Source organism: Gordonia sp. YY1 (genome assembly GCF_009872315.1).
Classification (GTDB): domain Bacteria; phylum Actinomycetota; class Actinomycetes; order Mycobacteriales; family Mycobacteriaceae; genus Gordonia; species Gordonia amicalis.
In genome coordinates, this window is sequence record NZ_WXYI01000001.1 from 628,123 (window position 1) to 684,636 (window position 56,514).

The following is a 56,514-nucleotide window of genomic DNA, read 5'->3' on the forward strand; positions in this document are numbered from 1 at the left end:
GACACCGCGCGGCAGATCGACATCACGAATCGGCGGTCACCGGCATAGCGCCACAGAAGCGAGTGTTCGTCGAGTGTCATGATCGCCATCCTTCGTCCGGCACATCCCCCAAATCTGGAAACGGAGGTTATCAGATATCGGGAGCGCCATCGACGGCGGTGGTGATCATGTCCCGGAAACGACGAAACGCCCCATCTGACCGGAGTCGGATGAGGCGCTTCGTGAAGTCAGGTGTGCTTAGAGCGCGCTGACGTTGGTTGCCTGGGGGCCCTTGGCTCCCTGCTCGACGTCGAATTCGACGCGCTGGTTCTCCTCGAGGTTGCGGAAGCCGCTACCGGTGATGGAGGAGTAGTGGACGAAGACATCTGCGCCCTGGTCGTCGGGTGCGATGAAGCCGAAGCCCTTTTCGCCGTTGAACCACTTGACGGTTCCCTGTGCCATACTGCTGTACTTCTTTCTTCAGTTCAGCAGCCACCAAAACTGATGACCGCTCGACAAGTGTGGCACAGAAAATGTGTCCTGGGAAACGGTGGGTGCGAATTTCCACAAAACAGGTGCACAATGGCGGTTTTGCGGGTCGCGTCAGTCCGTCTGCTTCGGCAAACGGATGACGGTGGTGGGTTGGCTTGGTTCCACCGGTGTTCGGCGCGTCGGGGGTTACTGATGGTCGAACGGCCGGGTGTGGTCGAGGTCGATCTGCCGGGCCGCCGCGCTGCATCCGGGGAAAGGTGCAGCACAGTTCGCCCGGCGTGTGTCCCGTGCGCGGGCACTCCAACGTGCAGGGCGACCGGACGGTGGCTATCTGGGAGAAGATGCCGGACGCCTTCCTCGATGCGCTCGACACCGAGTTCGGCATCCGCTCACCCCGCCGTCACGGACTCGACGCCGTCGACTCGATCCGGGGCATACGAGACGGGCGCGCCGCGCTCGTCCTGCCGTCGCTGGACCGCACGGACCGAGACGTGCGGAAAGGGCAGCGCCAGCTGGTCCCCGTCGAGCATTCGATGTCGGTGGTCCGTCTGGCCTGAAACCCGACCTCAACGCTCGGGTACGGCAACCCGACGGGTTCGTCCTTCCCGCACCCCGTGATGAGCACCGGTTCGAAACCGCAAGCGGCAAAGCGCGGTTCGCGGTGAACGAGCTGCAGTGGGTACCGGTCCCCGAAGGACGACCGGTCCTTCAGACCATGCGCAGCCACGACCAGTACAACACCACGATCTGCGGACTGTCCGACAGGTATCGGTGCGTGGACGGTGGACGGTGGACGGCGCGCGCTCTTCATCAACGCCGCGCTCGTGCCTCTCGACCACGTCGCCATCGACTCGAACACCCCCGCCTCCAAGGCGGTCCGATCTGACCGGCAATCGAACAGAGGTCGCCACGCACCTGGGTCGTCGATCCGTCATCGCAGACCGAGCAGCTCGAGGCTTGCTCAGCAGGTCAGGCCATGTGCAGGAATATCCCCGGTCCGGGCGTGCCTTGAACCGAACACGGTCGTGCATCCCTCGGGCTCGGTTGCGCCATCATCGGCGACCCGGTGCCGAGGTACGCCCTCGTCTCGCCGCAACGAAAGGACAGATCGCGTATGACAGTCCCGAACATCACACTCAACAACGGCATCACCATTCCGCAGTTGGGCTTCGGCGTCTTCCAGGTTCCGCCGGAGGACACGCGGGCGGCGACGCTGACGGCCTTCGAGGTCGGCTACCGCCACATCGACACCGCCGAGATGTACGGCAACGAGAAGGGCGTCGGTGAAGCGCTGCGCGATTCCGGCCTCTCCCGTGACGAAGTCTTCATCACCAGCAAGCTCAACAACGGATTCCACGACTTCGACGACGCGCTCAAGGCGCTCGACAAGACGAACGCCGACCTCGGGATCGACCAGGTGGATCTGTTCCTGATCCACTGGCCGCTGCCGGAGGTGGGCGACTACGTCCAGACGTGGAAGGCCCTGGAGAAGGCCTACGCCGACGGCAAGGCCCGTGCCATCGGCGTCTCGAACTTCCAGCAGGCGCACCTGCAGCGTCTGTTCGACGAGGCCGACGTGGTTCCTGCGGTGAACCAGATCGAGGTGCATCCATATCTGTCGCAGAACCCGTTGCGTGTCTTCAACTTCGAGCACGGCATCGCCACCGAGGCGTGGTCGCCGATCGCGCAGGGCAAGGTCGTCGACGACCCGGTCATCGCGAAGATCGCGGAGGCCAAGGGACGCTCGGCCGCCCAGGTCACGTTGCGGTGGCACATCCAGCGCGGCGACATCGTCTTCCCCAAGTCGGTGACGCGCTCCCGCGTCGAGGAGAACTTCGCGCTCTTCGACTTCGAGCTGTCCGAAGACGAGGTCTCGGCCATCGACGCCCTCAACGCCGATGCCCGTATCGGTCCCGATCCGGATACGTTCAACTACGTGCCGGAGTGACCGTCGCGCCCCTCGTCAGGGCAACCGGTCAGCAATGGGTATCGCTGAGCGAAACCCATTGCTGACCGGCCGATCAGGGAACCCGGAGCGATGCCCGCAGCTGGCCGAAGCGGAACAGCGCGGGTTCCCCGACCACCGACTGGTATCGGTCGACCACGGCGGCGACGAACGCATCGATCTCCGTGTCGGGTAGTCGGCTGGTCCAGTCGGAGGCGCCCACCGCGAACCAGGCGCGAAAATCGTCGACCGAATCGAATTGCCAGGACAGGTCTTTCACCGTCAGGTCGTCGACGGTGAACCCGGCCGCCTCGGCGAGGTGGCCGAAATGGGCCGGTTCGACGTGAACGTACGGTGCGCGGAATCCGTCGAAAGCGGGGGCCCAGCGCGAATCGGTCGCGACCTGCATCGCCACGTCCTCGATGCTCGGGCGCTCGGTCGCGCAGACCATCTGCAGCACCGCGCGTCCGCCGTCGACGAGACTTCTCCCGATCTGTCGCAGCGCCTCCCGCTGATCGTGGACCCAGTGGAGGGCGTTGAAGGAGACCGCGATGTCGAAGTCGTGGTCGAACGGCAGCGCCAGCACGTCGTCGACGTGGAACTGGACGCGCAGCATGTCGAACGGCACCCGGGCCGAGGCACGGTCGATCATCCGGTGCGAGGCGTCGACCCCCACCACCGAGCCGTCGGGCAACCGTTCGGCCAGCAGCATCGTGATGAAGCCGTCCCCACATCCGACGTCGAGGAGTCGCTCGTCACCTGCGAGCGCGAGGCCGGTGATCGACTCCTCGGCCACCATCCGCTGCAGGCCGCTCACCTCCGCGTACCGTTCACCGTCCCAGTCGACCATCGCATCTCCCGTCGTCGAGCATCGGCGTTCATGGTCCACCGCCGACCGCGCCGGGACATGGCATTCGCAACATCCGTGTGCTCCTGCGTGCAGGTTTCCATCCCGCGCGACCGCTTTCCAGCCGCTGATCGGATCCGATCAGCGCGAAGGAGACACTCCGGCGGGAACAACGCCGGCAACCGTGTCCGCGATCTCGCGATAACGGTCGTACACCTCAGGACTGGCTGGAGCGGTGAGGGTTTCGCGGGGTACGTCCCATTCGGGCAGCTCGCCGGTGAGGGCCCAGGCCGCCTGACGCGCGGCGCCGAGCGCGACGTGCTCCCCCTCAGAGGGGACCTCGACCTCGCCGCCGAAGAGCGCCGGCGCGATGGTCCGTACCGCAGCCGATTTCGCGCCACCACCGGTGAGTAGGACACGGTCGACGTGCACTCCTTGCTCCTCGATCTTCTCCCGGCAATACACCAGGGACGAGACCAGCCCCTCGATCGCGGCGCGGGCGATCGACGCGGAGGTGAAGTTGCCGGCCGTGATGCCCGTCAGGGTCCCGCTGGCGTCCGGGAGGTTGGGGGAGCGTTCGCCCGCGAACCATGGCACCATCGTCAGCCCTCCGGCGCCCGGTTCTGCCGAGATCGCCAGTCGCGCGAACTCGTCGAGGTCCACGCCGAGCATCTTCGCAGTCGACGCCAGAACCGGCGCACCGTTGAGCGTGCAGACCAGCGGCAGGTGCCGGCCGGTCGCGTCGGCGAAACCGGCGACCAAGCCGGCAGGGTCGCTGGGGGCGGTGTCCGAGACGGCGCAGACGACGCCCGACGTCCCCAGAGATGCCACCGCATCTCCCCCTCGGGCATGGAGTCCGAGGGCTGCGGCTGCGTTGTCACCGGCGCCCGCGCCGACGACCACGCCGGAGGGAGTGGTTCCCGCCCGGTCGCCCGGTCCGACGACGCCCGGCAGAGCCGGACGACGGCCATGGAAAGCCAACTCCAGCAGATCTTTGCGATACTCGCCGGATGCCGCGTCGAAGTATCCGGTTCCCGACGCGTCGCTGCGATCGGTGGTCAGCCGGGCGATGTCGGTACAGCCGCGCAGACGCCAGGTGAGCCAATCGTGTGGAAGGCACACGGCGGCCGTGGCATCGGCGTTCTCGGGCTCGTTGTCGGCGAGCCAGCGGAGTTTGGCCGCGGTGATCGCGGCGACGGGGACGACGCCCACCGCCTCCGCCCACGCTGCCGGGCCGTCGAGGTCGTCAACGAGGTCGGCGGCGCTGGACGACGATCGAATATCATTCCACAGCAGGGCATCTCGTACCACCTGTCCGGAGCTGTCCAGGCACACCATCCCGTGCTGCTGTCCCGCGACCGACACCGCGGACACGCCGTCGAATCCGCCGGCTGCGGAAACGGCCGCGCACAGTGCATCCCACCAATGATCGGGGTGCACCTCGGTTCCGGGCGGGTGCGGTGCACTCGCCGACCGGATGACCGCACCGGTGCGTGCGTCACAGATGACGACCTTGCACGACTGGGTGGACGAATCGATCCCGGCGACCAGGGTCATGAGAGCAGCTCGGTGAGTGTGGCGCGGGCACCCTTGGTGCGCATGGATTCCAGTGCGGACAGATAGGGCGTCGTGAACAGTTCCTCGTCGGCGAGGGTGCCGAAGAGGTCGCTGTCGGCGACGAACGCCAACGGGTCGGTGCGCGATCGCCTGGCCCGCGGAACAAGCTCCGCAGCAAGGGGATCGACGACGTCGATCGGTGCACCCTGTTCGTCGACGCCCTCGGCGTACCGGGTCCAGCTCGCGACGACCGCCGCTGCCAGTTCGCTGCGCTGGCCGGCCGCCAGGCGCTCCCGGATCACCGGCAGCAACCACTTCGGGATCCGATCCGATGAGTCTTGGCACAGCCGGGCGATCGTGTCGGCGATCGCCGGGTTGGCGAAGCGCTCGAGCAGGGTGTCGATGTAGGCCTCGACGTCGACGCCGGGCAGTTCCTGCAGGGTCGTCTTGCCCTCTTCGGTCATATAGCGGCGCAGCAGGTTACGGATGTCGTCGTCCGACGCGGCGTCGTGGACGTAGCGGTAGCCGAGTAGATGACCGAAGTAGCAGAGCGCCTGGTGTCCGGCGTTGAGCAACCGCAGTTTCATCAGCTCGTAGGGAGTGACGTCGTCGACGACCTGCACCCCCACCGTCTCGAGGGCGGGGCGTCCCATCGAGAAGTCGTCTTCAAGGACCCATTGGGTGAAGGGTTCGGCGACCACCGGCCACGCGTCGACGATCCCGGTACGTGTGGCGACCTCGGCGGCGAGACCGGAAGGTGTTGCGGGAGTGATGCGGTCGACCATCGAGTTGGGGAAGCAGGTGTTGAGCTCGATCCAACCGGCGAGATCCTGATCGCGGAGCCGTGCATACGCGAGGAACGTCGACCGTGCCATGTGCCCGTTGCCCTGGATGTTGTCGCAGGACATCACGGTGAACGAGGGGACACCACGTTCGCGACGCCGGGCGAGTGCCTCGGTGACGAGACCGAACACCGTGCGCGGAGGTGCTGAACCTTCGAGGTCAGCGACGATGTCAGGGTTCGTGGCGTCGAACTCGCCGGTCGAGGGGGAGAAGTTGTACCCACCCTCGGTGACGGTCAGTGACACGATCCGGGTCGACGGATCGCTGAGGCGTTCCAGAACCTTCTCGGGATCGTCGGGGGCGTAAAGGTATTCGACGATCGAGCCGATCACCGACGTCTGGATGTCACCGTGTGGATGTTTCAGTGTGAGCGTGAACAGGCCGTCCTGCGGGACGAGTGCATCGCGCATGGCGGCATCCGCCGGACGGACCCCGACACCACAGATTCCCCACACCGCGGCAGCGGGATCAGATGCCAGCAGTCGGTCGAGGTACATGGCCTGGTGGGCACGGTGGAAAGCGCCGACACCGAAGTGCACGATGCCCGGGGTGACAGCCGGGCGGTCGTACGCAGGGACCTCGGCGTTCTGGATCCGGGTCAGCGTGTCGGCCTTCAGCGGGATGCTCATCGGCGAGCCTCTCCTGTCTGTACAGATCCGGGGTGGGCGGATCCGGGATGATCGATGTTCTGCCACTGCGAGATACCGGGATAGACGACGGCCTTGATGTTCCCGGGCCGGAGGTCGGCGTTGAGTGCGTCGGTCAGTTCGTCGAGGCCGAACCGTGCGGTGACCATGGCGTCGAGGTCCACCGCGCCGGTGCGGACGAGTGCCAGGGCGGTCGGCCAGGTGTTGGAGTACCGGAAGACGCCGGTCACGACGAGCTCGCGGTTCTGGATGAGCGTCACGGGTAGTTCCATCGTGTCGGAGCCCATCCCGACGAGGACGACGTGTCCGGCGGGGCGTACCCGGGCCATGCCGTCACGAACGGCTGCCCCGACACCGCTCGCGTCGACGAAGGCGTCGACCGGGTCGATGTCCTCACCGGGTGCGATCGCGTCGGTCGCACCGAACTCCGTCGCCCGCGCACGGCGCTGCTCGTCGGGTTCGCTCACCACGATGCGTGCCAGGCCCGATGCCCGCGCGACCTGGGCGATCAGCAACCCGATGGGCCCGGCGCCGGCGATGAGGACGGAGTCACCGGCCGCGACGTCCGCCTTGCGCAGTGCGGCGATTCCCACGGAGAGCGGCTCGAACAGTGCCGCGGCCTCGTCGGAGACCTCCGGCGGAACCGGGTGTGCGAAGTCGGCTCCGATGGTGACGTATTCGGCGAAGGCGCCGTCGATCGGCGGCGTTGCGTAGAACTCCATATGCGGGCACAGGTGATAGTCCCCGCGCTTTGTCTCGGCGGTCCTCGGGTCGGGTCGTTGCGGCTCGATCGACACGCGTTCGCCGATCCGGCCAGGGCTGACACCGTCGCCCACCGCCACGATCACGCCGGATGCCTCATGGCCGAGAACGAGCGGGTCGCGCACGACGTGGTCCCCGATGCGTCCATGTCTCAGGTAGTGGGTGTCGGAGCCGCAGACGCCGACCGCCCGCACTGCCACGAGCACGTCCCCGGGCGCCGGATGCGGCGACCGGCGGGTCTCGGTGCCGACCGACAGATCCGGGTGGAGAACGCCGGCCCGCATCACCTCGTTGGTGCCCGGGACGTTCGTATCGGTTGTTGCGTGGGTCACACATCGGATGCTAGCTTATTGAGCACATTCACCGCCAGTGAGCATCTGCTCACAGAGAACGGGGGTAGGCCACCGATGGCACCTCGCAAGCAGGCGGCCGACACCGCCGACGACCAGCAGGGTTCGTCGGGGCGTTCAGTCGGCCCACGCGGCAACGACACCGGCCAGGACCTGCGGCTTCTGGTCCGCGCCGCCACGATGTACCACCTCGAAGGCCTCACCCAGGCCGAGATCGCCGCCCGGCTGGGTGTCTCCCGACCCACCGCCGGCCGCCTCGTCGCCCGGGCGCGGGCGCAAGGGTTGGTCCACGTCTCCGTGTCGGCACCGGCACATCTGTCGTCGTCGATCCACACCGAGCTCGAGCGTGCGGTCGAGGAAACGTTCGGTCTCGACGAGGTTCTGGTCATCGACGAGGTCGCCGACGGATCTACCACCGGAAACGCCGCACTGGGCCGGGCCGGCGCCTCGGTGCTGACCCGACGCATCCAGGCCACCGACACCTTCGGCTTCACCTGGGGACCCGAGCAGGTCGCGGTTGCCGACGCCATGGGCGCGTCGGCATCATGCCAGCGAGTCGTACAGATGGACGGTTCGATGACCTCGGTGGAGTACCACACGGGTGTCGACCACGCGCTGTCGCGATTCTCCGAACGCCTCCACGCCCGGCCCCTGCGGCTGGTCGCGCCGCTCTACGTCGATCCAGAGACCGTCACCGCGGTGAACCGTGATTCGATTCTGTCGCAGTCGCTCTCGGCCGCACGGGGTGCGCAGGTCATGCTTTTCGGGGTCGGGTCCGTGTCGACCTCGACGACCCTCTTCGAAGGGTCCTTCATCGACGCGATCGTGCTCGACGAACTCGTCGAGTTGGGCGCGGTCGGCGAGATCGGCGGCCGCTTCTATGACGCGAACGGAGATGCGGTGGCATCCAGCCTCGTCGACCGGACTGTCTCGGTCCCCCTCGACGCGGTCCGGGCGTGCCCTACCTCGATCCTCGTCTCCGGCGGCGAGCACCGGCAGGAATCCATCCTCGGCGCTCTCCGCGGTGGTTACACCACCATCCTGGTCACCGACGTCGCGACGGCGGAATGGCTTGTCTCGAAAGAGAAAGGTGAACAATGAAGTTCTCCCGACCCCGAATGCTCGGCGCTCTCCTGGCGACCGCGGCCCTGGTGATGACCGGCTGCTCCGGCGCCGGCTCACTCACCGGCGGAGGCGGGCGCGAGATCACCGTTGCGATGGTCTCCAACTCCCAGATGCAGGACGCGGTCGCGCTGTCCGACCAGTTCGAAGAGCAGAACCCCGGTGTCACGGTGAAGTTCGTGACGCTCTCGGAGAACGAGGCCCGCGCGAAGATCACCGCGTCGGTCGCCACCGGCGGCGGCGAGTTCGACGTCGTGATGATCAGCAATTACGAGACCCCGATGTGGGGTGAGTACGGGTGGCTGGTCAACCTCAGTCCCTATATGGACGCCGATCCCGAGTACGACGCCGACGACTTCATCCCGACGCTGAAAACCGCACTGTCACATGACGGATCGATGTACTCGGCACCGTTCTACGGCGAATCGTCCTTCCTGATGTACAACAAGAAGCTCTTCGCCGAGGCCGGCGTCTCACTCCCGGCGAATCCCACCTGGCCCGAGGTGGCGGAGGCCGCGAAGAAGCTCGACAACGACCGCACCGCGGGCATCTGCCTGCGCGGCAAGCCCGGCTGGGGTGAGGTGCTCGCACCGCTCAACACCGTCATCAACGCCTTCGGTGGCCGCTGGTACGACGAGGAGTGGAACGCCCAGCTCGACAGCCCGGAAGTCGAAGCGGCGGTGCAGTTCTATGTCGACACCGTCCGCAACCACGGAGAAGCCGGCGCGTCGTCGTCGGGCTTCCAGGAATGCGGAAACCTGCTCTCTCAGGGGCAGGTGGCGATGTGGTACGACGCCACGTCGGCGGTGTCGGTACTCGAGAGCCCGGAGACCTCGTCGATCGCCGGCGACGTCGGCTACCTCCCGGCGCCGAGTATGGCGAAGCAGGACAACGGCTGGCTCTACACCTGGTCGCTCGGCATCCCGTCGAGCAGCAAGCATCCCGACGAGGCGTGGTCGTTCATCCGCTGGATGACCAGCAAGAGCTACATCGAGTACGTGTCGGACAAGCTCGGTCCGAGCCACGTCCCGCCGGGTAGTCGACTATCGACCTATGAACTACCCGCGTACAAGGAGCTCGCGAAACCGTTCGCCGAGCAGACCCTGACCGCGATGCAGGCGGCGAATCAGCTGAAGCCGACGCTGGAGCCGGTGCCCTACACCGGAGTGCAGTTCCTCGCGATTCCCGAGTTCCAGGACCTCGGTACCCGTGTCAGCCAACAGATCTCGGCGGCGATCGCCGGACAGATCAGCGTCCGGGACGCGTTGGCGCAGTCCCAGGAGTACGCCGCGGTCGTCGGCAAGTCCTACCAGAGGGAGCAGTGATCATGGCCACCGCAGTCTCCACGCGCTCGCCCGAGGAATCCTCGCCCGAGCGGACACCCCTGACGTCGTCACGCGACCGGATCTCGCGGGCGGAGGGTTGGCGCCGACGCGGCCCGCTGCTGCCGGCTTTGATCTTCATGATCGTGGTCACGCAGATCCCGTTCGTGTTCACCCTGTACTACTCCACCCAGTCGTGGAACCTCGTCCGGCCGGACTCCCGGGCATTCGTCGGCCTCGACAACTACGTCGCGGTCTTCGGCGACAGCCAGTTCTGGCGGGTCACCGTCAACACGATCCTGCTGATCGTCGGCACCGTGCTCATCTCGGTGATCCTCGGGTTGATCTTCGCGCTGCTCCTCGACCGGAAGTTCCTGGGGCGCGGCGTCGTTCGGACGTTGCTGATCACTCCGTTCCTGGTGACCCCGGTGGCGGCGGCACTGCTGTGGAAGACCAGCCTGCTGTCGCCGACCAACGGACTGGTCAACTGGGTGCTGAGCCCGTTCGGCATCAAGACCGACTGGCTCTCCGAGTTCCCGCTTATGAGCGTCATGGCCGAACTGGTCTGGCAGTGGACGCCGTTCATGATGCTGCTCATCCTCGCCGGACTGCAGTCGATGCCCCGCGACATCCAGGAGGCCGCCCGCGTCGACGGCGCAACGAGCTTCCGACTGTTCCGCGAGCTGACGCTGCCGCACCTGCGACGGTTCATCGAGCTGGGTGCCGTGCTCGGCGCGATCTACCTGGTCAACACCTTCGACGCGGTGTACATGATGACCTCGGGTGGTCCGGGTGTCTCGAGCTCCAACCTCTCGTATTACATCTACCAGCGCGCCTTCCTCGGCTTCGACATCGGTCAGGCGGCGGCGATGGGTGTCGTGACGGTGATCGGCACGATCGTGGTCGCCTCACTCGCACTGCGTCTGATCTTCAAGTCATTCACCGGAACAGAGGAGCCGGCCTGATGAGCACCGACATCCGTCCCGACCGCACCGCGGCGGGACACGCAGAGAAACAGCCCGGCAACGAGATCCGGCGCCGCGGCAATCCGCGACAGGGTCTGCTGACCGCGGTCACCTGGATCATCGCCATCGGATTCTTCTTCCCGGTCCTGTGGATGGTGATGACCGCCTTCAAACAGGAGAGCGACGCCGCGACCAACCCGCCGACGTTCTTCTTCGAGCCCACCCTGCAACAGTTCCGCGACGTCTTCGACGCGGGAATCGCGACACCACTGCTCAATTCGCTGTTCGCGACGATCGTGTCGACGATCCTGGTCCTGCTGCTCGGCGTACCCGCCGCCTTCGCCCTGTCGTTGCGGCCGGTGCGGAAGACCAAGGACGCCTTGTTCTTCTTCATCAGCACCAAGATGCTGCCGATCGTCGCGGCGATCATCCCGCTGTACGTGATCGTCGGCGAGATCGGCATGCTCGACAACATCTGGACGCTGGTGATCCTCTACACCGCAATGAATCTGCCGATCGCGGTGTGGATGATGCGGTCGTTCTTCCTGGAGGTCCCCGGCGAACTGCTCGAGGCAGCCAGCATCGACGGCGCAAGCCTGTGGACGTCGGTGCGTGAGGTCATCCTCCCGCTGATCTCCCCTGGGATCGCCGCCACAGCACTGATCTGCGTGATCTTCTCGTGGAACGAATTCTTCTTCGCCGTCAACATGACCGCGGTCAACGCGCAGACGATGCCGGTGTTCCTGACCGGCTTCATGTCCGGACAGGGCCTCTACTGGGCGCAGCTGTCCGCGGCGTCCGTCCTGGCCGCACTGCCGGTCGTCATCTGCGGCTGGATCGCCCAGAACAAACTCGTCCGCGGGCTCTCGTTCGGCGCGATCAAGTGATGCAGCAGTCGCGTAGGGCGTCACCTGTCCCGGCTCGGCGCGATCAAGTGACCACCGCCCACGCCCACCGACTCGAAAACCTCTGAGAGAACCGGAGAACATCATGGCTTCCATCACCTACGACAAGGCCTGCTGCGTCTACCCGGGCGCGGACAAGCTGGCCGTCGACTCGCTCGACCTCGACATCGACGACGAGTTCGTCGTCCTCGTCGGACCGTCGGGTTCCGGCAAGTCCACCGCGCTGCGGATGCTCGCCGGTCTGGAGGAGATCGACTCCGGGCAGATCCGGATCGGTGGCGACAACATGGTCGGCGTCGCACCCAAGGACCGCGACATCGCCATGGTCTTCCAGAACTATGCGCTCTACCCGAACAAGACCGTCGGCGAGAACATGGGTTTCGCGCTCAAGATGCGCGGCGTGCCCACCGAGGAACGCAAGCGCAAGGTCGCCGAGGCCGCCAAGCTGCTCGACCTCACCGACTTCCTCGACCGCAAGCCGGCCAAGCTGTCGGGCGGTCAGCGGCAGCGCGTGGCCATGGGGCGAGCCATCGTCCGTGAGCCGCAGGTGTTCTGCATGGACGAGCCACTGTCCAATCTCGACGCCAAGCTGCGCGTCCAGACCCGCACCCAGATCGCGGCGCTGCAGCGTCGTCTCGGCACGACGACGGTCTACGTCACCCACGACCAGGTCGAGGCCATGACCATGGGTGACCGGGTCGCGGTCCTCAAGAACGGTCAGCTGCAGCAGTTCTCGACCCCGACCGACCTCTACGACAAGCCTGTCAACGCCTTCGTCGCCGGGTTCATCGGCTCGCCCGGAATGAACCTCTTCACCGCACCGGTCGTCGACGGTGCCATCACCGTCTCCGGTGGCACGGTGGACATCGACGCGGAATCCGAGGCGGCACTGCGTCGGTCCGGTCTGGAATCGGTGATCGTCGGCATCCGCCCCGAACACCTCGCGCTCGCCGACGGCACCGGGATCGACGCCGAGGTGGCGCTGCTCGAGGAACTCGGCAGCGAGACCTACATCTACGCCAACCTCGCCGACCAGTCCGTGCGGAATCTGGACGGCGAGCCGATGGTCATGGTCGCGCGGTCCGCCGAGCGCTCACCGGCCAAGCGTGGCGCGGGCATCCGACTGCGTCAGGCCGACAAGGCTGTTCACCTGTTCGACCCGTCGACCGGGGATCGCCTGGTCTGAGTCAGGCCAGTAGCCGCCATAACCCGATCAGACCGACGACGACGATCACCCCGCGAAGTGCTCGGGGTGAGAGGCGTCGTCCATAACGGGCCCCGACCACGCCGCCGAGGAGTGAGCCGACGGCGATGAGTCCGGCCGCCGACCAGTCGATCCGGTCGAAGGCGACCAACGTGTAGGTGACCGCCGCGACGACGTTCACGACCAGGGACAGCAGGTTCTTGGCCGCGTTCATCCGCTGCAGGTGGTCGGGGACGACGACGCCGAGAACCGCCATGAGCATGATCCCCTGGGCGGCGGTGAAGTAGCCGCCGTAGATGCCGACCGCGAACGTCCCGGCCACCATCGCGGCGATGCGGGGAGCGGTCAGGTGGGGCCGACCCGCACCGGTGGGCGAGATCGAACGGTGGCCGACCCACTTCTGAATCCACGGCTGCGCCACCACGAGGATCAGCGCGGCCACCAGGAGAGCCGGAACGATCGCCTCGAACACCGTCTCCGGGAGATGCAGCAGTAACCAGCACCCGACGATCGCGCCGAGGAACGACGCGGGGATCTGCCACCGCAGCTGCGGCCACTGTCCCTCGAGTTCACGCCGATAGCCCCAGGTCCCGGACACGCCGCCGGCGACCAGGCCGATCGCGTTGGAGATGGTCGCACTCACCGGTGGGACGCCGAACGCGACGAGCGTCGGGAACGTGATGAGGGTGCCGCTACCGACGACCGCGTTGATGGCGCCCGCACCGATACCGGCCAGCAGAACGGCGAACAGTTCCCATGTGCTCACGATCTCTGAGGGTGCCCGGTGCGTCGGATGGTGCGGTCACCGGGGCGGTGAAATGCGCCCCCGGAGTGCGCCCGGCCCGGAGCTGCCGGCGACATATCGTCGTCGACGCTGCTGCTGAGGGCGGATTTCAGGGGCGCATTTCAGGTAGGAGCGGTCGGGATCAGTGCGCCGCCGCGTCCTTCTTCTTCCGCTTCGGGATGACGTGCAGGATCGCTACGACGATCGCGCCGACGACCAGTCCGACGAGTGCGGACAGGACCGTTCCGGCCGTCCAGGACAGCACGCCGCCGAAGCCGCCGTGAACGAGGTCGCCGAACCAGTGCTCGATGTGGTGGAGCTGATCCGCGGGCCAGTGGAAGCCGGCCTCGCCGACGTTGACGATGAGGATGTGACCGCCGACCCACAGCATCGCGGCGATCCCGACCACGGTCAGCGTCGACATGATCTTTGGCATCGCGGTGACCAGGCCGCGGCCGACCTTCTGGCTGAACGTCGACTCCCGCTGGGCGAGCGCGAGTCCGATGTCGTCCATCTTCACGATGATCCCGACGACGCCGTAGACGAGCGCGGTGATCAGGAAAGCCACGACGATCAGAACTGCCAAGCGGGTCCAGAACGGTTCGTCCTCGACCGACGACAGGGAGATCACCATGATCTCGGCGGAGAGGATGAGGTCGGTGCGGATGGCGCCGCTGATCATCGTCTTCTCGAACTCCGGGCCACGCTCGGCGGCCACCTCCTCCTCGGCGTGGTGTCCGCCGCCGATCGCCTCGTAGACCTTTTCCGCGCCCTCATAACAGAGGAACAGGCCGCCGGCGATCAGCAGGTAGGGCAACGCCTGCGGGAGGAACTGGCTGAGCAGCATCGCAACCGGAAGGATGACGAGCAGCTTGTTGCGGATGGAACCCACCGCGATCTTGCGGACGATCGGCAACTCACGGTCCGGGGTGAATCCGTGGACGTACCGCGGCGTCACGGCGGTGTCGTCGACCACCACGCCGGCGGCCTTCACGCTCGCCTTGCCGGCCGCCGCCCCGACGTCGTCGAGTGACGCCGCGGCCACCTTGGTGAGAGTCACGATGTCGTCGAGCAATGCGACGAGACCACCGGCCACGGGAACCTCCTGGTCTGAATCCGAGTCATCGAACAGTATGCCCCCGCCTGCGATGCCACGACGGTGGGCGCTCACGGCGGGGCAGCTCAGGGATGTGGCGGAATGTCCGAAACCGGTCGTTATACGTGGCGGATTGTGCCCCGCGACGGGTGGTGACCTGCGAAATCCACGATGCCGACCGGCGAAATTCTCCGGCCACGAGCGGGTTTCCGTGCCGACACGGAGACGGTGTCGAATGGCGTGGGAGGTCGTGGGAGACCACGACGACCATGCTTCGTCGACGTCGAGGAGATCTGATGAACGCCATCGAGAACGCCATCGATGCCCTGCGAGCGGGCCGCCCGGTGCTGGTGACCGACGCCGCCGACCGGGAGAACGAGGGCGACGTCATCCTGGCTGCCGACCGGGTCAGTACCGAGTGGACCGCCTGGACCGTGCGGAACACCTCCGGCCTGTTGTGCGCGCCGATGACCTCCGAGCGGGCGGACATGCTCGAACTGCCGTCGATGGTCACCAACAACGAAGATCCCAAGGCGACCGCGTACACGGTGACCGTCGACGCTGCCGAAGGGGTCACGACGGGCATCTCGGCCGCCGACCGTGCGCTCACACTGCGCATGCTGGCCGGGGCCGCATCCGGCCCCCGAGACTTCACCCGGCCCGGGCATGTACTACCCCTTCGTGCCCGGCCGGGTGGGGTTCTCGAGCGTCCCGGCCACACCGAGGCGGCCGTCGACCTGTGCACGCTGGCCGACGTCGCTCCGGTCGGGGTGATCGCGGAACTCGTCGCCGACGACGGTTCGATGATGCGGTATCCGCAGGTTGCCGCGATGGGGTCCCGCATGGGCCTCCCGGTGCTCACCATCGAGGAGTTGGTCAATTACCGCCGGATCCACGACGCGGACCGCTGGTCGGTGGCGCCCCGGGTACGACGCGGCGCGGAGACGGTCCTGCCGACGCCGACCGGCGAGCTGCGCGCGATCGGATACCGCGACACCGAGACCGGTGCCGAACACATCGCGCTCGTGAGCGCGGGCGTCACCGGCCAAGGGTTGGACCAGGGCGTCCCATTGGTGCGGGTCCACTCCGAATGCCTCACGGGAGAGGCATTCTCGTCCCAGCGATGTGAATGCGGACCTCAGCTCGAGACGGCGCTGGAACGCATCAGCCACGAGGGCGGTGTGGTGGTCTACCTGCGTGGCCACGAGGGTCGCGGCATCGGGCTGCTCAAGAAACTGGCCGCGTACCGGCTGCAGGATCAGGGCTTCGACACGGTCGAGGCGAATCTCGAACTCGACGAACCGGTCGACGGACGTGAATACGGTGCAGCCGCAGCGATTCTCGCAGACTTGGGAATCGACCGGGCGCGGGTGATGACCAACAACCCCGACAAGGTACGTGGTCTGACCGACTCCGGAATCGAGGTCACCCAGCGCGTCCCGCTCGTCGTGGGTGTGATGCCGGCGAACGTCCGCTATCTCGATGCCAAGCGCCGCCGGCTCGGGCACCTGCTGGGCGCCGCATCCGGCCTCGGCGCACCGCACGATCGTCACTTCTGTGGCGAAGGCGCTGTTTCCAACTAGCGCTTGTCTTGTGAACCGGCGTTTCGGCGTCCGGGGCCGGATCTCGGATCAGAGCCGGCCGAGCAGTTCCGCCTTCTTCGCCGAGAACTCCGCGAGAGGTGCGGGAGATGACGGTGCCGGTCCGGCATCACAGCCCAGAGCGGTCGACGGCGGGCATGTTCGCGTTCCGCAGATTGCGCGCACTGGTCGCGCGATGGTGCTCCGCGACCGCCGCGTCGGATCGGTCGATGAAGTCGTCGACCTCGGGACCGAAGAATCGATCGCCGAGTCGACTGGCCAGGAGGTGCTTGCCCCACGCGGCGACGACGATCCACCAGGGCACGAAGATCCGTCGCTGTCGTCGCGCGATCCCACGCACGAAGGCGTCGGCGCAGACGTCGACGGGGACGATGCGGTCCAACGGCGGCCCGAGTTGTTTCAGGTAGTCGGCAAATCCGGGTAGATCTGCCTGGACGTCGCGGATGAGCGGGGTGTCGATCCAGGTCATGTACGCGCACCCGACCGCTACGCCTCGTCGTCGGAGTTCGGCGCGCAACGACGTGGCCAGGTGATCCACCGCGGCCTTGCTGGGTGCGTACGGCCCCATCCCCGGGCCGGGGAGGAACGCGGCCATGGACGAGACGAGCAACAGGTACCCGCGGCGCTCGATGATCGAGGGCAGGGCCGCCCGGACGGTGAAGTACACGCCGGTGACGTTGATGTCCATTCCCCGTCGGAAGGCCTGAGGGTCCAGGTGGCGGAACGACCCGTATGTCGCGACGCCGGCGTTGGCCACCACGATGTCGATTCCGCCGAACCGCTCGACACCGGCCCGGACCGCGGCCTCCAGAGCCGAGTAGTCGGTGACGTCGGCGACCTGAGCGCTTGCCCGTGTGCCGATCGCCGCGGCCACCGTCTCGACTGCAGATCGATCGATGTCGACGAGTATCAGACGCGCGCCCGCAGCGGCGAGTCGGTGCGCTGTGGCGCAACCGATCCCGTTTCCGGCACCGGTGATCAACGCGACCTTTCCGGTGAGATCGGGTGTGGTGCGCGCGCCGACGACGGACAGGTGTGTCATGACAGGCTCCCGGGGCTGGCCTCGTCCCCGACCTGCGTGCCAGTATGCGCTCCGGTGCGTGGGGTGTACAGGTTGTTTCCGGTCAGGCAACGACACAGAGGACGCGCCCGTAGACGCCGTCGTGCGGCGACCCGGCCGAGTCAGGCGCTGAGACGCGCGAATGCGGAGCGGTGGAAGACGATCGGCTGCTTCGAGTGATCGTTCGCCAGACCGGTCACCCGCAGCACGACGATCTCGTGATCCCCGGCGGCGTGCGAACTCTCGATGGCGCACTCGAAATGAACCGGGGCGTCGTCGAGGAGCAACGCCCCGCTGGGCAGCACCGTGGTGCCGACACCGGCGAAGCGCTGTGTCTTGTCCTTGGCGGACAGCTGCCGGATGACGTCGGTGTGGCTCTCGCCCAGAACCGAGACGCCGAGACTGGGCAGGTCGCGCAGGATCGGCCAGGTGGTCGAACTCTGCTGCACCGCGAACATCACCAGGGGTGGCTCCTGGGAGACCCCGACCGCGAAGGACGAGGCGACGATGACGGTCGGCTCGGGACCCGACATCCCGGCCAGCGCGACGACGCCGGTAGGAAAGGCGCCGAACGCCTTTCGCAGTTCTGTGCTGTCCATCCCCGTGGTCGGGGTGACGTTCGCGGTCATCGGTCACCCGCCGGCACCGTTGCGTTCGCCGAGGCGAGCACGACGGCACCCCAGCGATCGATCCAGGGCGCAAACGCCTCGGTGTCGTCGTAGAGCTTGTCGACGACGTAGAGGCCGGCGGCGGGAACGATCGCGCCGAGTTCGACGAGAACGGGCTTCAGCAGGAGGTCCGGCGCCATGTAGTGGGCGGGGCCGGCACCCAGCATCAGAGGTATGGCAGTGACGTCCTGGAGGCCGTCACTCGTCGAGAACTGGTCGAGGAAGAGTTTGAGCAACCCCGTATAGGTGGCCTTGAAGGTCGGTGAGGCGAACACGACGAGGTCGCTGCCGGCGACGGTCTCGACGGCCTCCGCCACCGCGGCGTCGCCCCAACCGAGCAGACCCGCGCCCAGGTCGACCACGTCGACGACGTGATCGGGGTCCTTGCCGGTGAGGGTCGACGCCAGCAGGCTTGCCGCCGTCAGTGTCCTCGATGCAGGCTTCGGATTGCCTGCCACTACGGAAACGATCACGATGCTCCCCTTCGAATGTCGCGAGATGCGTTCTCCTGCAGGGTGCGCGGGTGATATTGCCGAATCGTCAAGCGATCATTTCACCCAGATTGCGCGAGAGAACCGGTCGCGCCGGGAGGTGATTCCTGCGGTAACTCATTGGTGCTCAACGATTCCTCCGGAGAGGGAATCTGGTCGGGCTCCGGACACCAGGTCACATCGGAGTGGTCGATCTGCGATTCGAACCGGATCCGGTCCGCCCGGAAGCGGTCGAAGACGATCTCCACCGGTGTTCCATCGGCGGTGGTGTAGAGGATCTCGCGTGACAGCAGCGTCTCGCCGGGGCGGACGTCGAGCAGACGCGCGGTTCGGTCGTCGGCGCGTTCGGCACCGATGGAGACCGAGGCGCCACCCGGTGCGACGCCGAAGAACTCGGCGAGTGTCCGTGCCATCGACATCGGTTTGTCCCGAAGATCATTGGGGTCGGCATTGAAACGCGGAGAGAAGTAGGCACTACGCATCCCGATGATCTCGTCGTGCGCGATGAACGAGTTCTCGACGAGACGGACCACGTCGTCGTCGATTCGAAGACGTTCGCGGATGAGCGGGAAGGTCGGCACGATGCACTGGTCGGTCACCTGGATGTGAACCAGTTCGCCGCCGGTCGCGGAGATGTCGTCCAGTGCGACACCGAGATCCCGCCGGTTGACCCGCGTGCCGACACGAGGCCGGCGGATGACGACACCGGTCTCACTCAGCTCGTTCAGTGCCGCTCGCACCGATCCGCGGCTCGAGTTGAACATGATCATGAGATCTTCCTCGACCAGCTGCGCGTCGATGTCGATGGTGCCGTTGCGAATTGACGCGAGGATGAGGTCGCGGACGCGTCGAGAGGAGACCTGACGACCGCGTGCGGAGCCGCCGCGCGAGCGGGGGTGATAGGGGGGTGGTGTCGTCATGGGTATGACTTCCGATCTTGCGACAACGGGGGTCGAACTGCCGATGCGTAGTGAGTCTATGGACTCTTGTCGGCATCGGCGCGGGCAAGTTGTGCGCGTCACATCCGGCGCAAAGACGACCGCATCGATGCCGAACGACCTCGTGACCTGCGACAACACCTCGATGAGCGCGAGTGTGAACCCGCGCAAATGATCAGTCACGCCAGGGCGCGGGTTTCGAAACAAATCGGCCTGAGGATCAGGACCCAATAACTCGAGCCGTAGATGGGAGGGATCGAATGACCGTCGATATCAGTGTCCAGCCAGGCATTGTCGACCCGGGTGACCTCGATGCACGACGTGGGGCGACTGCCGCGGGAGGCGGCAGCACCGGGACGAAGCGCTCCGCGTTCGGGGGAGTCGTGTCACGACTGTCCGAGTGGGCCTGGATCGGACGCGCGGCCGGCCGCGGCGTCGTCAACTTCCTGATCTTCGTCGTCGTCGCGTTCTTCCTCGTCCAGCTCATCCCCGGTGATCCGCTGGTGTCCGCCTCCGGTGGCCGCCTGTCCGGTGCCGCACTGGAACAGGCGCGAGAATCGTATGGACTGAACGGTTCTCCGGTCTCGCAGTTCTGGACTTATCTGACCTCGCTGTTCAGCCTGGACCTCGGCAACTCGATCGCCACCGGCCGGCCGGTCGCCGAGGACATGGCCACGCGAGTCCCGGCAACCCTGGAGCTCATCGGCGCCGGCCTGTTCTTCGCCTGTCTGATCAGCCTGCCGATGTCCTACCTGATCGTGACCCGGCCGACCAACCGGTTCTCCAAAGTGCTTCGCTCTTACGCCAGTTCGGCGGGCGCGATCCCCGAATACGTCGTCGGCATCCTGTTCCTGTTCGTCTTCTTCGCCACGCTGGCCTGGGTTCCGGCCCCGTCCGGACGGCTCGACCCGATCCTCCTGCCGCCGGCCGAGGTCACCGGGTTTCCGATCCTCGACGCCGTCATCGCGGGCGACACCGCGGCGGCCAACTCCTACATCGCCCACCTGATCCTGCCGGTCGCGGTGATGACGGTGTCGCACTCGGCGATCCTGGTCAAGTCGCTGGTCTTGGCCCTCGACACCGAGATCGACAGTCCGGCAACTCGATTCCGGATCGCCTCCGGCGCACCACGACGGGTGGTCGTCCTGAGCGTCTACCGCAGGGCGCTGCCGTCGGCAGTCGCGATGCTCGGCATGATCTTCGGCCTGCTCCTCGGTGGCGCGGTGGTCCTCGAATCGCTGTTCGGACTCGGCGGGCTGGGCCAGTACGCGGTCGACGCGGTCCGGTCGTCGGATGTGTTCGCCCTCCGGTCATTCCTGGTCGTCATCGCCGGCCTGTGTCTGATCGTCTACTTCCTCACCGAGGTGGCCACCGGTCTTCTCGATTCCCGCCGACGCGACTCGCGCAACCAGGAGGTCTGACACATGGTCATGGCGCCGCTCTCCACGACGGCCGAAACCTCCCACACGGCCCCGCGCCTCGGGAAGACAGCCCGACTACGCGACTACGCGGGTCTGATCCCGTTCGCACTCTTGCTCCTCCTCGCGGTGTTCGGACCGATGCTGGCACCGCAATCGGCCACCGAGGTGGTCGGAACCCCGTCGAGCGCGCCCTCGGGGGACCACTGGTTCGGCACCGATTCCAACGGTTTCGACGTGTTGTCCCGGACGCTCACCGCCTTCCGCCTCGACATCGCCATCGCGATCGGGGTGACCCTCCTCGCGACCGCCGTTGGCATCGCGATCGGATCGATCGCGGGCATGTACGGCTCGAAGGGCGGCCTGCTCGGCGCGATCGCGGCGACGCTCGGGCGCACCATCGATCTGGTCCAGGCACTGCCCGTCATGATCGGCGGGCTGGTCATCGTGTCCTTCTTCGGACGCAATTCGGTGGTCATCGCACTGGCACTGGCCCTGGTGCTCATGCCCTTCCAGGGCAGGCTGATGCGTACCGAGGTGTTGCGGACACGGAACGACGGTTTCGTCACCGCCGCGCGGATGAGTGGCGAATCGGAGTTCCGAATCCTCCTGCGCCACGTGATCCCGAACTCGTGTGCACCGGTCCTGGAGAACGCTTCGGCGATCTTCGGGATGGGGATCATCTTCTGCGCCGGCCTCGGCTTCCTGGGCGTAGGCATCCCGCTCCCGACCGCGGAGTGGGGGAACATGCTCGCCGACGGGGCCGCCGACGCAGCAGTCGGACGCTGGTGGCCCGCCCTGTTCCCCGTCATCGCCCTCGCCTACTCGGTGTGGGCGGCCTCCCGGGTCACCACCTTCATCTCCCGTCGTCGCCGCGTCTGACCTGACCGGCGCGCGTCAACCGGCCCTCTCTGCATCCCATTCATTCCCAGAACGGAGTACCCGATACCCATGAAACGACTGTCCACCTTGGTGAGCGGAACCGCGCTCGCCCTCGCCGCCGCACTGACACTCAGCGCGTGCGGTGGCGGGTCGTCGAACAACTCCGCCGAGGGCGGCGTGGTCATCGTCACCGCGGCCCAGCCCCCGAGCTTCAGCTACGAGACGAGCGCCACCGGCTACGAGGCCGCGGAGTTCTTCCTGAACACCGGCGCGACCCTCATCCGCAACCCGTACGTCGCAGGAACAGATGGACTCTCGGCACACCAGGAGCTCTTCAAGTTCGAGCCGGTGCTGGCCAAGAGTTACGAGGTGAGCCCCGACGGCAAGGTCTACACCTTCCATCTCAACACCGAGGCCAAGAGCGCTGCGGGTAACGCCCTCGACGCCGACGACGTGATCTTCTCGTTCAAGCGCAAGTTCGAGGTCGACACCAGCATCGTGTCGTTCGTCAGCGCTCCCGTGATCACCTCGACCGACCAGGTGAAGAAGGTCGACGACGCGACTGTCACCATCAGCATCGCCGATCCGTCTCACGGCTTCACACTGCTGTCGCTGCTGGCGAACACCCCGTACTCCATCTACGACTCCGAGGTGTTGACAGCACACGCCACCGCCGACGACCCGTACGGCGTCGAGTATTCGAAGACCAAAGCGGACTTCGGCTTCGGGGCCTACAAGCTGACCAGCTACACCCCCGGCCAGCAGATGGTCTACGAGGCCAACCCCGGATACGCCCTCGGTGAGCCCGAGGTGAAACGCGTCGTCCAGCGCGTCGTCGCCGACGCCGGCCAGCGGTCCAACCTCGTCAAGAGCGGTGACGCATCGGTCGCCACCCAGCTGCGTCCCGCCGACCAGGTCGCCCTGCGCGATGCGAACGCCGCCCAGATCTTCACCGTGCCGAGCAACGCATATGTGTACGTGCCGCTGACCACCACCATGGCACCGTTCGACAACGTCGAGGTCCGCCGCGCCTTCTCCTACGCGGTTCCCTACGACGCGATCATGAAGGACGTCTACAAGGGCCGGCTGGGCCCGATCTCGTCGATCCTCAACGACACGCTCCCGGACTACAACGGCAACGGACTGAAGAGCAACACCACCGACCCGGCGAAGTCGCTGGAGATCCTGCGCAACGCGGGGATCACCACCCCGGTGAAGTTCGAGTTGACCGTCAACAACGCCGTGCCCGATCTCAAGGAGACGGCGGTCCAGATCCAGACTGCTGCTCGCGCCGCGGGATTCGAGGTCACCCTCAACGAGGTGAACTCGGCGGTGTTCCAGGAGGGACTGGCCAACAAGACGTTCCAGGCATCGATGGGCCGTGACTACGCGGTCGTGCAGTCCCCGCCGTACGTGCTGTCCCTCTTCTACACCCCGGGATCGCCGATCAACTGGCCGGACTTCGACTACGCACCGCTGAACAACGCCATCGCCGCCGGCAACGCCTCCGGCGAGCCTCTCACCCCGGCCGCATGGGGCAAGTGGAACGAGGCCGAACGCATCCTGCAGGACCAGATGCCGACCGTCTACATCGGATACGTGCAGCCGCTCAACGCATTCGCAAACGGTGTCGAGGGCTACGTCTTCCGCACCGACAGCGTGATCGACTACTCGGAGCTCAAGCCATGACCACGCTCACCGACCAGGTCGCGGTAACCGCAGAGGACGCGTCGGGCGATGCCGCCCCGGTCCTCGAGGTCATCGATCTGACGATCCGTTACGGCGGGGTGGAGAAGGTCCACCCGACCTCGTTCACGATCGGCCGGCGCGAGCGGGTCGCGATCGTCGGCGAGTCCGGTTCGGGAAAGTCGAGCATCGCCAACGCGCTCGGCGGGTTCATCCCGCCGGGTGTGGGCGAGGTGTCGGCGACGACGATGTCGCTGTCCGGCCGCTCGCTGCTCGCAGCGAAGGCTCAGCGGATTCCGGCTCGGCGCCAGGGGATCTCGATGATCTTCCAGGATGCGATGAGCTCCCTCGATCCGATCTGGTCGGTGGGCAGCCAGCTCACCGCGGTCCTGCCGAAGAGCAGGTACGGCTCCCGTAAGGACCGCGCCACGGCCGCCGAGGTCCGTCTGGAGCAGGTCGGCATCGTCGAACCGCGCCGGGTCATGTCGTCGGTACCCGGCCAGCTCTCCGGCGGCATGCGTCAGCGCGTGATGATGGCGATCGCGCTGGCCTCCGAGCCGGAACTTCTCATCGCCGACGAGCCGACGAGTGCTCTCGATGCGTCCCTGGCGGTGTCGGTCATGGAACTCATGACCGGTCTCACCATCGAGAACGGGGCGTCGCTCGTCTTCATCACCCACGACATCGCTCTCGCTCGACGCTTTGCCGACAAGGTGCTCGTCATGCGGGCCGGCAGCGTCGTGGAGACCGTCGCCGCAAAGGACCTCGACCACGCGAACCACCCGTACACCCGGGGATTGCTGGAATGCATGCCCACGCTGAGTTCGGCTCAGCTGGAACGTCTTCCGACCCTGGACACGGTCATGAGAGAGGAGGCAGCAGCATGAGCACGATCATCGAGGTCGTCGACGTGCACAAGCAGTACGGGCGCAAGGTCACCGCGGTCGGTGGGGTGACCACCAAGCTGGAGAGTGGCCGCGCGACCGGTATCGTCGGCGAAAGCGGTTCGGGCAAGTCGACTCTCGGCAAGATGATCGTCGGTCTCACCGCGCCGACCTCGGGTCAGGTCCTGGTCGACGGCCGCGACCTCTCCCGCCTGCTGGAACGTCGCCCGGGTCGTCTCGAGTACCGCCGCAAGGTGCAGCTCGTCGCCCAGGACACCACCACCACGTTCGATCCGCGCCGCGTCGTCCGCGAGGCGATCCGACGTCCGGCGCAGATCCTCGGGGGGCTGGACGCGAAGGCGGCCGACGTCGCCGTGGACGCGATCGTCGCCGAACTCGGCATCGCGCCCGAACTCGTCGAGCGGTATCCGCATCAGCTCTCCGGCGGTCAGCGGCAACGTCTTTCGATCGCCCGCGCGCTGGTCGTCGGTCCGGACATCCTCGTCTGCGACGAGGCGGTGAGCGCCCTCGATGTCTCGGCGCAGGCGGTGGTCCTGAACCTGCTCAAGGACTACGTCAAAACGCACTCACTGGGCCTGGTCTTCATCTCGCACGGACTCCCGGCCACCGCGTTCATCACCGACGACCTGCTGGTGATGAACCGCGGCACGGTCGTCGAATCGGGCGAGACGATGTCGATTCTCGACGCGCCGTCGAACGACTACACACAGACGCTCGTCGGCGCCTACCAGGCCATGGAAACAGCGGCCTGACCCAACGATTCACCGGCCGACCCGGTCGGCGGACAACACCTCTCACAACCACTTCGCACGACAGGAGATCGCAATGTTCCACATGGGTTGGTTCCTCGGAGACGGCTTCGGCATTCACCCCTGGAGCCCCACGAACGGTGACGGTCCGTGGACCGGCACCAACCACCTGGACTGGATGAAGCCCGACATCCACGTCGACATGGCCAAGAGCCTCGAGCGGGCCGGCTTCGACTACATCCTGATCGAGGACACCTCGATGGTCGAGGACTCCTACCAGAACTCCGCCGAGACCTCGCTGCGCCGTGGTTTCATGGCCCCCAAGAACGATCCGCTGCCGCTGGTCCCGCTGATGACGCAGGCAACGAAGCACATCGGCATCATCCCGACCGTCTCGACCATCCAGTACCCGCCGTTCCTGGCTGCCCGCGCCTTCACCACGCTCGACCACCTGACCGAGGGGCGCGTGGGCATGAACGTGGTCACCAGCGTCACCGACCGCGTCGCCCAGAACTTCGGCTACGAACGGCATCTCGAGCACGACGAGCGCTACGAGATGGCGATGGAGTGGATCGACGTCGTCAAGGCACTGCAGAACTCGTGGCAGGAGGGCGCCGTCATCGCTGATCCCTACGCCGGTGTCTACGCCGACCACACCAAGGTCAACCCGATCGAGTTCGTGGGCAAGTTCTTCAAGTGCCGCGGCCCGCTGAACACCATCCCGGGTCCGCAGCGTGAGGTACCGATCTGCTCGGCCGGTAGCTCGGAGCCGGGTCGTGTGCTCGCCGCCAACTACGACGACACCCAGATCGCCATCGTCAAGGACGCCGCAGACGCAAAGGCCTACCGCGAGGACATCCGTGCCCGGGCGGCCGCCGCCGGACGCAACCCCGACCACATCAAGGTCCTCTTCATCGCGACCCCGACGATCGCGGCCACCGACGCGGAGGCGCAGGCCGCCTACGAAGCGGCCCAGGCGTTCCGCAAGACGGACAAGGCCATCGAGTACAACCTGTGGAACATGTCCTACACCTCGGGCGGTCGCATCGACTTCGGTGCCATCGATCCCGACACCAAGGTCGGCGACATCGACCTGTCCAAGCAGAACGGCGAGTACACCTCGATCGCCGGACTGTTCGGTGGCCGCGAGGACGAGACGCTTCGTGAGGTCGTCGCGAGCAGCTTCCAGGTCAAGGACATGGGTCTCATCGGTTCACCGTCCACCATCGCCGACAAGATGGGCGAGATCATGGAGGAGGCGGGTGGTGACGGCTTCCTGTTCTACCTGCCCACCACGCGCATGAACCTGGCGATGATCTCCGACGGCTTGGCACCGGAGCTGCGCCGCCGCGGACTCATCCGCGAGGAGTACACCGGCTCTACCCTGAGGGAGAACCTGCGCGCCTTCTGAGCCACGAAACACCCCGTCCCCACCCGCCGTTCGCGGGTGGGGACGAGGTGTCTGTCGTCACCGGTAGGCGGCGCGGGCGTGCGGCACCATCCGGATGGCCCTGGGCAGCCGCGGGATGACCAGCCGCGACTGCAACGAGATCAGGCGGAAGAGCACACGTCGTCCGGTGCCCCAGTCGATGCCGAGCAACTCGCGCAGTTCCGGTGTGAGGAGACCCGCGGTGACGGTGGCCAGGACGAGGCCGGCGACGGGACGAACCGTCGTGTTCCACACGAGCGCGTGCCGCAGGACCGGGATGTGCGGCGGCGGCTTGGGAGACGTCACCACACCGAAGACCCGATCGGTCATGTCCGACCGCTCGAGCCTGGTGCGGGTCATCTCGTCGAACCAGGTGCAGAAGGCCGCTCAGTTCTCCGGCATGTCCTGCTCGCGCACCCCGTACATGCGTCCGACCTGACGCATCTCGAGATAGAACTGCTCGACCTCGCCCGGCTTCCAACCGCGACCGAGTTCCTTCTGCTGGGTATAGATCCCGTGCACCAGACTCGCGTGAACCCAGTGGAACGCTTCGGGATTCAGTGAACTCCAGCGCGAGCCGTCGGGGTTCTGGCCCTTGATGTCCCGGTGGCGCTCACGCAGTCGGCGTGCCATGTCGAGCGCGTCCTCTTGGCCGTAGACGACACCCATGATCATGTCGAGCGTGCGTTCGGCGCGCCCGTACGGATCGGTCTCGAACACCGAGAACTCGCGCACGCCGGTGGCCACCACGGGGTGGGCGACATCGATGAGTAGACGACGCGGTGCGCCCAGGACGAACGTCAGATCGCCGAAAACCTTCCAGGCCACCGAATCCGGGCCCAGGGGCGCGATACCGTCGGTTGCGATGTCGTCTGTGGCGATCTCGGTGTCGGCGGCATCGTGTCGAGCGGGGGCTGGATCTGCCGTCATCTGCCTTCACTCATTCCGGGATAGAAGGGGTCGACCTGGAAACAGGGTACGCGCGTGGCCTCTGCTGGTGTCAACGCGTTTCGCACATGCCGCCAGGTGCGCTCGCTGAAGTTGATCGACAGATGTTCGGACAGATCGACCGGGCAGTCATCCTGCAGAAGGATGTTCGTGACATTGTCGCCCTCGAGGAAGCCGTTGGTGAACGGGGTCGCGATCTCGTCGTACTCGGTGACGATCGTCGGGTAGTGCGGGCCCGGCTTGGTGTCACCGTTGCCGTAGACCTTCCGGACCAGATCCGAATACTGCGCCTGCTGCGCGAAAGCGGGGAACAGCGCTTTGAAGATGTCGTAGCCGACAGGTCCGAACGGCGGGATGAAATACCTGACGTACGTGAGCATGTCGCCGGTCGACCCGTGGTTGCCGGGCGCGATGCCGATGACCTTGTCGACCTTCTTGTCGCCGCCGAGGGAATCGACGTAGTAGTGCGGCAACAGGCCACCGCCTTGCGACCAGCCGACCAGGTCGACCTTCTTCGCGCCCGTCTGACGCATGATCCGGTCGACGTTGCGCGAGACCTCGCGGGCCGACCTCTCGATGTCGTCCAGACCCTGGATCGGGAAGCTGGGGATCGGCGTGATGTTGCCGTAGTTGAACGTGTACACGCAGTACCCACGGTTGGCCAGGTACGGAGCGCCCGCGGTGTAGGCCCACTGCGTGGTCGCCGTGGCGTTCAGCAGGATCACCGGGGTTCGGGCGTTCCTTCGTCAGCTTGCACGACGGGTCGTTGGTGCCCGGCGGGGACCAGTTCGCGTCCAGCGTCTGGTTGAGCACGTTCGGAATGGCGGACCGGAAGTCCCAGGACACGGGGTACTTCTTCGCCGGCGCGGCCCCGGCCGCACCCACTCCGGACAGACCCAGCGTCGCTGTCATCGTGCATGCCACCGCAGCGGTGACGATCGTCGTCAACCGTCGAAAACTGAACATGTTCCTCCGCCCTCGATCTGATGACAGATGTTGTCAGAGTTGTCGCGAAATCGCAACGAATCGGTAATCCGATTCCGGCAACGTTCGCCGGGTATCCGGGCCGGGAAAGTCCGGTGATCCGGCAAGCGTTGGCACCGAACCGATTTCGGCGAAGCGGACATCGACCGCCGAGTGGCGCCCTACTCTGGCACCTGCTTCGGCCATTGGTGACGCCCGTGACCAACCGCGGGGTCACCCGAGCCGACCCGTGGGCGCGGACAGCGGCTCCCGCCGCGAAAGGTGGGTGGACATGGTCTCGGTGACCGGTGCGGTCGGGACTGCCGTCGAACAGGTGCAGGACGCCGTCGGAGCGTTCAAAGTGCTCAAGCGCTCGGGGCTGCTGGACCCCACACGCCCCAAGGAGCTCCTGACAACGGTCAAGCGCGCGAAGATCATCGGACCCTGCGCCTCGGTGGTGGCACACGGGGCGGACGAGTACCCGGAAGCGGGTGCGGTCGCCGACGAACGCGGCGAACTGACCTACGGCGAGTTGAACGCGAACGCCAACGCGCTCGCGAACCACCTCGAGGCCTCCGGCGTCGAGCGAGGCTCGGTGATCGGAGTGATCGCCCGCGATCACCGGGGCCTGCTGACGACGATGAGCGCCGCGGGAAAGGCCGGTTACCGACTGGCCATGATGAACACCGGATTCGGCAAGACCCAGTTCGTCGAGGTCGCCGAACGCGAGAAGATCGTCGCGATGCTCTACGACCAGGAGTTCACCGACCTCGCCGATGCTCTGCCTGCCGAGACGCTCCGGATCGTGACCTGGGTCGACGGCGAGCGTCCGGTCCCCGAGGGGGTTCGCACCCTCGACGACATCGTCGCAGACGGGGACACGGCGACGCCTCCGGAACCGGACTCGTCATCCTCACGAGCGGCACGACCGGTCTGCCCAAGGGGGCACAACGTTCCAAGCTGTCGCCGTTCTCCAGTGCCCTCCTGCTCGACCGCATCCCGTTCCCGCAGCGCGGCACCATGGTGATCGTCTCGCCGATCTTCCACTCCACCGGTTTCGCCCTCTGGGGTGTGGGGACAGCGCTGGGCAACAAGACCGTCGTGATGCGACGGTCCGACCCGGAGAAGACCCTGGCCGCGCTCGCCGAGCACAAGGCGGAGGTGCTGGTCGCGGTGCCGACGATGCTGCACCGCATGCTCGCTCTCGGACCCGATGTCATCAAGAAGTACGACACGTCCGCGCTGCGGATCATCGTCATCGCGGGATCGGCTCTGTCACCGGCGCTTTCGGAAGCGGTGCAGGACACTTTCGGTGACGTCCTCTACAACCTCTACGGGTCCACCGAGGTGGCCGTCGCCTCGGTCGCGCAGCCTAAGGAGCTGCGACTCGCGCCGGGCACGGTGGGCCGCCCGCCGGTCACCAGCCGGCTCGCACTCTTCGACGACGAGGGCCGTAGGATCTCCGGAACCAACGTCCGCGGAAGACTTTTCGTCCGTAACGGCGCACCCTTCGAGGGGTACACCGACGGACGGAACAAGGAGATCATCGACGGCTACATGTCGACGGGTGACATGGCGCGCTTCGATGAGCACGGCCTGCTGCACATCGACGGCCGCGACGACGACATGATCGTCTCCGGCGGCGAGAACGTGTATCCGCTCGAGGTGGAGAACCTCCTCGCCGAACACCCGGACATCGACGACGTCGCGGTGATCGGCGTGGACGACGACGAATTCGGGAAGCGGCTGCGCGCCTTCATCGTCGCGGCGCAGGACGCGAACCCGTCACCCGAGGACATCAAGGCGCACGTGAAGGCCAATCTGGCGCGGTACAAGGTGCCACGTGACGTCGTCTTCGTCGACGAGTTGCCGCGCAACCCCACGGGCAAGCTCGTCCGCCGGCAGTTGCCCGCCGGGCCGCTGTAGGTTTCGACGAGCTCAACCGGCAGGGGGGAGAGCTCAACCGGCAGGGGGGAGAGCTCAACCGGCAGCCGGTGGCGAGCGCGGGCGAGCCGATACTGCCACGTGACCACGCTCGTTGAGCCGGTAGCGAGCGCCAGCGAGCCACCGCGTCGAAACGACGAGCAACCGCCACACAGGGGCCGCTCCACCAGTAGCAGGGGACAACTCGACAAGGGAGGTCAACCGGCGGCGGGGCTTCTCTCCAGCTGCGCGACGACCAGGTGCAGCGCGGCGGTGGTGGTGAGGGAGCGGACCCGTTCCCGGTCGCCGGGGAAACGTCGCGTGACCGTGTAGGTCGGGCAGCCCTTGACGGCGACGCCGAAGCAGACGGTGCCGACCGGTTTGGCTTCGGTGCCGCCTGCGGGTCCGGCGATCCCGGTGGTCGAGACCGCCACATCGGACTTCAGGCGACTCAGAGCTCCCTCGGCCATCGCGGCGGCGACCTCCTCACTGACCGCCCCATGCGAGGCGATCAGTTCTGCGGGCACGTCGATCAGGTCGGACTTCGCCTCGTTCGAGTACGACACGACGCCGCCCGTGACGTAGGTGGAAGAACCGGGGCGGTCGGTCAGCCGCGCCGCGATGAGCCCGCCGGTGCAGGACTCCGCCGTGGCGATCAGCCGTCCGTCGAGCGTCGCAATCAGCTGATCCTCGATGGTCGAGCCATCGGTCGAAAAGATCTGTCGCCCATGGTGTTCGGTGAGGAAGGTCAGCAATTGCCGGTAGATCGCGGCATCATCGGCGGCGAAGCGGGTGACCATGTCGAGTTCCCCGCGGCGCAGACAGGTGGTGATCTCGAGGGCGTCGAATCCCGGGATCGAGTCCTCGGCACGACGCAATGTCTCGGCGAGTTCGGCCTCGTGCAGTCCGTACGCCCGGATGGTCTCCTGCGTGAGGTCGTCGGCCCGGGACAGCACCTCGGCGATGGCGGGTGAGGCGATCGCGGTCGGCCACATCGCCTGCAGCTCGACGGGTGGGCCGGGCAGGATGAGGATCGTCGGCAGCGGCTCGTCGGGTGTCGCGGGGACGGCGACGCCCGGTGCGGTGCCGGTGGGCGGTATGGCGGTGGCGCCGGCGGGAACGTGGGCCTGCTTGCGGATACCGATCCGGGTCGGCCCGTCGTCGAGGTCCACGGTGTCGGGCCGCCAGCGCCGGATGATTCCGGCGATGTGGTCCTCGAGTGCGGGGTCGAGCTGCAGGTCGCGTCCACAGAACTCGGCAACCGTCACCACGGTGAGGTCGTCGGCCGTGGGACCGAGGCCTCCGCTGGTGACGATGAGATCCATCTGCTGGTCGGCGAGGAAGCGCAGCTGGGCGGTGAGGTCGGCGGGCCGGTCACCACAGATGGTGATGTGGGCGACGTCCACCCCCAGCTCGAGGAGCTGCTCGGACAGCCACGGCCCGTTCTGGTCGGCGATACGCCCGGTCAGAACCTCGGTTCCGGTCACCACGATGCCTGCGCGCACACTCACGGGATCGAGCCTAGTTGTACTGACGACCCGAGAGGTTGGGTACGCGGCTGGCTGGTGGTTGTCCTCCGAGTGCTGTGTGACCGCGGTGGTGATTGTAGTGATGCAGCCAGATCGGGAACTGTGCGCAGCGTTCGGTGTCGCTGGTGTAGAGCCGGTCGTAGGCCCATTCGTCGGCCAGGGTGCGGTGAAACCGTTCGACCTTGCCGTTGGTTTGCGGCCGATACGGCCGGGTTCGACGGTGGATGATCGATGGCCCGAGCGCACCGGAGAATACATGCGACTTGTAGCAGGAACCGTTGTCGGTCAACACTTTCCGCACCTCGATCCCGCACTCGGCAAACCACTGCTGGGCGCGCAGCCAGAACTGAGCGGCGGTCTCTTTGCGTTCATCGGTCAGGATCTCCGAGTACGCCAACCGTGAGTGGGCATCGATGGCGGTGTGCAGGAAGTGATAGCCGCGCACGGGGGTGCGGTACTTGTTCTGCTTGCCGCTGCTCTTGTCGGCTCGGCTGTTACGGCGTCCGGCGGTGCGGCCGAGTTTGCGCCAGCCACCGCCGGCAGGGATCTTGCCCAGTTTCTTGACGTCGACATGCACCAACTCACCCGGCTGATCAGCGGTAATACGGCGGATCACGCGCCCGGTCGGACGGTCCAGCCAGCGCAAACGAGCCAGGCCGTAGCGGGACAGCACCCGGTGCACAGTGGAAGGGTTCAGACCGAGCAGGTAGGCGATGCGGGCTGGTCCCCAGCGGCGTAGGACGCGGACTTTGATGATGCGTCGTTCGGTGCGGGTCGGTGTGCGATTGGGGCTGCGATGCGGGCGGCTGCTGCGATCGACCATCCCGGCCGGCCCGTGTTCGCGGTAGCGGCGGGCCCAGCGTTGGGCGGTGGTCGGGGCGACCTGAAAGCGTTCAGCGGCACGGCGAATCGACCAACCATCCTCCACGACACGTCGAGCAAGACGTAGGCGACCCAGTTCGGTCAGTGGGGCGTTGCGGTGGGACACGAAGACCTCCGAGTTGAGCGGTGCTTACCTAGGCAGTTCGCACTTCCTCGGAGGTCTTCGTCATGTCATCCCGCCACGCCGTACCTAACGTCCGTGGTTAGTGCAGCTAGGGACCTCAGACGACGCCGTAGCCCAGGCGTCGCGCGGCGCCGGCGATGCGAGCGGCGAGGTCGGGGTGGGTCAGGGGAAGGGACAGTTGCGGCCGGTGCGGCATGGCGGTCGCGGCCGGGGTGAACAGGGCCAGGCAGGGTGTGCCAGCGAATCGGCTGTTGTAGCGCAGGCCATCGATGTCGGGGTGGGCTTCGACGATGTGGCGGGCCCAGCGTTGGGTGATGCGGTGTTGGCCGGTCGACAGGGCGTAGGTGCCGCCGGCGCGGGTGGCCCAGGCGCCGGCGCTGTCGGTGGCAATGTCGATCACGGTGACGGGGCGGGCGAACGACAGTCCGGTGAGGTAGGGCTGCTCGCGGGCTCGGTCGATCGTGCGGTCGGTCTGGAAGGCCTCGACCAGCGCGCCGTCGGGGGTGGCGGCGCCGTACCAGACGCTTCGGCCGGTCGTGTCCTCACCGGTGGGTGAGTGGTGGGGGTCGAACCGCAGCACCGGGCCGTAGGTGCGGAGCGCGTTCCATGCCAGGACGTGGTTGCCGGCGGTGCGGTGCACGCGCCACCACACCTCGTCGATGCCGATGACTCGGACCTCGTCGCTACGCAAACCGAGGGCCCGAAGGTCTTCCGGTGCCGGCGGGTCAGGCAGCATCGGGGCTGGGGCCATCAGGCGGTCCAGTCGGCGAGTTCGAGCAGCTCGAGGACCGCCTCCACCGGTTCGCCGTGCAGCAGCCACTGCTTAACCGAGCTGGGCCGCCCATCGATGGAGAGCTGCGGGTGCGGCGACTCGAGGAATCCGGCGATCGCGGTGGCATGCAGTCCCCGAGTCAGCAGCCGCGGAAACACCCGCTCCAAGCCGCGGACGAACTCGATGCCGTCAGACTCGGTGTCATCAGACTCCGTGTCATCAGAGTCGGTGGTGTGGTGGAACTGCGGCGCCGGGAACACCCAGGAGCCGCCGTCGTCGAGCGCCCACAGCGTGTGGTTGAGACGCCGTTGACGTACCCGCGAATCCGAGACGCCCAACACGGCTGCGGCTTCCGCTGCGCTGTAGGCGGTGCTGTAGAGCCGCGCCATGTGCCCAGTCGTCTCCGCGGCGATCTGGGCGTAGTTCTCAGGGTCCTCGGTGAACCCTGCTGCATCGAGTAACCGGGCCTCGCCCTCGGTCAGCCGCGCCGCCCACGGTCGCTGCGCCGGCAATGTGCGCAAAGCCAAGACCAGATCCTTTCGAGCCATGCCGAAGCGGTCACGCAACAGCTCGTCGAGGTCCTCATCAACAGTGGACATCTCCTGCCCCTTCGCTCTGTCCTAACGGTTACAGATCTATTCTGTCACCGTTAGCACGGTAGGGCAAGTGTTCCCGTGCGCTCCAGGGGGTCGCGACGCCGATCAATCTACGTCGACGTCGCGCCCGTCCTATCCACATCAGACCGGGTGAGCGTTGCGATGCCCTACGGGGCGCTGCTCGTCATCGTGGGTGCACCGGTGGAGCGATCAGGGGCCCTGTGTGGATCATCGGCGACACTGCCACGAGTGCGCCCAGTTCGGGTTGGTGGTCACCGCGTAGGCACCGCTGCCGTACTTGAGTCGGCACGCACTGTTGGCGTCGACGGGACCGTTGTTGAAGTTGCCGAGGGCGGGGATCGTGCACACCCACGAGTAGGCGCTGTAGAGGTTCCAGGGCCCGGCGCTGGAGAGCACGTTGGTGCGATGCTTCCAGTTGCACCACCCCGCGAAATCGGGATTGCCCAGCACGGTGGCAGCCTGTACGGGGGCCGGCGGTGAGATCACCGCCTGAGTTGCGCCGGAGGCTGTTGCGATGGCGATCGCGCACGCAGCGGTGGTGAGGATCTTCTTCGTGGCGTTCTTCGCCTTGCTGTTCGCGGCGCCGAATCCGGCAGGGCGGGTCGTGGAGATCGATGACATGAGGGGTGTCCTTCCTGCGAGCGCCCGACGCGATCGCGCCGGGGCGGCGATGACATAACCTGTTCACCCGTCCATCCAGAAGGCCTCTGGACAGGATGGACAGTGGATGACCGCTCGCACCGCCACCCTGTTTGACTCCCCGCCCGATAGGAGCACCCGGTGACCGACCCCGACACTTCCTCACCCGGCGTTAACGGCGATTCCGTGGAGCAGTTCCTCACCGATCTCCGCCAACTCCGCGAACGACAGCCATCGCTGAGCTACGAGGCACTGGCTTCCAGGGCGAGGAACCGCGGGTACTCCAGGAGTAGTTCGGCGATGCACGCCGTCTACCGAGCCGACAAGCTGCCGACGCGCGAGACGGGTTCCGCCTTCGTTGTCGCCCTCACCGACGCCGCGACCGCGAGGAGTTCGACACGCGGTGGGTTGAGCTCAACGGCGGCGGCGACCCCGCAGCCTCCGACGAGGTCGACGGGTCGATGGTCCCGCCCCGTACTGCACCCGAGGTCGACGACGCTCAGGACCAGAAGCCCGAACCAAAGGGAACGCGCCGGGTGTGGTGGTGGGTGGTTGCGGTGCTCGTCGTCGTGATCAGCAACATCATCACGTGCCTGGTCACCATCGCCGTCGTGCGGCCAACGACGACCGACACCGCAGCAAACGCACCGGAGTCCGCGGGCGCGCCTCCGGCCGAACCCGTCCGCAACGGAATGAACCCCAACCAGCTGCCGCGCTGCCTTGACGACGTCCAGACCGTCGACAGCGCGACGAATGAGGCCTTCACCGTCAAGGTGAACTTCTCCGAACACTGCAACGCAGCGTGGGGCAAAGTCGAACGGATCGACGGTCGCGGCCTGGGCAACACAATTGGGATCCGCATCTACCCCGCCGCGGCGCCCGCCGACAGCACCACCGCGCAGCGAACCTCCGAGCGGGATGCCACCGCAGCGTTCACCCCGATCCTCGTGCGCACCGACCCCACCGAACGCCTCTGCGTGGAAGGCACCGTCACCGACGGCGCACGCACGATCCCCGCCGCCCGGCCCGTGTGTCTGTGACCTCCGTGGGCCGCGCCGACGATCGCGCAGCCGGGTCCGGCGAGCATGGCCGGAACACCTCGCACCCAGGTCGTAGACGTGTCGACGACCGAAAGTTCGAGCAGGGGATCGCGCACTCGCAGGCCGATGATCGCCAGGATCGCGACCCCGCACCCGAAGATCACGATGTCCCACACTGACCAGTCCCCGAAGAGGGCGGGCATGAGGGATTGCGATGAGCGCCAGCACAGCGCTGAGAGCGTCGCCGACATCCAGGGCGTTGCGATCGATCCGAAGCCAGGTCCACACCCAACCCAGGACGCCAACGCCGAGGCCGGTCAGGCGAGCGCAGCCGAAGGGCGATCGGTTCGTGTCGTCGAGTACATGGCCGCGGCGACGGCGAAACCGCCGGCCAGCATCACCAACAGCGACAGGCCCGGTCCAGACACCGGGATCAGCGCACCGAGGACCACCAGCGCGGCAATCGTGTTGGTGGTGGCGCGCAGGCGGGCCTGCTTGAGGGCCACCAGGACTGCGAGAGAGGCGGCCGCGACTGCGAGGCCGACCGGGATCAGCCACCGTCCGTAGGCGGCGCTCACGTCGAAGAGACCGCACAGGGTGATCACTGCCCCAACGAGCAGAGCGAGCGCACCGGCGGCCAGCGAGACGATCATGGCCAGGGTGAAACGCTCCTTCGGCGGCCCCAGATAATCGCGCCGCCACAGGACCCCGATGACAACGCTGATGACGGTCAGCACCACGACCAGAGCGCTCAGCAGCGCGTACTCGACCGGGCTGGCGTGGGTCAGTCAGACCTGTCCGGACAGGCGGGTGCCGGCGTTGAGGGTTTCGGTGTCGAGGCGGATCGGGCTGAATTCCTCGCCGGTCTCGCCGTCGACGGTGGGGTCGGCGTCGGGCAGGTCGTTGCTGTGGCTGGTGGATTCCTGTCCGAGGATGGTGTGCACCGACCCCGGTATCGGACCATCCGGCGGTGCTGTAGGGAGTAGGTGCAGGGTGTCGGCGGTGACCGGGATGACTTTGGAGACCACCAGTTTTCCGGACATGACCCGCGCGTTCGCGGCACCGCCGACAGCCGATCAGCGGCACCAACGTCTTGAGTTCGCGTTCCTGTTCGGGGGTCATCTCGCGGGTCCAACGGAGGTGTCTCTGCTGGTTGGACCGGTCGGTGGGGGCGGGTTTCGACGCGACGCCTCGCTTCGCTCGGTGTCGGCTCAACCGGCGTGTCGCGTGGTGCCGAATCCGGAGCTTGCGGAGGATGCGTCTCCTCCCGCTCCCTGAGGAGCGTCCGGAGCTTGCGGAGGATGCGTCTCGAAGGGCCTGGCGAGTTCGTCTCACCAGGCCCTTCGAGGCTCGTCGCTATCGCTCCTCGCACCTCAGGGAGCGAGGGGGGTGGCGCTGTCGCTCCTCGCACCTCAGGGAGCGACGGGCGCTGTCGCTCGTGGCCAAGGAGCAGTGGCGTTGCGCATCAAGCCTTTTCGGCCTTCGCCTTCTCCTGCGCCGACGACCGTGCCGGGTTGCCCTGGTCGTCCTTCTTCGGGTCGGACTCGTCCTTCTTCTCGGTGACACCCGATTTGATGCGAGCACCGATGTCGGGATCGACCCGGTGCCAGTACTCGAATGCGCGCTGCAGCACGGGTTCGGAGACACCGTTGAGGAGATGGCCGACGACGTTGTCGACGAACCGCTCTCGCGCGTCGTCGTCGAACACCTCGCGGACGAGCGTGCCGGCCTGCCCCCAGTCGTCGTCCTCGGGATGGTCGACGTAGGCGCTGCGCAGGATCTCACCGTTGGCCGCCCACTGCGGTTCGCCCTGACCGGGATACAGCGCAGAGGGGCCGCCCTTGGAGTTGGGCGCGTAGACCGGGTCGGTGACGTTGTGGATACGCATCGCGCCGTCCTTGGAGTACGAGTGGACCTCGTTCTTCGGCGCGTTCACCGGGATCTGCTTGTAGTTGCCGCCGAGTCGATGTCGATGCGCGTCGGCGTAGGAGAACACCCGTCCGAGCAACATCCGGTCGGGGCTGAAGCCGATACCCGGGACGACGTTGTTCGGTTCGAAGGCGGCCTGCTCGATCTGCGTGTGGTGATCGACCGGATTGGTGTGCAGCGTCATCTTGCCGACCTCGATGAGCGGGTAGTCGCCATGCGGCCACACCTTGGTCAGGTCGAACGGATTGAAGCGGTAGCTCACCGCGTCGTCGAACGGCATGAGCTGGACCTTGAGCGTCCATCTCGGATGATTACCCGCGGCGATGTTCTCGAACAGGTCCCGGGTATGGAAATCGGTGTCGGCAGAGGCCATCTGGTCGGCCTCGTGCTGAGTCAGGTGTTCCACGCCCTGATCGGACTTGAAATGATACTTGACCCAGTGCTTCACGCCCTCGGCGTTGACCCACAGATACGTGTGCGAGCTGTAGCCGTTCATGTGTCGCCACGTCTTCGGGATGCCGCGGTCGCCCATCAGCCAGGTGACCTGATGAGCGGACTCGGGCGACAGCGTCCAGAAGTCCCACTGCATGTCGTGGTCGCGAAGGTTGTTGTCCTGGCGGCGTTTCTGGGAGCGGATGAAGTGCTGGAACTTCATCGGGTCCTTGACGAAGAAGATCGGCGTGTTGTTGCCGACCATGTCGTAGATGCCTTCGGATGTATAGAATTTCAGCGCGAATCCGCGCGGATCACGCCAGGTGTCGGGGCTGCCCCGTTCACCGGCCACCGTCGAGAACCGCGCCATCATCTCGGTTTTCACACCCGGCTGGAACAATGCGGCACTGGTGTAGGCCGAGATGTCCTCGGTGGTCTCGAACGTCCCGAATGCGCCGCTGCCCTTGGCATGTGGCTGTCGCTCGGGAATTCGTTCGCGGTTGAACTGGGCCATCTGTTCGATCAGATAGTGATCGTGCAGGACGATGGGTCCTCCGGCGCCGACCGTCAGGGAGTGTTCGTCACTCCCGGCCGGTGCACCCGAGTCCCGGGTTGTGTACAGCGAATCGTCGGACATATCGCCTCCGAGAGGTCGTCGTATCCGTGCAGAAAATGCGCGACCCGAGGGCTGCAGGTCCGCTTTGCCGATCCTACGCTGAGGGAATGATCGTCACGGCTGCTCGTCGGCGGTGATCCCGAACTCGCGGAGCACCGCTTCGGTGTGTTCGCCGAGTGCCGGTACCGGTCCCATCGCCAGTTCGACGTCGTCGAAGGTCATCGGCGGCAGCACCGCTTTGATCGGGCCCACCTCGGTGTCGACATCCCGCCAGCGGTCGCGTTCGCCGAGCTGGGGATGCGCCACCACGGCCTCGAGGTCACGGATCTCGGCGGCGGGCACCCCCGCGTCGGCGAGGCGGCGGTCGAGTTCTTCGGTGGTGAACCGCTTGGTCTCCGCGGCGATGATCGCATCGACCTCCGCTCGACGGGAGACGCGGTCGATGTTGGTCTTGTACCGCGAGTCCTCGGCGAGGTCGGGGCGTTCGAGCACGACGCGGGTCAGCGTGTCCCACCCGCGGTCGTTCTGGACGCCGATGAGGATGGTGCCGTCCTGGGTGGGGTACTTGTCGTAGGGCACGATCGCTGCGTGGCCGAGGCCCGCCCGGGCGATCTGGCGTCCGCCGTAGAGCCGCATGTACATGGGGTGACCCATCCATTCGACCGTGGCGTCGAACATCGACACCGACACCCGTGCGCCGACGCCGGTGGTGGCCCGGCGGAACAGTGCCGACAGCACCGACGTGAGGGCGTACATGCCGGCGGCGATGTCGGAGGACGGGATGCCGGTCTTGGTCATGTCCTCGGGGGTGCCGGTCACCGAGATGAGACCGGTTTCGGCCTGGACGAGCATGTCGTAGGCCTTGCGATCGCGGAACGGTCCCGCGTCGCCGTAGCCGGACATGTCGATGACGATCAGTTCCGGATGGTCGGCGCGCAGGACGTCGGCGCCCAGCCCGAGTCGGGCCGCGGCGCCGGGGGCGAGATTCTGCAGGAAGACGTCCGCACCGGCGATGAGCGTCCTGATCGCATCGCGCCCGGCGTCGCTCTTGAGGTCGAGTTCGACCGATTCCTTGCCTCGGTTCAGCCAGACGAAATGTGAACCCGCGCCGCCGCGCACCGCCGAGTCGTATTGGCGGGCGAAGTCACCCTCGCCGACGCGCTCGACCTTGATCACCCGCGCACCGAGGTCTGCCAGATGCCGGGTGGCCAGGGGGGCGGCGACGGCCTGTTCGAGGGCGACGACGGTGATTCCCGCGAGTGGCAGCGTGGCAGTGTCGGTGGAGTGCGGCAGCGGGGCACGGCCCGAGGTGGGCGACTGGTCCGAATTCACCGGCCAAGGATCACCCGCGCCCGTCCGGTTCGTCAACGAGACCCCGCCGCCATGCACGTCATGACGACGATCGCGGCCGCCGTGGTGGCGGCCGCGATCGGCTTCCCTCAGTTGTCCCGCGTCACGGTCGGCGCGCTGCGGCGCGGGCGGAGGTCATGATTTTCGGTCGACCGGTTCCACAGCCGGGTCGATGACCTCCCGGCGGTCGAGGTCGGCGTCCATGCCGTCGAGGTTCTCGCCCGCGAGGACCTGCGTGAGTTCGGCATCGGCCGAGTCGGCGGCCGTTTGGGCGGCGCGTCGCTGATCCTCACCGCTGAGCCTGTTGAGGGCGACCTCCTTGATGAAGAGGACCGCGATCGTGCCGATGACGGCCATCGCCATCGAGACCAGGAAGATCCGGGCCGTTCCGTCGCCGTAGGCACCGCGGACGATCGCCGCGATCGGCGCGGGTAGTTCGTTGAGGTTGGACAGGCCTGCGCCTCCGCCGGAGCCCGTCTGGGTGATGCCGATGGCGCGCAGTCCCTGGCCGATGAGGTCGGTGACGTGGCTGGACAGCACCGCGCCGAGCACCGAGACGCCGGCCGCACCACCGAGTGAGCGGAAGAACGTCACGGTCGACGTGGCCGCACCGAGGTTGCGCGGCTCCACGGTGTTCTGCACCGCGAGGACCAGGTTCTGCATGGTCATGCCCATGCCAAGGCCCAGGGCGAACAGGAAGCCGCTGAGGACCGCCATGTTGGTGTGGGCGTCGATCGTCGACAGGAGCCCGAAGCCGATGGCCATGATCACCGAGCCGGCGAGCAGGTAGTTCTTCCAGCGGCCGTACTTGGTGATGAGGCGCCCGGACAGCGTCGCCGAGACCACCGCACCGAACACCATCGGCAGCGTGAGCAGGCCGGCCGCGGTGGGCGAGTAGCCGCGAGCGATCTGGAAGTACTGGCCGAGGAACACCGCGCCGCCGAAGAGGGCCACGCCGACGGCGATGCTGGCGATCGTCGCGAGGGTGGTCGTGCGCTCCTTGAACAGGTGCAGCGGGATGATCGGATCCTTGGCCCTGGACTCCACCCACACCGCGGCGGCGAGCAGGACGAGGCCGAGGGCGACGAGGCCGAACGACGTGGCCGAGGCCCAGTCGAAGTTCTTGCCTGCCAAGGTGACCCAGATCAGGATCGTGCTGACGCCGGCCGAGATGAGCAGTGCGCCCGCGTAGTCGATGTGGACCTCGCGGCGGATGACCGGCAGGTTCAGGGTGCGATGGACGACGACCATGGCGATGACGGCGAGCGGGACGCAGACGTAGAACGTCCAGCGCCAGCCGAGCCAGCTCGTGTCGACGATGACGCCACCCATCAGCGGTCCGGCGACGGTCGCGATGGACATGACGCCGGCGATGGCGCCCTGGTAGCGGCCGCGCTCACGCGGGCTGAACATCGACGCGATGACGATCATCACGAGCGACTGCATGCCGCCGAGGCCGAGACCCTGGACCACACGGAAGCCGATCAGCATCGAGACCGAGGTCGAGAGACCGGAGAGCACCGAGCCGAGGGTGAAGACGCCGAGCGACAGCTGGACGAGGAGCTTCTTGCTGAAGACGTCGGACAGCTTGCCCCAGATCGGGGTGGCCGCCGTCGAGGCGAGGAGCGTCGCCGTCACGACCCAGGTGTACTGATCCTGCGTGCCGTGAAGGTCGGTGATGATCGTGGGCAGTGCGTTGGACACGATCGTGGCCGAGGTCAGGGCCACGAACATACCGAGCAGCAGACCGACGAGTGCGTTGATGCGCTGCTTGTGGGTCATCGGTGTGTCGACGGGTTCCACGCGTGGCGGGGACGTTGTCATACGGGGCTACCTCCGAAGTCGTGCGTGCACCGTGTGGACGGAGCCGAATGGCGGCGACCACAGAACATCGACGGAAGGACCTCGTCGACCTCGTGGACACAGGTGCCGGAAAAGGGCTGATGGAAACGGGGACCGGACGTGGGCCGCCGCCGTTTAGTTGAATGCTGCAACCATAGGGCGTGAAAGGTGTAACGCGCAACTAACCGGGTTATTCCCGGCGGCCGGAAACCGGTGGGGAACCGTACTGCCTGCCCTGGTCGGGGCCCGTCAGGACTCCCGGTCCACGACCGGGTCGTTGGTCGCCTCGCCGAGTCGGTGGAGCAGGCTCGTGAGGGTCCGGATGTCGTCCGGGTTCCACTGGGCCAGGCGGGCCCGCCAATCGGAGACCGCCGAGGCGAGGACGGCGTCGACGCGCTCGCGCCCGTGATCGGTGAGCGTGATCACGCGTGCCCGCGCGTCACGGGGGTCGGGGTGTCGCTCGGCGAGCCCGAGTCGGACCACCGCGTCGATCTGCCGCGTGACCGTCGACTTCTCCATGCCCACGGCGCTCACCAGGTCGGACATCGGCATCGAGTGGTGGCGGGTGAGCACGGACATGAGCGGATAGCAGGACGGGTCGAGCCGGGGATCGATCTCGCGGGCCCGCAGTCGTGTGCGGATACGGCTACGTCGCCAGAAGTCGTTGAGTTCGGCTTCGAGGCCGCCGATGGCCTCGGAATCGATGGAGGAGGCGTCGATGGAGGAGGCGTCGGTGGAGGAGGCGTCGGTGGTCGGGTCCGAGCCCATGATCGCGGAGTCCTTTCGCCGGTTCGCCGTGCCGAGACGCGGTCAGATTACCGACCGCGCTGTGTTCGAGCACACGCAGCGTGGTGGATATGCCCGATTCGGCGACGAGTTCGCTCGTGTCGATCCGGATGCGGCCACCCGAGGTCAGTGTGGCGTGCGACAACTTGCTTGGGAAGCGGCAACCACATGGTGCACGATCGAGAGGTGAGCACCACGCAACGCACGACCCCGAACGCCTGGGAGTACGTCAAGTACTGCTACTGGGCACCCCTGCCGAAGTCGATGACCGACTGGGTCGAGAACGACCTCGCAGGACCCAGGGCCTCGCTTCGGATGGTCGTGCGCTGGGCGATCCCGTGCATCATCATCCTGATCCCGATGCTCTTCGTCCCGGCGGACTGGGGCGTCCGGTTCACCATGACCGCGCCGATCCTCATCGCCTACCTCTTCTTCTCGATCGCACTGAACCGCGTGTACCGCCGGCACCGACTGGCCCAGCATGGACTCAACCCGGACCTGGTCAACCGCCTGGAGCGGGAGAAGAACTCCGACCTCTACGACGAGTACCACCGCAAGTACCGCGGCGAGCGTCGCGGCTGATCTCGATATGGCCGCGCACCCAGGTCGGTACAGGTAGTCCTCTCAGTACAGGTAGTCCTCGCCGCTCGCGCGCACGGTCACGTCCGAGAGGCTGATGCCCCAGGGCTGGTCGATGACGTGGACTACGGCGTCGGCCAGATCCTCGGGAGTGATGAGCCAGTACTTGATCGAGTCCGCGTCGGTCAGCTCGTCCGGTAACTCGCCCTGCAGCATCTGGGTGACGTGCTCCTTGTACGACGACACCCGCTGGCCGACGATGCCGCGGATCGCGCGATCGTTGACGATCCAGCTGGCCAGGTTGGTGCCGGCGACACCGGTGGGCTTGACCGTCGTGACCTTGATCTTGCCCTTCGCCTCGATGCGCAGGGAATCCGACAGCATGGTGACCGCGGCCTTCGTCGCGCTGTAGACGCCGGAGCCCTCGAATCCGCCGTTGCCGTAGATGGACGCGATGTTGACGACCTGCCCGCGGCCCTGCGCGATCATCTGGTCGTAGACCGCGGAGATGCCGTTCACGACGCCCTTGATGTTGATGTCGATGGCCTTGTGCCACTTCTCCCACGCACGTTCGTGGTCGGCGAAGAACGCCAGCGGCATGACCCCGGCGTTGTTGACGATGACGTCGATCGTCCCGAACTCCTCGACGGCCAGTGCTGCGGCCGCCCGCATCTGCGCCATGTCGGTCACGTCGGCGACCTGGGCGAGTGCCGAACCGCCCGCGGCGACGATGCCGCCGACGACAGTGTTCAGACCATCGGCGTCGATGTCGACGCCGACGACACGAGCGCCGCGAGCAGCGCATTTCTCGGCGATGACCCTGCCGAATCCACCACCGGCACCGGTGATGACGATGGTCTTGTCCTGCAAGTGATCTGACATGTACTTCCCCCGGCCGCGATGTGGTCGGGTCATCCTAACAGCGGGTGACGAACCGGCAGCGACTCGCGGCCCCGCCACGGTGCGCACCCCTCTGCACACCGTGGCCGAGGCAACGCAACACTCGAGAGGCCGGATCGGCGGCCTGCTCGGAAGACCGGTCCCGGTCGGTGTCCGCTGGTGGGGTCCGTGGTGCGGACCCGCTTGCGCTCGATTCAGTCACATGACTCAGCATCTGTCAAGCGTGCCACGCCGCGATGTCGGAATCAGGGCCGAAATCCGTTGTTGCCCTTGACACAGCGGTGGTCGATGCCAAAGTCTTCTTCGGACGGCTGCATCCCTCGCGGCCGTACGTCGTTCTCCCGCTCGCGGTCGTTCCCTTCGCAGGCCGCGAGCTACCCAGCACGTCTGCGCGGGACGTTCTCGTGCACTGATGACAGGAGACCCATGTCCGGGGCGTACCCAACGAGACGTACCTTCCTCAAGGCCGCGGCGGTCACCGCGGCCGGCGCGCCGGATTCGGCACACCCGTGAGGAGCATCGGGTGGTGGTCGTCGGCTCCGGTTTCGGTGGAGGGGGCTCGGCGCTCCGACTCGCGCAGGCCGGTGTGCCCGTGCTGCTGCTCGAACGGGGCCGTCGGTGGCCGACCGGGCCCAACTCGGAGACCTTTCCGCGTGCGTCGAACCCCGACAAGCGCATGCTGTGGCACGAGTCCACCCCGAACCTGTTCGGCAAGCCGCTCAGCGTCGAACCCTATGTGGGACTGTTCGAATCGGTTGCCGGTGCGAACATGACGGCACTGTGCCCGGCCGGGCTCGGGGGTGGGTCGCTGGTCTATCAGGGGATGACGTTGCAGCCGAGCGAGGCGGTGTTCGACGAACACTTCCCCAATGCGCTCGACTGGCGGTTGATGGACCGCGTGCACTACCCGCGGGTCGCACGGATGCTCAAGGTCGCGGTGGCACCGGACTCGGTCGTGCGGTCGCCGCAGTACCTGGCGCCGCGACAGTTCGCCAAACGTGTTCGCGCCGTGGGACTCCCACTACAGAAGATCCCGATGCCCATCGACTGGGGATATGCCGAGGCGGAGCTCCGCGGCGAGATGAGACCGGCCTACACCAACGGTGACGGGTCCATCGGCGTGAACAACGGTGGCAAGCACAGCGTCGACGTCACCTACATCCGGCAGGCCGAGGGCACCGGACTCGTGACCGTGCGGACCCTGCACACCGTCCGACAGGTCACCCGGCGCCCCGACGGCAAGTGGTCCCTCGACGTCGAACGGACCGATGAAACCGGAAAAGTACTGGAACACAAGGAAATCGTCACCAAGACGCTCATCATGGCCGCCGGCAGCGTCAACACCACCAAACTCCTCGTCCGCGCCCGTGAGGCCGGCACGATCACCGACCTGCCCGACGGACTCGGACACGGGTGGGGCACCAACGCGGATCGCATCTACACCTGGACCAGCCCGCGCATCGATTTCGGTGCGGTACAGGGCGGTCCGGTGGTGTACGGCAGTCCCAACTGGAACAACCCCAAGAGTGCGTTCACCATCATCCAGGCGTCGCTGCCCCCGATCCCGGTCTACGCCGGCACCACGATGATGGTGGGTTTCGGCGTCAGCTCGGGGCGCGGCGTCATCGACTACGACTCCGCGGCGGGGGACGCGATCATCAAGTGGCCGCACGAGGGTGACTCGGAGATCCAGACCAAACACATCGACGGTGCCGTGCGCAAGATCGCCGGACCCGACGCGATTCTCACCGACACCAACGCGTTCTTCCCGTCGACCTGGCACGCGCTCGGCGGTGCCAACATGGGGACGGTCTGCGACCTCGAGGGGCGCGTCAAGGGGCAGCGTGGACTCTACGTTCTCGACGGCGCCCTCATGCCGGGTAACACCGCAGCATGCAATCCGTCCATGACGATCGCCGCGGTCGCCGAACGGGCACTCGCCCACATCGTGGCCAAGGACGTGGGCACCCTCATCTGATCCGGGAGCGAAGTGTGGCTCGCTTCGTTCGCACTTCAGGAGCGAGGGACGGCTCGCTTCGCTCGCCCTCAGGGAGCGAGGGGGGTGATCGGGGCGAGCCACATGCCGGTCAGCGCGTCGACGACGATCTCGCACTGATGCTGCCAGGACGTCACCGGGTGATCACCGCTCTCGGCAGCGCGTTCGATGTCGGCCAGCGTGTTCACGATGATGTGACGCGTCATGTTGTTGCGGATCTCGAGGACGTCGCCGGGGAATTCCGGCAGCGCGCCGTAGAAACCCTCGAGAATCGCCAGCAGTGGTTTCGACTCGCCCATCTGCTCGTACAGCAGGATGGTGGTGGCCGGATCGCTCGAGACATTTGCGAAGAACCGGGCGAAGTAGGTCGGTGCGCCGAGCTTGCCGAGGTACTCGATCTCCGGACAGACCAGGCACCGGATCCAGTCACGGACCTGCGGGTTCTGGCCGACCTCGTCGACGGCCTTCTGGCGCAACCGGTCGATGGGGATGCTGTGTGTGGTGAGCGTGGCCCGGATCAGGTCGTCCTTGGAACCGAAGTGGTGACCGACCGCGTAGTTGTTGCCCTGCCCGGCGGCTTTGCTGATCTGCCTGCTGGAGACCGCGGACACCCCGTGCAGGGCGATCAGCTCCTCCGCCGCGCTGATCAGCGCCTGACGGGTACGGGCAGACTGCTCCGTCTTCCCCTCGGTCATGGATAAATCATGCCCTACGCTCGCCGGCGTCCGGTGCCGGGTTTGGGACCTGTTCCCGGCGACACCAGGCCGGGTTTGCGTGGGAGCGACTGCCCGGCCATAAGGTGGATCGACTGTACTCGAGTGAATCCGGTTTGCGTCCAGCCATGGCGTGGCCGTTCACAATCTGTGTGAGGGGACCTGATGGCGACAGCGCCCACGGCCACGGCCACGGCAAGTCTGCGAGAACTGACGCTGCGAGGGGTCATCCTCGGCGGGGTCATCACCCTCGTCTTCACCGCGGCCAACGTCTATCTCGGCCTCAAGGTCGGGCTCACCTTCGCCACCGCCATCCCGGCGGCCGTCATCTCGATGAGCATCCTGCGGTACTTCGCCAATCACTCGGTGGTGGAGAACAACATCGTCCAGACGATCGCGTCCGCGGCCGGCACGTTGTCGGCCATCATCTTCGTGATCCCCGGCCTGGTGATGATCGGCTGGTGGACGGGGTTCCCGTACTGGATCACAGTCGCCGTGTGCGCGATCGGCGGCATCCTCGGCGTGATGTACTCGATCCCGCTGCGCCGCGCGCTGGTCACGGGGTCGGACCTGCCATACCCGGAAGGGTTGCGGCAGCCGAGGTCCTGAAGGTCGGCGACTCGGCCGGCGGTGCCACGGAGAACAAGGCCGGTCTGCGCACGATCGTGATCGGCTCGATCGCGTCGGCGGGTTTCGCTCTCCTGGCCAAGCTGAAGGTCCTGAGCGACTCGATCTCCGCGACGATCAAGGTCGGTGCGGGAGGAACACTATTCAGCGCCGGCCTGTCGATGTCGCTGATCGGCATCGGGCACCTCGTCGGCGTCACCGTCGGCGTCGCGATGCTCGTCGGCCTGCTGATCTCCTATGGCGTGCTGCTGCCCATCGAAAGCCAGAACCAGGGTGAGGCCGGCGAGTCACTCAGCGATATCGTCTCCGGCGTCTTCGCGAACGACGTCCGCCTCATCGGCGCGGGCGCCATCGCGATCGCTGCGATCTGGACCCTCATCAAGGTGATGGGGCCCACGCGCGGGGGATCAAGGGGTCACTCGCGTCGTCGCGTTCACGTCGCGAGGGCGTGACCGTGGACATCACCGAACGCGACATCCCGTTCAACATCGTCGGCGGCAGCATCCTCGTGCTGCTGATCCCCATCGGCCTGCTCCTGTGGGACTTCGTGCACGACACCGCCCTCGAGGGCAGCGCCGCCGGGATCATCGCGGTGAGCATCGTCTTCGTCTTCGTCATCGGTCTGGCGGTGGCGGCGGTCTGCGGCTACATGGCCGGTCTCATCGGCTCGTCGAACTCCCCGATCTCCGGCGTCGGCATCCTCGTGGTCCTCATCGCCGCGATCCTCATCAAGGCGACGTTCGGGACCGCCGACTCCTCCCAGACAGACGCGCTGATCGCCTACACGCTGTTCACCGCCGCGGTCGTCTTCGGCGTCGCGACGATCTCCAATGACAACCTGCAGGACCTCAAGACTGGTCAACTGGTCGGTGCGACACCGTGGAAACAGCAGGTGGCGCTGGTGATCGGCGTGCTCTTCGGGTCCGCGATCATCCCCCCGATCCTCGGACTGATGTACGACGTCTTCGGCTTCGTGGGTGCTCCGGGAGCGGGAGAGGACGCACTGGCGGCACCGCAGGCCGGCCTGTTGTCGACGCTCGCGAAGGGCGTGCTGGGGGCCGACCTCGACTGGGGTCTGATCGGCATCGGTGCCCTCATCGGCGCGGTCGTCATCCTCATCGACGAGTTGCTCGGTCGCGCGGGGAGGTTCCGGCTCCCGCCGCTGGCGGTCGGCATGGGCATGTACCTGCCGATGTCGGTCACCCTCATCATCCCGGTGGGTGCCTTCCTCGGTCACTTCTACAACCGCTGGGCCGAACGAAGCGGCGGCGCAGTCGAACACAAGAAGCGGATGGGTGTTCTGCTCGCGACCGGCCTGATCGTCGGTGAGGCCCTGTTCGGTGTGGTCTTCGCGGGCATCGTCGCCGCCACCGGCGACGACTCGGTCCTCGCCATCGTCGGCGACGGCTTCGACACCTGGGCTCAGATCCTCGGCGTGATCGTGTTCGCCGGCGTGGTCGCCTTGCTCTACGACCGCATCGCCAAGCTCGCCACCGCCAGCGGCGTCGTACCGAGCAAGGCCGACACGGCCGGCGTCGACGACACCGTCAGGTCCGACCCCCACAGCTGAGGACCTGACGGTCGGCCTCGGCGGTGGCGACGACCGCGGCGAGACAGCCGAATATCGTGTGCTGTGCAGTCGGTTTCCGCCGGAGAACCAGGGAGACACCATGGCAGACGAGCAGCGTCTGAGCAGGGCCATCGAGGACTACATCGCGGGGGCCGAACACTTCCTCCTGCTGGTCTCCGCGGTGAGCCCTGAGCAGTGGGACCGGCCCGGCCTCGGGGAATGGTCGGTTCGTTCGCTGATCGGACACACGAGTCGCTCGCTGACGACGGTCGCCGACTATCTCGCCCAACCCGAGCCGGACACCGTCGAGATCGATTCGGTGGCAGGGTATTACGCCCGCATCCAGGGACTGGCCTCCTCGCCCGAGGTGACGTCCCGCGGCGTGGCCGCCGGAGTCGATCTCGGCGACGACCCGCTGCGGGCCGCGGTCGAACGCCGGGACCGTGCGGTCGCGGCGATCACCGGCGTCGCCGACCGACCGGTCGCCACCCCATGGGGTGGAATCCTGCTGTCCCACTACCTGCCGACGAGAACCTTCGAGCTGGCCGTCCACGGTCTCGACATCGCACGCGCGATCGGATCGGCGCCGACGCTGCCGCAGTCGGTGCTGGCCTCGGCACTGGCGACGGCCGTCGGGTCGGCCGAGCTGACCGGGCAGGGCGAGCAGGCGTTGCTGATCCTCACCGGACGCGGCCAGGGCCCCATCTCGGTCGTGTGACCGTCGGTCAGCTCGGCACCCGGCTGTGGGCGAACTCGGCGACGATCGCCGCGTTGAACGCCGGCAGGTCGGCGGGCTTACGGCTGGTGATCAGCACGTTGTCGCCGCTTCGGCAGGTGACGACCTCTTCGTCGACCCAGTTGCCGCCGGCGTTGACGACGTCGGTCCGGATACTGGGGAACGATGTCAGCGTTCGTCCGCGCACGACGTCGGCCTCGATGAGCGTCCACGGCGCGTGACAGATCGCGGCGACGGGTTTGCCCGCCTCGAAGAAGCCGCGCACGAAGCGCACGGCCGGTGCCGAGGCACGCAGGAAGTCGGGATTGGCGACGCCGCCCGGTAGGACCAGGGCGTCGAAATCGGCGATGCGGGTGTCTTCGAGGGTCACGTCGACGGGGAAGGTGTCCGCCTTGTCGAGGTGGTCGAAGGCCTGGATGGTGCCGGAGTCGGTGGACACCAGTACCGGCTTCCCGCCGCAGGCCTCGATCGACTTCCACGGTTCGGTGAGTTCGACCTGTTCGGCGCCCTCGGTGGCCACCAGGAATGCGACGGTGACGTTGTTGAGTTCTTCGGCCATGATGTCTCCTCCTCGTACGCGCGGACGGTCGGGGGATGGGACCGCCCTGCGGGCTGATCGATTCGACCGCGTCTTGATCGCCTGGCATCGGCCGTAGCCGCGATGCCTCGATCCGGACATACCCACCTGCGCTCGGCCCCAACCACGACCCGAGCCGGCGCACCGTGTTGAATGACCAGCGATCACGCGCCCGCGGGTGCGTGAGGAGTCTGCGAACGAGTTGCACGGGGAGGACTGTCATGGGTGGTCTCGACGGCGTCGCCACACTGCTTCACCTGGCACGCGGTGGGGAGATCGGTGAGTCCGGAAAGTCGCCGCACACCGTCGTCGTCGACGCACCACATCGTCAGCTGCGGCGCTACGGCACCGTCGAGCAGCTGACGTCGTCCCGCGAGTCGGCGCAGCGGCCGGTATTGCTCGTCCCGCCGCTCGCGGTCTCGACAGACTGCTACGACCTCACTCCGGGATTGAGCCTGGTGGAGTTCCTGCTGTCGACCGGCCGGGTGCCGTATGTGCTCGATTTCGGGGAGATGACCCGCGAGGACCGGCACCTGGGGTTCGCCGACTTTTTCGCCGACATCGTTCCCGGCGCGATCGCCGCAACCCTTGCGGACTTCGACGCCGGCCCGTCGACCGGCGAGGGGATCGACCTGCTCAGCTGGAGCCTGGGCGGCACCATCTCGTTCCTCACCGTCGCCGCGGATCCGGGTCTGCCGGTGCGGTCGATCACCGCGGTCGGAACCCCACTCGATTATGACCGCGTCCCGCCGTACCCCCTGGTGAAGGCGCTGATGCGGCCCATCGGTACCAAGCCGGTGTCACTTGCGCTGCGCGTCCTGGGAGGTATCCCCGCATTCTTCGTGCGGACCGCCTACCGGGGTACCGCCTGGCAGCGGGAACTCAAGAAGCCCGGCTACATCATCCGCAACGCCGACGACACCGAGGCGCTGACGCGGATGAAGGCCATCGACCGCTTCCAGGAGACGATGCCCGGCTACCCGGGCAAAGCGTCCGAGCAGATGTGGGAGAACTTCATCATGCGCGGTGAACTGGCCCGCGGCGTCCTGCGATTCGACGACGTGACCGTCGACCTCTCGAAGGTCGCGGTATCGGTACAGCTGTTCGGCAGCCACCGGGACGCCATCGTCAGCTGGGCGGCGGCCCACCACGGCGTCGACCTGTTCACCGGATCGCCGCGAGTGGAGTTCACGACCGTCGAGACCAGCCACCTCGGACTCATCGCGGGGTCGGCAGCCGTGGAACAGACCTGGCCGCGGATCGACGAGTTCCTCGCCGGTCTGGACTGACCCTTCGATACGCTCGCGAGCTCGCTACTCAGGGGGCGTGCGGTGCGCACAAGCCTTGCAGGGACTAAGGGGCGACGGTCAGCCAGTCGGCGAAGCCTGACGGGTCGTGTCGGCCGAGCGCACCGTGCTCGAACAGGCCCCAGCCGGTGCGGGTGGTGCCGTCGCCTTCCCGGCAGACCGCCCGTCCGACATGGTCGATCACTCCGAACGGTATTCGCCCGACGACCTCCGGGCTGGTCATGTCGTAGGTGAGTCGCTCGGTGAAATCCTCACCGCGCCACACGCCGTGGGTCCAGTCCGGGTCGCCGCCGTACCCGCCGCCGACGTGGATCGGGACGGGAAGCAGTGACTCCACCTCGAATGTCACTGCCGAACCGTCCGATGCGGTGGCGGAAATGGTTGCGCCGGTGGGTATCCGGGTCCCGGACGCATAGTGCACGGAGATCCGCGGCCATCCGAGCTGTTCGACGCGGCCGTCCTTCCACACGCGGGAACAGTCGTTGAGGGTGCGGAATCCGCTCGGGTCCTCCTGGACGATGAGGACGAGCTGGAAGTCGTCGAAGGCCATCGGCACGTAGAGCCACCACATGCCCTCGAACGGCGGATCGGCCGGTCTCCCTGCGGGTTCCGGCTCGCCCACCGGCCGGATGCCCCAGGATCGGTCCCGGGTTCCGATCCAGGCGGTCGGGTCGACCGCGATCTGTTCGCCGTCGATCGTGATGGACCCTCGCCAGGTACCGACCTGCGCGAAGCGTTGCGCATCGAGCGTGACCTTGGTGCCCTGACGCATGACATGAGGTTGTTCCAGGAGTGGATCGAACAGACCCTCCCAGCGCAGGTCGACGGCGACGCCCTCGGTCTCCTCGAGCGTGAGATGCAGTGTGCGCAGCGGTTCGTCGACGGCGAGCCGATAACCGCCCACGTGCTGGTCCAGACGCGCGTCGTCGATGGCGTCGGACAGGTGGACCGCGGTCTGGGTGTCCGGGCCGTCGGCCGCCCGGCGCCGGATCAGGACGAAGGCGTCCTTGACCCCGAGATTGGGGTAATAGCCGATGCCGGTGATGAGGAAGATGTCGCCGCTGCGGTCGTGGGCGTTGAGGTAGGCACGATCGTAGAAGTTGCGGTCGGAGTTCGCGGGCCAGGCGATCGGTTGCGGCAGTTGATGAATCGGGAACTCGTCGAGCGGTCCGAGACCGGACATGTGGTCAGCCTTCCTCGAGGAGACGTTCGAGCAACGGACGGTGGTAGAAGAGCGTGCCGTCGATGTCATCGGGACGTTCGAGCTCGCCGAAGTGCACGCGTCGCGCGCCTGTCCGCATGAAGACGCAGCACCATTGCACCGCGGCGTAGACGTAGAACCAGCGCAGGTCGCCCAGTTCGGCCCCGGTCCGCTCCCGGTCCGCTCCCGGTACGTCGCGCGGACGTCCTCCTCGCGGAGGAGGTCGGGAAGGCCGGGCAGGCCGGCCATCGTCGCGAGCTCCTGGAAGACGCCGTGCGCGAAGATCACCCAGGCGACATCGAGTTCACGCGGCCCGATCCGTGCCATCTCCCAGTCGAGGACGGCGGTCGGCGTGAAGTCGACGAACATCATGTTGCCCAACCGGGAATCGCCCCACGACAGCACGGGGTCGGCGGACGCGGCCTCGTCGGGGAAGTTCGCGGTGAGCCAGGTCAGTGCGCGCTCGACGAGAGGCGAGCGGCCGATTCCCTCGGCGGACAGGTCGTACCAGTCCTGCAGCCACGCGAGCAACCGCGACAGGATGGAGTCCCCGGCGGGCAGGTCGTCGAGGAGGAACCCGAAGTTCTCCGTCGCGTCGGGGATGGAGTGCAGGTCGGCGATGACGTGGATCGCGGAGTCCTGCGCACGACGCCGGTCGGTGGCGTCGGCATCGGCAAACCAGTTGTCGCCGAATGTGTACGGCATGACGTCGGGCGGCACGTCGCCCTCCATGCGGTCCATGAGGAAGAACGGCGCACCGAGCAGCGATCCGGTCGGTTCGAGGTGGTGAACCCGCGGGACCGGCACGTCGGTCAGTTCGGCGACACGGCGCATGGTCTCGAACTGGTGGTCCATCCGGTACGTGCGGAACACCGGGATGTCGGCGGCGGAAGGCGCCATCCGCATCACCCAGTGCAGGGTTTCGGTCCCCGGCCAGGTCGCAGTGACCGAGATGGTCTCCGACGACATGCCGTTGGTGTCGCCACCCGCGCTCACCGTCACCTCGGGGGCCGAGTCCGGTGTGTCGGGTTGTTCGGCGAGCCAGGACGCGAGGATGTCCGGGACCGAGGTGGTGTCCCTGCTGGAGCGTTGTAGATGGTCGATGTGTTCGACCGCCGGTTCGGTGGCCACGGGCGCACCCCCAATATTCGCTACGGTGAGTAGCGTAATGACAGCAGACGGGTCGCGGAGCGCGCAGGGACTTCGGCAAAATCGCGACTGCTACGAGAGTTGGTCTCATGGACGCTGGACCCGACGGCGCTGATCTCGCCGGCACCGGTCTCGACGGCACCGGACTGATCGAGACCGTCGCCGGGCGTCCCCGTGACGCGCGGATCGACTCCGCCGTGCTCGACGCCGCAGCCGAACTCGTCGTCGAGGTGGGGTACCGCCGCCTGACGATGGCCGCGATCGCCGACCGGGCCGCCACCACCAAGACCGCGCTGTACCGGCGATGGTCGGGTAAGGCCGAACTCGTCCACGACGTCGTGTTCGCGCAGATGACGCGTCTACCGCCGTCGAGTGGCGAGATGGAGTCCGACCTGCGGTCCATGGTCGACGCGGCCCGGGACCTGTTCGCCAGACCGGTGACTCGGGTCGCGCTGCCCGGTCTGATCGCCGACATGTCCGCCGATCCGGCCCTGGCCGCCCGCGTCCACGCCGGTTTCGCCGAGGTGTTCGGTGGGGTACGCGAACGGCTGGTGGTGGCGGTCGAGCGGGGCGAGGTGCACCCCGACGTCGACCCGGACCGTCTCATCGAGGTCGTCGGCGGATCGGCGATGCTGCACATCCTGCTGCTCCGGGACCAGGAGTTCGACGATGCCTGGGCCGAGCGGCTGGTGGCCATCGTCCTGCACGGCGTGATGCGCTGACGCCGGCGAACACCGCCGACGTGCCGAATCAGCCGACGTCGGCACATACACTCTCAGAATGGCTACCCAAGACTCCGCCGACCCCCGCACGACGGACGAGATCGTCGAGAAGATCCTGTCCACCTACGACACCATCACCGTGGTGGGTGCCAGCGCCAACACGGCCAAGGCCGCCAACGAGGTGCCCGCGCACATGAAACACCTCGGCTGGCGGATCATCCCGGTCAACCCCACCGCCGACGAGATCGTCGGTGAGAAGGTGTTCCGGTCGCTCTCGGAGATCCCCGACCAGGTCGGCCTCGTCGATGTGTTCCGTCCCGGTCCGGAGTGCGCCGACGTCGCGCGTGCCGCGGTCGAGGCAGGCGCGACGGCGCTGTGGCTGCAGCTCGGAATCCGTTCGGAGGAGGCACGGAAGATCGCCGAGGACGCGGGACTGCTCTACGTCGAGGACCGCTGCCTGATCATCGAGCAGCGGCGCACCGGCATCGTGCCGGCATGACGAGAGAGTGACCGACGGTGGAATTACTCGATGACCTGACGCATCAACGACTTCCGCTGTTCCTCCTGTTCGCCTCGTTCACGGTGACGTTCGTCGTGACGCGGGTGATCACCCGACTGATCCGGGCGGGCAAGGGGCCTTTCAAGAACAATGTGTCCGGCGGTCTGCACGTCCACCACATGGTCCCGGGACTGATTCTGCTGCTCGTGGGAGCGTTCGTCTCCGTCGGCGTCAACGGCGTCGAGCCCGGCGCGTCCATCAGTGCCGTCCTGGTCGGTATCGGCGCGTCGCTGGTGCTCGACGAGTTCGCGCTGATCCTTCGTCTCCAGGACGTGTACTGGTCACGCGAAGGCCAACTCTCGGTGCAGGTGGTCGCCCTCACCGTCGCCGCGCTGGGAATGGTCCTTCTCGGCTTCAACCCGTTCAATGCCGAGGCGGACGTCGAGTTCGGACCCGTGGCGTTCGCGTTGACCGCGCCGATCAACATCGCCGCCGCGATCTTCTGCGTGGTCAAGGGCAAGTACTCGACGGCGATCGTCGGTGTGTTCATCCCGATCTTCGCCTGGGCCGGTGCCATCCGTCTGGCACGACCGAGATCCACCTGGGCCCGGCGCCGCTACTCGCCGGCGAAGCTGGAGAAGTCGACCGCGCGGGCGCGGCACTTCGACAAGCGTTGGGGGCGTCGAGGATTGAGTATCGGCGACTGGATCGCCGGGAAGCCGACCGACGATGCGGTGGATCCCGCGCTGCCGGAGGAGTCGGCGGACGAGGCCGGGGACGCGCTGGCGAGCTGAGCTCGGAGCGTCACTCCGGGTCGGCGAGGCGGAATTCCTCGCGTACGAGGTCGACGAACCGTCGCGTCGCGGGGGCAGGGTCGGTTCTCCAGAGAACACCGAGCC

51 protein-coding genes and 5 pseudogenes (2 of these 56 cut by a window edge) are annotated in these 56,514 nt (G+C 66.7%); 25 read left to right on the plus strand and 31 right to left on the minus strand.

Annotated features, from left to right (window positions below; translation table 11 throughout):
* Together BPODLACK_RS02860 and BPODLACK_RS02865 are read right to left on the minus strand one after the other, a co-directional pair.
* Positions 1-80, minus strand: partial view of an oxygenase MpaB family protein gene (locus tag BPODLACK_RS02860; protein ID WP_024499121.1) — the 5' end (the start) only. 688 nt of this gene lie to the left of the window's left edge; only the first 80 of its 768 coding nucleotides appear in the window; it begins with the start codon at positions 78-80; the stop codon falls past the left edge of the window.
* A gap of 157 nt (positions 81-237) precedes the next feature.
* Positions 238-441 carry a cold-shock protein gene (locus tag BPODLACK_RS02865; protein ID WP_004020476.1) on the minus strand — a complete coding sequence of 68 codons (204 nt, stop codon included), beginning with the start codon at positions 439-441 and terminating at the stop codon, positions 238-240.
* Positions 442-716: 275 nt separating this feature from the next.
* Here BPODLACK_RS02865 and BPODLACK_RS02870 point away from each other — a divergent pair.
* Positions 717-1,261 (plus strand): annotated as a pseudogene (locus BPODLACK_RS02870) (molybdopterin dinucleotide binding domain-containing protein); the annotation flags it as partial.
* A gap of 324 nt (positions 1,262-1,585) precedes the next feature.
* Positions 1,586-2,419, plus strand: coding sequence for an aldo/keto reductase (locus BPODLACK_RS02875; protein WP_024499123.1), 834 nt, complete (start codon positions 1,586-1,588; stop codon positions 2,417-2,419).
* A gap of 73 nt (positions 2,420-2,492) precedes the next feature.
* Here the strand turns inward: BPODLACK_RS02875 and BPODLACK_RS02880 are convergent, their stop codons facing one another.
* The 4 genes from BPODLACK_RS02880 to BPODLACK_RS02895 all read right to left on the minus strand — a co-directional run bounded on the left by BPODLACK_RS02880 (position 2,493) and on the right by BPODLACK_RS02895 (position 7,356).
* Positions 2,493-3,266, minus strand: a complete 774-nt coding sequence (locus BPODLACK_RS02880; RefSeq protein WP_024499124.1) for a class I SAM-dependent methyltransferase — start codon at positions 3,264-3,266, stop codon at positions 2,493-2,495.
* Positions 3,267-3,404: 138 nt separating this feature from the next.
* Complete coding sequence (locus tag BPODLACK_RS02885) at positions 3,405-4,820, minus strand: xylulokinase (RefSeq protein ID WP_024499125.1); 1,416 nt, start codon at positions 4,818-4,820, stop codon at positions 3,405-3,407.
* On the minus strand, positions 4,817-6,292 hold the full coding sequence (locus tag BPODLACK_RS02890) for a mannitol dehydrogenase family protein (RefSeq protein ID WP_159404673.1): 1,476 nt from the start codon (positions 6,290-6,292) through the stop codon (positions 4,817-4,819). Before BPODLACK_RS02890 ends, BPODLACK_RS02885 begins: the two co-directional genes overlap by 4 nt.
* Positions 6,289-7,356, minus strand: coding sequence for an NAD(P)-dependent alcohol dehydrogenase (locus BPODLACK_RS02895; protein ID WP_051995445.1), 1,068 nt, complete (start codon positions 7,354-7,356; stop codon positions 6,289-6,291). The genes BPODLACK_RS02890 and BPODLACK_RS02895 overlap by 4 nt, the downstream gene beginning before the upstream one ends.
* A gap of 123 nt (positions 7,357-7,479) precedes the next feature.
* On the opposite strand from BPODLACK_RS02895, the gene BPODLACK_RS02900 reads away from it, so the two are divergent.
* The 5 genes from BPODLACK_RS02900 to BPODLACK_RS02920 all read left to right on the plus strand — a co-directional run bounded on the left by BPODLACK_RS02900 (position 7,480) and on the right by BPODLACK_RS02920 (position 12,922).
* Positions 7,480-8,523 (plus strand): sugar-binding transcriptional regulator, encoded by a 1,044-nt coding sequence (locus BPODLACK_RS02900; protein WP_006438378.1) that lies wholly within the window; start codon positions 7,480-7,482, stop codon positions 8,521-8,523.
* Positions 8,520-9,869, plus strand: coding sequence for an ABC transporter substrate-binding protein (locus BPODLACK_RS02905; RefSeq protein ID WP_006438377.1), 1,350 nt, complete (start codon positions 8,520-8,522; stop codon positions 9,867-9,869). Before BPODLACK_RS02900 ends, BPODLACK_RS02905 begins: the two co-directional genes overlap by 4 nt.
* Positions 9,870-9,871: 2 nt before the next feature.
* Complete coding sequence (locus BPODLACK_RS02910; protein ID WP_159404674.1) at positions 9,872-10,831, plus strand: carbohydrate ABC transporter permease; 960 nt, start codon at positions 9,872-9,874, stop codon at positions 10,829-10,831.
* On the plus strand, positions 10,831-11,718 hold the full coding sequence (locus BPODLACK_RS02915) for a carbohydrate ABC transporter permease (RefSeq protein WP_159404675.1): 888 nt from the start codon (positions 10,831-10,833) through the stop codon (positions 11,716-11,718). The genes BPODLACK_RS02910 and BPODLACK_RS02915 overlap by 1 nt, the downstream gene beginning before the upstream one ends.
* A 103-nt stretch (positions 11,719-11,821) precedes the next feature.
* Positions 11,822-12,922 (plus strand): ABC transporter ATP-binding protein, encoded by a 1,101-nt coding sequence (locus tag BPODLACK_RS02920; protein WP_006438374.1) that lies wholly within the window; start codon positions 11,822-11,824, stop codon positions 12,920-12,922.
* Position 12,923: 1 nt separating this feature from the next.
* Here BPODLACK_RS02920 and BPODLACK_RS02925 read toward each other — a convergent pair whose 3' ends face one another.
* Together BPODLACK_RS02925 and BPODLACK_RS02930 are read right to left on the minus strand one after the other, a co-directional pair.
* Positions 12,924-13,706 (minus strand): sulfite exporter TauE/SafE family protein, encoded by a 783-nt coding sequence (locus BPODLACK_RS02925; RefSeq protein ID WP_006438373.1) that lies wholly within the window; start codon positions 13,704-13,706, stop codon positions 12,924-12,926.
* Between the two features lie 160 nt (positions 13,707-13,866).
* Positions 13,867-14,820: a DUF808 domain-containing protein gene (locus BPODLACK_RS02930; protein WP_006438372.1), complete on the minus strand. Its 954-nt coding sequence runs from the start codon at positions 14,818-14,820 to the stop codon at positions 13,867-13,869.
* Between the two features lie 296 nt (positions 14,821-15,116).
* Between BPODLACK_RS02930 and BPODLACK_RS02935 the strand changes: the two genes are divergently transcribed.
* On the plus strand, positions 15,117-16,403 hold the full coding sequence (locus BPODLACK_RS02935; protein ID WP_006438371.1) for a bifunctional 3,4-dihydroxy-2-butanone-4-phosphate synthase/GTP cyclohydrolase II: 1,287 nt from the start codon (positions 15,117-15,119) through the stop codon (positions 16,401-16,403).
* 127 nt (positions 16,404-16,530) lie between these two features.
* On the opposite strand, the gene BPODLACK_RS02940 is transcribed toward BPODLACK_RS02935, so the two are convergent.
* From BPODLACK_RS02940 to BPODLACK_RS02955, 4 genes are all read right to left on the minus strand, one after another.
* On the minus strand, positions 16,531-17,463 hold the full coding sequence (locus BPODLACK_RS02940) for an SDR family oxidoreductase (RefSeq protein WP_006438370.1): 933 nt from the start codon (positions 17,461-17,463) through the stop codon (positions 16,531-16,533).
* 140 nt (positions 17,464-17,603) lie between these two features.
* Complete coding sequence (locus BPODLACK_RS02945; RefSeq protein WP_006438369.1) at positions 17,604-18,110, minus strand: flavin reductase family protein; 507 nt, start codon at positions 18,108-18,110, stop codon at positions 17,604-17,606.
* Entirely contained in the window at positions 18,107-18,622 is a 516-nt protein-coding gene (locus tag BPODLACK_RS02950) for an NADPH-dependent FMN reductase (RefSeq protein WP_006438368.1), read from the minus strand. Before BPODLACK_RS02950 ends, BPODLACK_RS02945 begins: the two co-directional genes overlap by 4 nt.
* 80 nt (positions 18,623-18,702) lie before the next feature.
* On the minus strand, positions 18,703-19,560 hold the full coding sequence (locus BPODLACK_RS02955; protein WP_006438367.1) for a GntR family transcriptional regulator: 858 nt from the start codon (positions 19,558-19,560) through the stop codon (positions 18,703-18,705).
* Positions 19,561-19,838: 278 nt separating this feature from the next.
* On the opposite strand from BPODLACK_RS02955, the gene BPODLACK_RS02960 reads away from it, so the two are divergent.
* From BPODLACK_RS02960 to BPODLACK_RS02985, 6 genes are all read left to right on the plus strand, one after another.
* On the plus strand, positions 19,839-20,999 hold the full coding sequence (locus tag BPODLACK_RS02960) for an ABC transporter permease (RefSeq protein ID WP_006438366.1): 1,161 nt from the start codon (positions 19,839-19,841) through the stop codon (positions 20,997-20,999).
* Positions 21,000-21,002: 3 nt separating this feature from the next.
* Positions 21,003-21,878: an ABC transporter permease gene (locus BPODLACK_RS02965; RefSeq protein ID WP_006438365.1), complete on the plus strand. Its 876-nt coding sequence runs from the start codon at positions 21,003-21,005 to the stop codon at positions 21,876-21,878.
* A 69-nt stretch (positions 21,879-21,947) separates the two neighbouring features.
* Entirely contained in the window at positions 21,948-23,567 is a 1,620-nt protein-coding gene (locus tag BPODLACK_RS02970; RefSeq protein WP_159404676.1) for an ABC transporter substrate-binding protein, read from the plus strand.
* Positions 23,564-24,451, plus strand: coding sequence for an ATP-binding cassette domain-containing protein (locus BPODLACK_RS02975; RefSeq protein ID WP_096274831.1), 888 nt, complete (start codon positions 23,564-23,566; stop codon positions 24,449-24,451). The genes BPODLACK_RS02970 and BPODLACK_RS02975 overlap by 4 nt, the downstream gene beginning before the upstream one ends.
* A complete protein-coding gene (locus BPODLACK_RS02980; protein ID WP_006438362.1) occupies positions 24,448-25,221 on the plus strand; it encodes an ABC transporter ATP-binding protein in 774 nt (257 codons plus the stop codon). Before BPODLACK_RS02975 ends, BPODLACK_RS02980 begins: the two co-directional genes overlap by 4 nt.
* A gap of 73 nt (positions 25,222-25,294) precedes the next feature.
* Positions 25,295-26,629 carry an NtaA/DmoA family FMN-dependent monooxygenase gene (locus tag BPODLACK_RS02985; protein WP_159404677.1) on the plus strand — a complete coding sequence of 445 codons (1,335 nt, stop codon included), beginning with the start codon at positions 25,295-25,297 and terminating at the stop codon, positions 26,627-26,629.
* A gap of 57 nt (positions 26,630-26,686) precedes the next feature.
* Here BPODLACK_RS02985 and BPODLACK_RS02990 read toward each other — a convergent pair.
* Positions 26,687-27,577: pseudogene (locus tag BPODLACK_RS02990) on the minus strand (oxygenase MpaB family protein).
* The gene (locus BPODLACK_RS02995; RefSeq protein ID WP_236577587.1) at positions 27,574-28,320 is read right to left on the minus strand and encodes an esterase/lipase family protein; all 747 of its coding nucleotides are present in this window, start codon (positions 28,318-28,320) and stop codon (positions 27,574-27,576) included. The pseudogene BPODLACK_RS02990 and the gene BPODLACK_RS02995 overlap by 4 nt, the downstream one beginning before the upstream one ends.
* Before the next feature lie 530 nt (positions 28,321-28,850).
* Between BPODLACK_RS02995 and BPODLACK_RS03000 the strand changes: the two are divergent.
* Positions 28,851-30,484 (plus strand): annotated as a pseudogene (locus BPODLACK_RS03000) (acyl-CoA synthetase).
* 215 nt (positions 30,485-30,699) lie between these two features.
* Here the strand turns inward: BPODLACK_RS03000 and BPODLACK_RS03005 are convergent.
* The 5 genes from BPODLACK_RS03005 to BPODLACK_RS03025 all read right to left on the minus strand — a co-directional run bounded on the left by BPODLACK_RS03005 (position 30,700) and on the right by BPODLACK_RS03025 (position 35,026).
* Entirely contained in the window at positions 30,700-31,992 is a 1,293-nt protein-coding gene (locus BPODLACK_RS03005) for a competence/damage-inducible protein A (protein ID WP_159404678.1), read from the minus strand.
* Between the two features lie 10 nt (positions 31,993-32,002).
* A complete protein-coding gene (locus BPODLACK_RS03010; protein ID WP_159404679.1) occupies positions 32,003-32,998 on the minus strand; it encodes an IS481 family transposase in 996 nt (331 codons plus the stop codon).
* 115 nt (positions 32,999-33,113) lie between these two features.
* Positions 33,114-33,767 carry an RES family NAD+ phosphorylase gene (locus tag BPODLACK_RS03015; protein ID WP_006436532.1) on the minus strand — a complete coding sequence of 218 codons (654 nt, stop codon included), beginning with the start codon at positions 33,765-33,767 and terminating at the stop codon, positions 33,114-33,116.
* The gene (locus BPODLACK_RS03020; protein WP_006436533.1) at positions 33,767-34,387 is read right to left on the minus strand and encodes a hypothetical protein; all 621 of its coding nucleotides are present in this window, start codon (positions 34,385-34,387) and stop codon (positions 33,767-33,769) included. The genes BPODLACK_RS03015 and BPODLACK_RS03020 overlap by 1 nt, the downstream gene beginning before the upstream one ends.
* 225 nt (positions 34,388-34,612) lie before the next feature.
* Entirely contained in the window at positions 34,613-35,026 is a 414-nt protein-coding gene (locus tag BPODLACK_RS03025) for a hypothetical protein (protein ID WP_006436534.1), read from the minus strand.
* A gap of 479 nt (positions 35,027-35,505) precedes the next feature.
* Between BPODLACK_RS03025 and BPODLACK_RS03030 the strand changes: the two genes are divergently transcribed.
* Positions 35,506-36,084, plus strand: a complete 579-nt coding sequence (locus tag BPODLACK_RS03030; protein WP_006436535.1) for a DUF2690 domain-containing protein — start codon at positions 35,506-35,508, stop codon at positions 36,082-36,084.
* A 317-nt stretch (positions 36,085-36,401) separates the two neighbouring features.
* On the opposite strand, the gene BPODLACK_RS03035 is transcribed toward BPODLACK_RS03030, so the two are convergent.
* From BPODLACK_RS03035 to BPODLACK_RS03060, 6 genes are all read right to left on the minus strand, one after another.
* Complete coding sequence (locus BPODLACK_RS03035) at positions 36,402-36,821, minus strand: hypothetical protein (RefSeq protein ID WP_159404680.1); 420 nt, start codon at positions 36,819-36,821, stop codon at positions 36,402-36,404.
* 51 nt (positions 36,822-36,872) lie between these two features.
* Complete coding sequence (locus BPODLACK_RS03040; protein WP_006436537.1) at positions 36,873-37,127, minus strand: hypothetical protein; 255 nt, start codon at positions 37,125-37,127, stop codon at positions 36,873-36,875.
* Between the two features lie 422 nt (positions 37,128-37,549).
* The gene (locus BPODLACK_RS03045; protein WP_006436538.1) at positions 37,550-39,082 is read right to left on the minus strand and encodes a catalase; all 1,533 of its coding nucleotides are present in this window, start codon (positions 39,080-39,082) and stop codon (positions 37,550-37,552) included.
* A gap of 93 nt (positions 39,083-39,175) precedes the next feature.
* Positions 39,176-40,393: a CaiB/BaiF CoA transferase family protein gene (locus BPODLACK_RS03050; RefSeq protein ID WP_006436539.1), complete on the minus strand. Its 1,218-nt coding sequence runs from the start codon at positions 40,391-40,393 to the stop codon at positions 39,176-39,178.
* Positions 40,394-40,546: 153 nt separating this feature from the next.
* A complete protein-coding gene (locus BPODLACK_RS03055; RefSeq protein WP_159404681.1) occupies positions 40,547-42,235 on the minus strand; it encodes an MDR family MFS transporter in 1,689 nt (562 codons plus the stop codon).
* 267 nt (positions 42,236-42,502) lie between these two features.
* Complete coding sequence (locus BPODLACK_RS03060; protein ID WP_006436541.1) at positions 42,503-43,021, minus strand: MarR family winged helix-turn-helix transcriptional regulator; 519 nt, start codon at positions 43,019-43,021, stop codon at positions 42,503-42,505.
* Positions 43,022-43,207: 186 nt separating this feature from the next.
* Here BPODLACK_RS03060 and BPODLACK_RS03065 point away from each other — a divergent pair, with 186 nt between their 5' ends.
* Positions 43,208-43,621, plus strand: a complete 414-nt coding sequence (locus BPODLACK_RS03065; RefSeq protein ID WP_006436542.1) for a DUF5313 domain-containing protein — start codon at positions 43,208-43,210, stop codon at positions 43,619-43,621.
* Positions 43,622-43,663: 42 nt separating this feature from the next.
* Here BPODLACK_RS03065 and BPODLACK_RS03070 read toward each other — a convergent pair whose 3' ends face one another.
* Positions 43,664-44,500 carry an SDR family oxidoreductase gene (locus BPODLACK_RS03070; RefSeq protein WP_159404682.1) on the minus strand — a complete coding sequence of 279 codons (837 nt, stop codon included), beginning with the start codon at positions 44,498-44,500 and terminating at the stop codon, positions 43,664-43,666.
* Positions 44,501-44,944: 444 nt separating this feature from the next.
* Between BPODLACK_RS03070 and BPODLACK_RS23415 the strand changes: the two genes are divergently transcribed.
* Together BPODLACK_RS23415 and BPODLACK_RS03080 are read left to right on the plus strand one after the other, a co-directional pair.
* Positions 44,945-45,031: a twin-arginine translocation signal domain-containing protein gene (locus BPODLACK_RS23415; protein ID WP_232513154.1), complete on the plus strand. Its 87-nt coding sequence runs from the start codon at positions 44,945-44,947 to the stop codon at positions 45,029-45,031.
* A 10-nt stretch (positions 45,032-45,041) separates the two neighbouring features.
* Positions 45,042-46,496 carry a GMC oxidoreductase gene (locus tag BPODLACK_RS03080; protein ID WP_159404683.1) on the plus strand — a complete coding sequence of 485 codons (1,455 nt, stop codon included), beginning with the start codon at positions 45,042-45,044 and terminating at the stop codon, positions 46,494-46,496.
* Between the two features lie 68 nt (positions 46,497-46,564).
* Here BPODLACK_RS03080 and BPODLACK_RS03085 read toward each other — a convergent pair whose 3' ends face one another.
* Positions 46,565-47,209 (minus strand): TetR/AcrR family transcriptional regulator, encoded by a 645-nt coding sequence (locus BPODLACK_RS03085; RefSeq protein WP_159404684.1) that lies wholly within the window; start codon positions 47,207-47,209, stop codon positions 46,565-46,567.
* A 183-nt stretch (positions 47,210-47,392) separates the two neighbouring features.
* Between BPODLACK_RS03085 and BPODLACK_RS03090 the strand changes: the two are divergent.
* Both BPODLACK_RS03090 and BPODLACK_RS03095 read left to right on the plus strand, forming a co-directional pair.
* A pseudogene (locus BPODLACK_RS03090) lies at positions 47,393-49,424 on the plus strand (OPT family oligopeptide transporter).
* Between the two features lie 100 nt (positions 49,425-49,524).
* Positions 49,525-50,142: a maleylpyruvate isomerase family mycothiol-dependent enzyme gene (locus BPODLACK_RS03095; RefSeq protein ID WP_159404685.1), complete on the plus strand. Its 618-nt coding sequence runs from the start codon at positions 49,525-49,527 to the stop codon at positions 50,140-50,142.
* 7 nt (positions 50,143-50,149) lie between these two features.
* Here the strand turns inward: BPODLACK_RS03095 and BPODLACK_RS03100 are convergent, their stop codons facing one another.
* Positions 50,150-50,719 carry a type 1 glutamine amidotransferase domain-containing protein gene (locus tag BPODLACK_RS03100; protein ID WP_006436548.1) on the minus strand — a complete coding sequence of 190 codons (570 nt, stop codon included), beginning with the start codon at positions 50,717-50,719 and terminating at the stop codon, positions 50,150-50,152.
* A gap of 239 nt (positions 50,720-50,958) precedes the next feature.
* Between BPODLACK_RS03100 and BPODLACK_RS03105 the strand changes: the two genes are divergently transcribed.
* Entirely contained in the window at positions 50,959-52,026 is a 1,068-nt protein-coding gene (locus BPODLACK_RS03105; RefSeq protein WP_006436549.1) for an alpha/beta hydrolase, read from the plus strand.
* 64 nt (positions 52,027-52,090) lie between these two features.
* Here the strand turns inward: BPODLACK_RS03105 and BPODLACK_RS03110 are convergent, their stop codons facing one another.
* Both BPODLACK_RS03110 and BPODLACK_RS03115 read right to left on the minus strand, forming a co-directional pair.
* Complete coding sequence (locus BPODLACK_RS03110; RefSeq protein WP_159404686.1) at positions 52,091-53,227, minus strand: hypothetical protein; 1,137 nt, start codon at positions 53,225-53,227, stop codon at positions 52,091-52,093.
* A 4-nt stretch (positions 53,228-53,231) separates the two neighbouring features.
* Positions 53,232-54,376, minus strand: a pseudogene (locus BPODLACK_RS03115) (phosphotransferase family protein).
* A 107-nt stretch (positions 54,377-54,483) separates the two neighbouring features.
* On the opposite strand from BPODLACK_RS03115, the gene BPODLACK_RS03120 reads away from it, so the two are divergent.
* The 3 genes from BPODLACK_RS03120 to BPODLACK_RS03130 are packed head-to-tail and all read left to right on the plus strand — an operon-like array spanning position 54,484 to position 56,409.
* The gene (locus BPODLACK_RS03120) at positions 54,484-55,116 is read left to right on the plus strand and encodes a TetR/AcrR family transcriptional regulator (RefSeq protein WP_006436553.1); all 633 of its coding nucleotides are present in this window, start codon (positions 54,484-54,486) and stop codon (positions 55,114-55,116) included.
* 58 nt (positions 55,117-55,174) lie between these two features.
* A complete protein-coding gene (locus BPODLACK_RS03125; protein ID WP_006436554.1) occupies positions 55,175-55,615 on the plus strand; it encodes a CoA-binding protein in 441 nt (146 codons plus the stop codon).
* Positions 55,616-55,632: 17 nt separating this feature from the next.
* Positions 55,633-56,409: a hypothetical protein gene (locus BPODLACK_RS03130; protein ID WP_006436555.1), complete on the plus strand. Its 777-nt coding sequence runs from the start codon at positions 55,633-55,635 to the stop codon at positions 56,407-56,409.
* Between the two features lie 10 nt (positions 56,410-56,419).
* On the opposite strand, the gene BPODLACK_RS03135 is transcribed toward BPODLACK_RS03130, so the two are convergent.
* Positions 56,420-56,514 carry the 3' portion of a LysR family transcriptional regulator gene (locus BPODLACK_RS03135; protein ID WP_159404687.1) on the minus strand. The gene runs 790 nt beyond the window's last position, so 95 of the gene's 885 nt are visible here — the last part of the coding sequence; its start codon lies beyond the right edge, outside the window; its stop codon occupies positions 56,420-56,422.

Bases quoted from the DNA above. Each gene is read 5' to 3' on its own strand.
- BPODLACK_RS03110 (WP_159404686.1), bottom strand. From the start codon at position 53,227: ATGTCCGGTCTCGGACCGCTCGACGAGTTCCCGATTCATCAACTGCCG.
- BPODLACK_RS02915 (WP_159404675.1), top strand. From the start codon at position 10,831: ATGAGCACCGACATCCGTCCCGACCGCACCGCGGCGGGACACGCAGAG.
- BPODLACK_RS02985 (WP_159404677.1), top strand. From the start codon at position 25,295: ATGTTCCACATGGGTTGGTTCCTCGGAGACGGCTTCGGCATTCACCCC.
- BPODLACK_RS02970 (WP_159404676.1), top strand. From the start codon at position 21,948: ATGAAACGACTGTCCACCTTGGTGAGCGGAACCGCGCTCGCCCTCGCC.
- BPODLACK_RS02960 (WP_006438366.1), top strand. From the start codon at position 19,839: ATGACCGTCGATATCAGTGTCCAGCCAGGCATTGTCGACCCGGGTGAC.
- BPODLACK_RS02875 (WP_024499123.1), top strand. From the start codon at position 1,586: ATGACAGTCCCGAACATCACACTCAACAACGGCATCACCATTCCGCAG.
- BPODLACK_RS03040 (WP_006436537.1), bottom strand. From the start codon at position 37,127: ATGTCCGGAAAACTGGTGGTCTCCAAAGTCATCCCGGTCACCGCCGAC.
- BPODLACK_RS03070 (WP_159404682.1), bottom strand. From the start codon at position 44,500: ATGTCAGATCACTTGCAGGACAAGACCATCGTCATCACCGGTGCCGGT.
- BPODLACK_RS03060 (WP_006436541.1), bottom strand. From the start codon at position 43,021: ATGGGCTCGGACCCGACCACCGACGCCTCCTCCACCGACGCCTCCTCC.
- BPODLACK_RS02900 (WP_006438378.1), top strand. From the start codon at position 7,480: ATGGCACCTCGCAAGCAGGCGGCCGACACCGCCGACGACCAGCAGGGT.
- BPODLACK_RS03100 (WP_006436548.1), bottom strand. From the start codon at position 50,719: ATGGCCGAAGAACTCAACAACGTCACCGTCGCATTCCTGGTGGCCACC.
- BPODLACK_RS02905 (WP_006438377.1), top strand. From the start codon at position 8,520: ATGAAGTTCTCCCGACCCCGAATGCTCGGCGCTCTCCTGGCGACCGCG.
- BPODLACK_RS02955 (WP_006438367.1), bottom strand. From the start codon at position 19,560: ATGACGACACCACCCCCCTATCACCCCCGCTCGCGCGGCGGCTCCGCA.
- BPODLACK_RS03055 (WP_159404681.1), bottom strand. From the start codon at position 42,235: ATGACAACGTCCCCGCCACGCGTGGAACCCGTCGACACACCGATGACC.
- BPODLACK_RS03085 (WP_159404684.1), bottom strand. From the start codon at position 47,209: ATGACCGAGGGGAAGACGGAGCAGTCTGCCCGTACCCGTCAGGCGCTG.
- BPODLACK_RS03020 (WP_006436533.1), bottom strand. From the start codon at position 34,387: ATGTCCACTGTTGATGAGGACCTCGACGAGCTGTTGCGTGACCGCTTC.
- BPODLACK_RS02980 (WP_006438362.1), top strand. From the start codon at position 24,448: ATGAGCACGATCATCGAGGTCGTCGACGTGCACAAGCAGTACGGGCGC.
- BPODLACK_RS02865 (WP_004020476.1), bottom strand. From the start codon at position 441: ATGGCACAGGGAACCGTCAAGTGGTTCAACGGCGAAAAGGGCTTCGGC.
- BPODLACK_RS03105 (WP_006436549.1), top strand. From the start codon at position 50,959: ATGGGTGGTCTCGACGGCGTCGCCACACTGCTTCACCTGGCACGCGGT.
- BPODLACK_RS23415 (WP_232513154.1), top strand. From the start codon at position 44,945: ATGTCCGGGGCGTACCCAACGAGACGTACCTTCCTCAAGGCCGCGGCG.
- BPODLACK_RS02920 (WP_006438374.1), top strand. From the start codon at position 11,822: ATGGCTTCCATCACCTACGACAAGGCCTGCTGCGTCTACCCGGGCGCG.
- BPODLACK_RS02890 (WP_159404673.1), bottom strand. From the start codon at position 6,292: ATGAGCATCCCGCTGAAGGCCGACACGCTGACCCGGATCCAGAACGCC.
- BPODLACK_RS03030 (WP_006436535.1), top strand. From the start codon at position 35,506: ATGGTCCCGCCCCGTACTGCACCCGAGGTCGACGACGCTCAGGACCAG.
- BPODLACK_RS02945 (WP_006438369.1), bottom strand. From the start codon at position 18,110: ATGACCGCGAACGTCACCCCGACCACGGGGATGGACAGCACAGAACTG.
- BPODLACK_RS02895 (WP_051995445.1), bottom strand. From the start codon at position 7,356: ATGCGGGCCGGCGTTCTCCACCCGGATCTGTCGGTCGGCACCGAGACC.
- BPODLACK_RS02910 (WP_159404674.1), top strand. From the start codon at position 9,872: ATGGCCACCGCAGTCTCCACGCGCTCGCCCGAGGAATCCTCGCCCGAG.
- BPODLACK_RS02965 (WP_006438365.1), top strand. From the start codon at position 21,003: ATGGTCATGGCGCCGCTCTCCACGACGGCCGAAACCTCCCACACGGCC.
- BPODLACK_RS02885 (WP_024499125.1), bottom strand. From the start codon at position 4,820: ATGACCCTGGTCGCCGGGATCGATTCGTCCACCCAGTCGTGCAAGGTC.
- BPODLACK_RS03120 (WP_006436553.1), top strand. From the start codon at position 54,484: ATGGACGCTGGACCCGACGGCGCTGATCTCGCCGGCACCGGTCTCGAC.
- BPODLACK_RS03015 (WP_006436532.1), bottom strand. From the start codon at position 33,767: ATGGCCCCAGCCCCGATGCTGCCTGACCCGCCGGCACCGGAAGACCTT.
- BPODLACK_RS03025 (WP_006436534.1), bottom strand. From the start codon at position 35,026: ATGTCATCGATCTCCACGACCCGCCCTGCCGGATTCGGCGCCGCGAAC.
- BPODLACK_RS03125 (WP_006436554.1), top strand. From the start codon at position 55,175: ATGGCTACCCAAGACTCCGCCGACCCCCGCACGACGGACGAGATCGTC.
- BPODLACK_RS03065 (WP_006436542.1), top strand. From the start codon at position 43,208: ATGGTGCACGATCGAGAGGTGAGCACCACGCAACGCACGACCCCGAAC.
- BPODLACK_RS02975 (WP_096274831.1), top strand. From the start codon at position 23,564: ATGACCACGCTCACCGACCAGGTCGCGGTAACCGCAGAGGACGCGTCG.
- BPODLACK_RS03045 (WP_006436538.1), bottom strand. From the start codon at position 39,082: ATGTCCGACGATTCGCTGTACACAACCCGGGACTCGGGTGCACCGGCC.
- BPODLACK_RS02880 (WP_024499124.1), bottom strand. From the start codon at position 3,266: ATGGTCGACTGGGACGGTGAACGGTACGCGGAGGTGAGCGGCCTGCAG.
- BPODLACK_RS03095 (WP_159404685.1), top strand. From the start codon at position 49,525: ATGGCAGACGAGCAGCGTCTGAGCAGGGCCATCGAGGACTACATCGCG.
- BPODLACK_RS02940 (WP_006438370.1), bottom strand. From the start codon at position 17,463: ATGACACACCTGTCCGTCGTCGGCGCGCGCACCACACCCGATCTCACC.
- BPODLACK_RS02935 (WP_006438371.1), top strand. From the start codon at position 15,117: ATGAACGCCATCGAGAACGCCATCGATGCCCTGCGAGCGGGCCGCCCG.